Source organism: Veillonella sp. oral taxon 158, assembly GCF_018376515.1.
GTDB lineage: Bacteria > Bacillota > Negativicutes > Veillonellales > Veillonellaceae > Veillonella > Veillonella rogosae.
On sequence record NZ_JAHABE010000010.1, the window covers coordinates 1 to 57671 of the forward strand.

A 57671-nucleotide genomic window follows, 5' to 3' on the forward strand; every position below is an offset into this window, starting at 1 on the left:
GCTGTTGAATTACAAAACGCCTCAAGAAGTCTTCATTGAAGAAGTTAATAAAGTTATGGATTTACAGAGTGTTCAATTTCATATTGCAATTTAAGATCACTAAAGCTTATATAACCGCTTAAGATTTATGTAAAAAGAATTAGTAATTAATTTCCAATGGAGTGTAACGGCCTTCTTCATTTTCTACCATAATGGCTTTACGGTGAATTTCATAACCCGTCGTAATAGGCCAGTTATATTGATCTTTACCAAGGTTCCATACTTCGCTAGGTTTGATTGTACCTTGCGGATAAATGCCGATGCCCATAGTAAGAGTTACCATACCATCCTTAACAGATGCTACGATAGGTTCTTTTACAAATTCTTTCACATCAATAGTACGAGTTTTCTTAGGCGTTACCTTTTCATAAGAAATTTCCGTTGCTTCATTAAAAGGTTTAAGCAATGCATTCCAATCAGCATGTTCATCCGTTACAGGACCTGTAACTTCGTAAATAGCAAAGTTACAAATAGCCATCATCTTTTTCACCTTTTCAGGCATTTCTTTGCCATCTAGCACTTCAAGACCTGGCGGTGCTACGCAGTTTAAACGCTCCATGATGGACTCTAAAGAATCTTCTTCCAATACATCCATATCGATATATTCAGCCGCTGCCGTTACACCTAAAGCAAGTGCGGAGGAGAAGCTAATTTTCATATGTGGATTAAAGCCTTCGGAATAAGCCATTTTAATTTCTGCGCGGCGAATCATACGCTCTACAGCTTGTGCATAATCAAGGTGCGACAAGAATCTCAATTCTTCGCCTTTATTTAAGGCCAAACGTAACTTTTTCAACTCTGCCACCCTCCTTATAGTCAATAATAGCTGTATCAAGCTCTGGACATACATTACAGCCCTTACATGGAGCTCGACGGCAATCGCCTGTAAGATTTGCTTCTACCGCTTCTTCCCACTCGCGTTTTAGGAACGCTTTACTTACCGTGCAGTCTAGGTGATCCCAAGGTAATGGCTCATCAAAGTCACGTGTACGGCGTGCATAGTATGCTGGATCCAAACCACAGTCAGCGAAGGCTTTCAACCATGTTTCATAGTTGAAGAACTCAGTCCAACCATCAAATTTACAACCTGCTTCCCAGGCTTTTACAAGAACTTCAGATAATCTGCGGTCCCCACGAGCAAAGGCAGCCTCCATGTAGCCAGTATAGCCATCATGGTAATGATAGGAAATATTGCGATTATTGATGAGAGATTTTAAGTAGCGTTGTTTACGATGAATTTCCTCTACATCTTGTTGACCATACCATTGGTATGGAGAATGTGTTTTTGGTACGAAGAAGGATACGCTGACAGTTACAGAACCATTGCGTTTTCCAGTAATATCACGATGCAAATCAAGCACCTTATAAGCCAAATCAGCAATACCTGCTAGGTCCTCATCAGTTTCAGTAGGAAGGCCCATCATGAAGTACAATTTAACTGTATTCCACCCAGATTTAAAGGCATTTGTACACGCTGCCAATAAGTCTTCTTCGCTAACGCCTTTATTGATAACATCGCGCATGCGCTGTGTACCCGCTTCAGGAGCAAAAGTAAGACCACTCTTACGTACTTGTTGCACCTTTTTTGCAATATCAATGGAGAAACTATCGATGCGCAAGGATGGCAAGCTTACGCTCACTTGTTTGTCTTTGAACTCTTCCATGAGCATATCTACTAGCTCTGGCAATTTAGAATAATCCGCAGAGCTCAAGCTCATCAAAGAGATTTCATTATAACCAGTATTAGCAATCGTATCCTTAGCAATTTGGAGCAAACGCTCTGGCGTCTTTTCACGAACAGGACGGTATAACATACCAGCCTGACAGAAACGACAGCCCCGTGTACAACCGCGGAACAGTTCTAGTACTGCGCGGTCATGCACGATATCCAAGAATGGTACTACAGGTTTTGTAGGGTAGAACACATTCTCTACATCTTCTACGATGCGTTTTGCCACAGCCGCTGGCACCTCTTCAAAGCGAGGTATAATAGATTTAAAATCACCTTCTTCTGTGTATTCTACATCGTATAACGCTGGACAATAGGTACCAGGAATTTGCGCTACTTTACGTAAGAAACCTTCCTTACCACCTGGGAATCCTTTTGCTTTTTCAGCTTTATAAAGGTCAACAAATTCGTCGCCCCACTCTTCAGATTCACCAAGGGATACGATATCAAAGAAATCTGCAATAGGCTCTACGTTAAACGCACATGGACCGCCACATACTAATAATGGAAAATCCATATCGCGATTCTTAGCGTACATTGGAATGCCTGCTAAGTCGAGCATATTTAGAATGTTTGTGAAGCTCATTTCATATTGAAGTGTAAAAGCTAACACATCAAAGTCTTTAATAGGCGTACGCGTTTCCAAAGAGAATAGAGGAATATTGCGCTTGCGCATTTCTTCTTCCATATCGTGCCAAGGTGCAAATACGCGCTCTGCCGCGGCATCTTCACGACGGTTTATTAAACCATATAAAATTTTGATGCCCAAGTGACTCATCGCTACTTCGTACACATCGGGAAAAGCTAATGCCATCGTTACATCAACAGTACTGTGATCTTTTACGATACTGTTATATTCGCCGCCTGTATAACGAGCGGGCTTTTGGACATGTTGTAACCATGACGTATCTAATTGAACCATACATCCTCCGTCTTTTTTGAAAGACTTCTTTCACAATCAATCCTATGAAAGGATATTAAAAAATATATTTTGTGCGCTGCATAGCAATATTTAATAAAATACCGATACTCAGCATATTAGTTGTTAATGCACTAACACCATAACTTAGGAATGGCAATGGAATCCCCGTTACAGGCATGATACCAATGGTCATCCCTACATTTACCAGCACCTCAAAGGCAAACATTGTGCCAATCCCCGTCGCTAATAACATACCAAAGTTATCATTGCACGTATATGCCACTTGAATGCTGCGATAAATCAACATAAACAATAAGAGCAATACCACAATACATCCAACAAAGCCAAATTCTTCACCAATAACGGAGAAAATAAAATCCGTATGGTTTTCTGGTAAGAAGTTCAACTGACTTTGGGTACCGTTAAAGATACCTTTGCCAAAAATCAAACCTGAACCAATGGCAATCTTAGACTGAATAATATGATAGCCAGATCCAAAGGGATCAATATCTGGATTTAAAAATACGAGAATACGTTGTTTTTGGTATTCTTTCAGTACAAACCAGCCTAAAGGCATCAATAATAAACCAGTGCCCGCAATGATTTTTATGAGTCTAGTTTTAATACCAGAGATAAATAGCATCCCCACAAAAATGGCAATGTACACAAGAGATGTACCTAAGTCAGGTTGTAAAAATACAAGTGCAATAGGTACCCCAACATATAATACAGGCAATATTAAAGACTTAAATGTATTTAACTTACCAATGCGAGGCTCTAGCATTTTTGCCATACAGATAATCATCAATAGTTTAGAAAATTCTGATGGCTGAATCGTAATAGGCCCCAATTGAATCCAACGCTGCGCCCCTAGTGCAGAGGTACCAACCGCCATAACGGCTATTAACATAAGTAGGGTAATACCATAAATTATATTCCCCCACCCTTTAAGACTGTGGTAATCAATAAATTGCATGCCTATAACAACAGCTACATTGGCTAAAAAGAATACTAGCTGTTTTACTACTAAACTACCAAATCCAATGGCCTCTTGATTCACATGGGTAGCACTACCAATAGCGGTAAGGCCAATTCCAACGAGTAATAGAGTGCATATGATGATAGTCCAATCACTATCTGTCCATATTTTCTGCCACATCATACCACCTAATTCAACTTGCGGCGGCGCCACAAGCTTTGCTTACCTTGTACCAACAATCGTTGCGTAGTCCACCCACCGCGATTAATGTAATGAACATAGTTAGAATCGTCAAAGATTGGCTCCCCTGTTGTAGCAAGACTAGGTGTACTCGCTTGCGCCTTACTAGCTTTCTTTTTAGCTACATAATCATCAAATTGCTTTTGTACATCGTAATCTTCCCAACAATCGCCAGTAACAACATAATCGACAAGAGGTGCTAATACTGATGTTAGATCCGTAGAAACAAGTTCTAATAAATGACCGTCTTGCGTATACGTTAATACATCCTCATCGTAAGGAATCATAGCCCCTACATATTCAGCGCGTAGGACCTCTAACATATCATATAAATTGATGTCCTCTCCTTCCATAGGCACTGCATTAAATGCTATGGCATAGTCACGAATATTATGTTCCTGACAGACTTGAATCATGCGAGCTCCATTACGCAAGGACACCCATAAAGGATGTGTCACAACGATACAGCGGCTGACTAAGTCTAAAATAGACTCTATTCCTTTGCCGATACCTGCAGGTGCATCGATTAAAATGTAATCATATATATCGCAGAGGCGACGTACTAACTTTTTATATTTCTTGCGACCTATATCTTCCCAGCGAGCACTTTGACTAGCAGGTAAAAAATCTAAGTTTTCAGCAATTGATACAATCGCGTCATCTGTATAGTCTTTATCTTCACTCGCATCAAGTGCATCATAGATGATTTCATCTGCCACACCTAATACAAGGTCTAAATCGCGCAATCCAAAGTCTCCATCGCAGAGCAATACGCGATGCCCTGCATGGCTTAAGGCTGCACCTAGGCAAGCGGTAATGGTAGTTTTACCTACACCACCCTTACCAGATACAACACCGATGATTTCGCCCATACTAATCCTTTCTTGGTTGCCCACTCGTTACCGTATTCTGCGGCTTCTGTCCATTAGCAGTATTGGCCCCAGTAGCGGTTTCTTTGTTACTTTTACCATTTGTATCATTAGATTTCTTATTCACTGGTACATTAAAGTACGCAGCCAATACATCACGTACGATAGGACCTGCAGATCCGGCACCAAATCCACCTTGTTCTACAAGTGCAACCACAACAATTTGTGGCTTATCATATGGTGCATAGGCTACAAACCAGCCATGATCTCGGCCATGTGCATTTTCCGCAGTACCAGTCTTGCCAGCTACATTAATTGGAAATCCTTTAAATAAATCCCCTGCTGTACCGCCTTCATTAGTAACATCACGCAAACCTTCTCGAACGAGGTCCATAATATTTTTAGGAACTGGTAGAATACCTAATTTATCAGGTCCAAAGATTTCTTTCGGGGTACCATCCTTATTATCGATACGGCTTACCACATATGGTCGATATTTAATACCACCATTGGCGACTTCACTGAGCATAACTGCCATTTGTAACGGCGTAGTCAAGGTGAAAGACTGACCGATAGCCGCATCAAAGGTTTCCCCTAAATACCAATCCTCATCAAAGACTTTACGCTTATACGCAGGACTTGCCATATTACCAGCAGCCTCGCCAGCCAAATTGATACCCGTTTTTTCACCAATACCAAAATAGCCCGCATATTTTACAAGCTCTTCTATGCCAACGCGATTACCCATTTCATAAAAGTAAACGTTGTCAGACTTGGCAAGGGCTTTATTAAAGTTAAGCCAACCTAATGCTTCACCTTCCGCATTACGCTTATCAATAAGCCAATGTTTACCGCTATCAAAGATCATCTCTTCAGGCGTAACCTTTTTAAGATCTAGCGCAGCCGTCCCCGTAATAATCTTAAACGGAGAACCTGGTGGATACTCACCAGAAATAACCTTATTGTCAAAAGGATGATTCTTATCGTTATTAAGCTGATTCCACTGAGCTGTTGTAATGCCTTTAGCAAACCAGTTTGGGTTGAACTCAGGAGCACTAACCATAGCTAAAATGGCGCCTGTATTAGGGTCCATGGCCACTACAGCAGCCCCTTGAGCCGGAATACCTTGAGCACGCAGTTGATCGAGTTGGTTTTTAACAGCTTCTTCTGCAGCCTTTTGTAAATTCACATCGATGGTTAGATGAATATTAGAGCCGGGAACCGTATGTTTCCGGTCCACCTCCGCCACAGGGCGACCTGTAGCATCTACCTCTACCTGCTTACCACCATCGGTACCGCGCAAAATAGAATCATATAATTTTTCGAGACCGGAACGACCTAGAATAGTACCACCACTAACAAGGGTATTCGGATCCTTCTGTTTTAGCTCTTCTAATTCTTCCTCGCTCACTTCCCCTACATAGCCAAAGAGCTGAGATGCCATCGTCTCATATGGATAATAACGAAGTGGCTCCACATCAATCGTTACGCCTGGTAATTCATGACGGTGTTCCTCAATAGTCGTTACTACGTCCATTGAAATATCGTTGGCAATACGAATTGGCTCATAACCATACTTGTGGTCATTCACCTTTTTCGTAATATCCTCAGGCTTCATTTTTAGCAATGCTGCTAATTTAGCAACTTCCCCTTCATCTAAGGCCTTGCCGGTTGGCATAATAGAAATAGTATAAGCTGGTCTAGAGCCTACTAAGATTTGACCATTTCGATCGTACATAATACCACGAGCAGCTGTCATCGTAACCATGCGCAGTCGATTGCCTTCTGCCTTAGCTTGATAATAACCACCAGCCAAGATTTGCAACGTCAACAAACGCAGAGCTAATACTATAAATATGGCCGCTACAATGTAAAAGAGTACATCAAAGCGACTCGTTTTTTTCCGTTTATAGAGGCCTTCTAGCACTCTTTCACCTCCTAACCAAACTTACCAAATATAATCTTGCTGTTCCTCTTTACGCCACAACAAGCCATGCACAATAGCTCCCAATACGCCATTCCAAAATAGAACAGGTACGACCATATGTAATAGATATACACCCAGGTGTAAGTCACCACCACTAGCTAATATCATAAAGCTACGAATTAAGCCATCTAATAATGTGCAGATAGCCACTATGGCGCTCGACCAATACCAACGTTCTTCATAAATGCGATGTTTCACTGCAGATAAGAGATACACCACGATTACATAGGGGAATAAATGGAGCCCAAAGAAGTTAGATATCAATACATCGTGAACAATACCACCTACAACGGCTACCATGAGACCCATGCGACGCCCTTTAAAAAGCGTTACCATAACAGTAATGGTTAAAATCAAGTTTGGTAACCAGTTTGTATGGAATATAGCAGGCAGCAGTTGAGCCTGAATAAAGTAAATTAAAAATCCACAAAGGACTAAAGCTAGACGCGTCATTGTTTAACGGCCCCCTTTACCCCTTCTACTTGATCTCGTTGCGTTTGAGGTACAAGTTTAGGCTCAAGTTCAGGCTTTTGCGGTGCGCTAAGGGAGGATGACGTGAGTACGAACACCTCTTCAATGCGATGGAAGTCAACACTTGGTGTAACTACCGCATTTTTTACAAAGCCTTCTGTATCATTTTCAATAGATTGCACATTGCCTACTGGTAACCCTTTAGGATAGATGCCGCCGTAACCAGAGGTAATCAATTTATCTCCTACCAATACGTCACCATCGCGAGCGATGTTCACCATGGACGGTGTGCGCGGTGTATTGCCATTACCTTTTACAACGCCAGACAAACGAGATTCCGGACGCTGTACGAGAATGCCTACTGCACTACGAGGGTCAAGAATTGTTTGCACCCGAGCAGAGTGTGGATACACGTCAGTAATAAAACCAACTACACCACTTGGCACAACGACGGCCATATTTACGGCCATGCCTTCTTCACTACCTTTATCGATGGTAAAAGTATTTGTCCACGTACCGTAATCCTTAGTAATAACGCCAGCCAAAGTCATGGAAAACTCTGGATGATTGCTCTTATAGTTCAAAAGTTGACGTAGGCGAATATTTTCTGCTACAACCTCGTCATAGTTAACAACCTTTTGCTCTAATGCAGCTTTACGAGACGCTTCTGCTTCGCTTTCAATGGTAGAAGAAATAGCATTATTTAGCACTGTAAAGCTTGTTTGTACGCCCTCTAATAGACGGGCAGAGCCATAGGCAAAAGGAGTCGTAATCCCTTCCAGGGTAACAGTAACAAAAGGAATACTAGTTCGTTGTTTCCAAGCAAAACCGAGCAATGCCAATAGGATACAGCTAATGACAACGACGATAATTAATTTTTTATCTGACTGTATCATACTAGTCTCGGCCCTTTCTATTCTTAGAATTTACAATAAAACGCGATAAGCTCACTAGATCGGAAGATGCTCCGTTAAGGCCCACAACGACCTTTGTTTCAGGTGCTTCTGGAACGTGAACAGGCACACCTAACTCAGTGCCGATACGATCGGCTAAACCAGCTAGTCTAGCAGTACCACCGGTTAACCAAATGCCATGTTGCATAATGTCCGCTACAATCTCAGGAGCAGCAGAACGAATCATTTGCTTAACTTCATCAAGTAAGCCCGCAATACAATCGTTGATTACTTGATATACCTCAGATTGATGTATTACACATCGTCTACCTAAGCCATTCATCATATCACGACCTTGGAAGGCATACTCAGCATCCTCTAATGGAGCAATGGCAGTACCTACGGTATGTTTAATATCTAAGATAGTTTCGTCTGATACGATAACACCAAAACACTCTCGTACGTAACGCAAAAGCGCATTATTAATATCAGAACCTCCAAAGCGTATAGTTTTACTATCTACAATGCCGCCTAGAGAAACAATACCCATATCAACGGTACCGCCGCCGATATCAATAATCATAGATCCGCGGGCCTCAAAGATAGGCACCCCGCAACCAATGCCTGCCGCTACAGGCCTTTCAATGAGGAATACCTCTCGAGCACCAGCTTGAATAACAGCATCCATCATAGCTCTTTGTTCAACATCGGTCATGCCACAAGGAACACCTACGAGAACTCGAGCACGACGCAATGCATTAGAAACCTTATTTAAAAAATAGTTAAGCATGGTATGCATAACGCGATAGTCGACAATAAAGCCGTCTTTTAAAGGCGTCAAAGGGCGCCACATATCTGGCATGCGCAATACAAGGCGTGCTGCTTCATCCCCAACGGCAACTACCTTTTCTTGTTTTGTATCTGTTGCTATAATCGATGGTTCGCTTATAACGGTTCCTCGCGTCCCACCCATGAGGCGCGTTTGTATGGAACCAATATCTATACTTACATCTCTTCCTAGAGTAGGTAAAATGGAACTCATAGTAATTTCTCCTTCATTACATCATCATTCCATTTTACCATAGATAGAGAGACTTTTTCCATTGATATAGAGGGTTTTCCCTATGGTAAAAGCACTGATAACGCATACGTCATGTACTCATAAGTCATACATAAAAATAGTAAAAAGCACTCATCAAAATGAGTGCTTTTAGTTAATATATGAGCCTAAAAATTTATGGTTTTCTAATATTTCATTTTGCTAGCTAAGTTTGCCTATCTCACTGAGGCTAGTAAATTCATTGTCCCCTATGACAATATGATCAAGCACGGGAATCCCCATAAATTGACCAGCACTGACAAATAACTTGGTAAGGCGTATATCTTCATCACTAGGCCGACTATCTCCTGACGGATGGTTATGAATCAAGATGATAGCTGCAGCGTTACAAGCTATGGCCTTTTTAAAGACCGCCCGTTGCTCTACAAGGCTCGATACTAGACCACCATTAGAAATATGCTCTAACTGAATAAGCTTATTGCGCGATGTGAGCATCGCAGCCCACACATGCTCTACATCTTCATGGCGAAGTCGTTCCATTACGTATTGGGCTATGACAAAAGGCTGCGAAAAATCTTGGTATGTTTCCTTAATTTTAAGCTCCCCTAGACGCCGTCCCATTTCAAGAGCTGCACATAAGGTCACCGCTTTATCGGTACCAATACCTTTAATTTTCACGAGATTTTCAACGGTCATTCGATTGAGACCATATACACCATCGTCAAAGGATTGCACAATATCACTAGCCAGTGATATGGCGGACTGCCCCTTTACACCGGTTCGCAATAAAATAGCTAGTAACTCCTCCATTGCCAGGTGAGACGGTCCGAGAGTAAGAAACTTCTCTCGGGGCCGTTGAAATGGCAACATGTCTTTTACACTTACTGTTGGTACTTCCATAGAATCGCTCCATTCAAAAAGATTATCCCATCTATCAATCAAGTAACCAACACATCTACTCTCTATATATATTTCTTGCACAGCACAGCACAGCACAGCACAGCACAGCACAGCACAGCACAGCACAGCACAGCACAGCACAGCACAGCACAGCACAGCACAGCACAGCACAGCCAATTATAACATTATAGCTATAAAACGATAGAGTTATTTAGCTCCTAATGCTTTACATAGTTCGTCGTATACATGCTCAACTGGCAATCCTACTACATTAGTATAAGAGCCTTCTATTTTCTCTACCCAAAGTGCCCCTTTACCTTGAATTCCATAGGCACCCGCCTTATCCATAGGCTCGCTACTAGCAATATAAGATTCAATTTCAAAAGGTGCTAATTCTTTGAAATACACCTTTGTTTCATTGTGAAATACTACTTCGTCCCCTTTGATAAGCAGTGCTACGCCAGTTACTACAGAATGAGATCGACCCGACAAACGTTCTAGCATTTGCCGTGCATCAGCTTCATCTTGAGGTTTACCTAGCACTTCGTTATCTAGGACCACAATAGTATCTGCACCTAGTACGATGCCACCTTCAGGAATGCCTACAGCACAACGAGCTTTACCTAGAGCTTGAGCTTTTACCATCTCAATAGGGCTATTGTAACCTTCATTAGGTTCTTCGTAACTACACGATACTACAGTATGGTCTATACCAACTTGTGTTAATAATTCAGTTCTGCGTGGTGATTGACTCGCCAAATATAATCCAGCCATTTGCACTCCTTTATCGTATACAAATTTTAGTTAATTTCACCGTTTTATAAATAAAACCATTCCAACTAATTTAGATAATATACATTAGAAAATATCTGTAAATTAAACAAGAATATCAGGGCCATCCTTTTCAGGTGTTGTTAACTTTTTATAGTATTCTTGTACATCTTCACCGTGTTTTACCGCATCAGCACGAACTGATGCATAAAAGACGATATCTGCTTGTGGCACACGAATACGGCCTGGAACTTTTTCTTCTAATATTTCAAAGAATCTATCTTCCGCTTTTAACAATAAGCGACCATTCTTAACCTTATTGTCCTCTACAATAGCATATACCAAAGACCAGATAGGACGTGGATCAGAGGTGGAGCATTTTCTATATTTGTAGCGATATTTAATATTCGACAATAGCTCGCGTTCGAACTTAAATACCCCATCGATCATGTCATAATCTACTTCAAAATGACGTTTTCTAAAGAAAGAGGATTCTTCAATGATGAGTTTTGTATCTGTCAAAATATATGTATATCGACTAACCGCTTGTTTAACAATAACAATGATAGCCATAATTTCAATGAAATACTCAGCTAATAATACCGTATGTAATTGAATACTTCGATATGTTGTATATGCTACTGCACACAGCAACAAGAATACAAAACACATTACTAATAACTCTGCACTTTTAGCGCGCTGAGACTTCTCTTCATATAATACCGTCATACTTTACCCCTTTAAAAGAAATCACTACTTTATAACTATACATCCTATTATAAGGTATTCTATGCATAAAAACTACAAAAACCCCGTCCATATCTTAGATATAGACGGGGTTTAATGACTCTATTAGTCACCTAGTTCAGATACGAACTATATTATTTTTTCAAAGCTGATGTAATACGTTGAGTATCGCGAGCAATCATGATTTCTTCGTTTGTAGGGATTACGAAGATTTTAACTTTGGAGCCTTCAGCACTGATTTCTTGTTCTTTACCACGAACATTATTGCGTTCGGAGTCAATACGAGTACCTAAGTATTCTAAACCATTGCAGATTGCATCACGGTTACCGATACCGTTTTCACCGATACCAGCTGTGAATACGATAGCATCAACACCACCCATAACTGCTGCAAATGCACCAATTACACGGCGAACTTTGTAGTGGAACATGTTCAATGCTAATTGAGCATGTTTGTTACCATTAGCCGCTGCTTCTTCGATTACACGGAAGTCGTTAGACACGCCGGAAATACCAAGTACACCGGATTTTTTATTCATGACAGTGTCTACTTCTTCGTAGTTCATACCAGTTTTATTCATCAAGAATGGAACGATAGCTGGGTCAATATCGCCAGAACGAGTACCCATGATCAAGCCAGACAATGGAGTGAAGCCCATTGTAGTATCGATAGAACGACCACCTTTGATCGCTGCCAAGGAGGAACCGTTACCCAAGTGACATGTGATAATACGAAGATCGGACATGTGTTTACCCATCAATTCAGCGCAACGTTGTGCAACATATTTGTGGGATGTACCATGGAAACCGTAACGACGGATACCATAGTTTTCATAGTATTCATAAGGAAGCGCATACATGTAAGCTTCTTTAGGCATTGTTTGGTGGAATGCAGTATCAAATACCCCAACTTGTGGTACGTTAGGCATAATAGCTTGGCAAGCTTCGATACCTTGAATGTTTGGAGGATTGTGTAATGGTGCCAAGGAGCTGCATTCTTCTAATGCATCCATAACAGCTGGAGTGATCAATACGGAGTCAGCGAACTTTTCACCGCCATGTACTACACGATGACCAACAGCGTCGATTTCGTCCATAGACTTAATTACACCATATTCAGCATCAACTAAAATATCAAGCAAAATACGAAGTGCTTCTTTATGGTTCAAGATTGGTTCAACGCGTTCTAATTTGTCTGCGTTTGGACGTTTGTGAGTGAACATAGCGTCTTGATCACCAATCTTTTCAAAAAGACCTTTTGCCAATTCTGTTTCAGTTGTCATATCAAGTAATTGATATTTCAAGGAAGAACTACCGCAGTTAACTACTAATACGTTCATCGATTAACCCTCTTTCTGTTGTGTAACTTGAATCTTGTTTTGAATTTCTTTGCTGATATCAGCACCTACCTGATCCTTTTCAGGATATTGGTAGATTATATTCCACAATACGCCTTGATCTAAGAATACGTATTGAGAAAATCTAAATGTTTGCCCTTGCGTTGCATACGTTACATCTAGCTTCTTAGCAGATGTTCCACCTAATGCTACGGACTCTTCCTTGATGGTTGCACCCAGTTTAGTGAATTCAGATTTGCTACGATTTAAGAATTCATCAACTGTAGGTAATGGTTTATTTTCACCAGCACGCAATGCTTCAACTTCAATTACCATATGTTCTGTAACAGACCCATAAATATCGATAGGATATCCATCATCAGTCATATTTTTTGTACTTTTACCCATTTCATAAGGCAAAGCGATGGTAATCTCAGATTGACCAGCACGGATAACTTGATGGCCAAAACTATATGTATCCATTACATTATTTGACCCACATCCCGCCATTGCTAGTAGCGCAGCACCGAGCAGAGCCCCTTGTAATGTACGTTTCCAATTTTGTTTCATCATATACCTCACATCAATTCAGCATTTACAGTTAATTATAGCTTATAGAGCCAAGAAAATCTACAAAAAACTTTATATTAACACACAATTTTATGCGTATAATGGCTCTTTTTATCTACATATCCTTAAAATTTATTTACAGTATCTATAGGCTTTGTTACACTATCACTAATGAAAGGAGTCTCTATGAAAACAATCGGTATTATCTGCGAATACAATCCATTTCACAATGGTCACGCTCATCAACTGCATACCTTAGCACAGCTACATCCAGATGCTCTACGAATTTGTATCATGAGTGGCTCCTTTGTACAACGGGGAGAACCGGCGATTTTTTCCAAATTTGATCGCGCTCGCTGGGCCATTCTCGGTGGTGCAGATATCGTCATTGAACTACCTACCCTCTACTCCACGGGTAGCGCACAATTATTTGGGACTGGTGCCATTCGTATGGTGAAAGCACTCGATATTGATGCACTCTCCTTTGGTTCTGAAACGGCTGATTTAGATGCTCTCATAGACATAGCCAAACGTATGGATTGTAAAGGTACGCAAGAACAGTTGCGGACCTATATTAAGGAAGGCATGTCCTATGGTGCGGCGTTCCGCAAAGCCTTAGATACGGAAATACTCAATACACCGAATGCATTATTAGGCCTTGAATATATTCGCGCAGGCTTAGCGTATAATGCAAAGCTTGAATACATACCTATTTTACGTACTTCTAATCATCACGAAGAAACACTTACTGATGAATTACCATCTGGTACAGCATTGCGTCAACTTATCACTAGTACAGGTAATCTATCCTCTCAATGTATCACTAGCACTGGTAATCTATCCTCTCAATGTATCACTAGCACTGGTAATCTATCCTCTCAACTGCAAGCTACTATTCCTCCATCAATTGCATCTGATATGACTCAAGTAATAAAAAACGGTAATTATGTGAATTATAACCGTTACCATGATATGGTACACAGCTTAAGTCGGCGTACAACGCCAAAAGAGCTAGAAAAATTTGGTGATTTCAGTGAAGGAATTGAGCATTTATGGTCAAAAGCAGCTCAACAGACGTCTTGGACTACAGCCACAGAAGAAATTAAATCTAAGCGCTATACCTATGCCCGCTTACAACGAATGGGCGCTTATCTCACACTAGGTATAACAAAAGATGTATTACAAAACGCCATGGAAGAAGGCCCACAATATGCTCGACTATTAGCCTTTAACGATCGAGGTCGTCAATGGCTCCGTAACGAATACGAAATACCACTTATTCAAAAATGGGCTAAAGCACCTAATGAAACAAGCGCATTAGGACAAACAATGCATCATATCGACACATTAGCTACCGATATACAAGCCTTATGCTTCCATAATAAAAGTAATCGTATAGGTCATAGGGACTATACCTATACACCTCAATATATTAAGTAACTGTTTTACAAGTACTTACGTACTCTATTATAAATCTATACAACTAAAGTATCGCAAAACAGGTGAACTCAAAAAGGGGTTACAATACAGGTTATTCCTGTATTGTAACCCCTTCTTCACCATCTAGTTCAGCGACAGCAACGCATACGCTTTCAAGATGAGATGTAGGAATATTTTTACCTACATAATCTGCTCGAATAGGTAGTTCACGATGACCACGATCGACGAGCACCGCTAATTGAATAGATTTAGGTCTACCTGCTGTCATCAATGCATTTAAAGCAGCACGAATGGTCCGACCTGTATATAGCACATCATCCACAAGGATAATAGTCTTTTCCGTCGTATCAATCGTACAAGGCTCCCCTTCTTTAGGACGGGCATCACGATCATCACGGTAAATAGCAACATTTAATGACTCACAGTCAATATGGATACCTTCAATGCGCTCGATTTCGGCTTGTAAACGTTTTGCCAATATAACACCACGTCGTTCAATGCCGACAATAAGTGCATCAGATAAACCTTTATTGCGTTCTAAAATTTCATGACTTATACGACGAACAGCACGCATAATAGCGTCTTGGTCCATCAGTAAGCGTTTCTTTTCCATATATACGCCCTTACAGCATAGCTATCTCTATGCCCCTATATACCAATAAGTAGTAAACTAAGTACAAAATTAAGTACAAAATGTGTTCTATCAGATTATTTTCGTTTATCTTCGCGATACGTCTTAGCGAATTCCAAACACGCCTCAAAATCAGCTGGTACTGGTGCCTCAAAATGCATGTCTTCGCCTGTAATCGGATGTTTTACATCTAAAGAGCGAGAATGTAATGCTTGCCCTTCAATAGGGAAATCCATACGGCGATAGCCGTAGAATGGATCATTAACAACAGGATACCCAATATGAGCAAAATGAACGCGAATTTGATGCGTTCTACCTGTCTCTAGATTACATTCTACCAAGGTTTGATGACCATAACGCTCTAATACTCTAAAATGAGTAACTGCATCTTTACTATTTTCAAAGACTACAGCCATTTTCATACGATCCTTAGGATGTCGACCAATAGGAGCCTTAATGGTGCCCTTCTCTTCTACGATATTACCTTGTACAAGAGCCCAATATGTACGTTTTGCAGAATGCTCTTTTACTTGTTCCGCCAATCCAATATGAGCAGCATCATTTTTGGCAGCCATCATGACACCAGATGTATCTTTATCTAAACGATGAACGATGCCAGGTCTAATTTCACCATTGATACCAGATAAATCTTTACAATGGAATAATAAGGCGTTTACAAGTGTACCAGAATAGTTACCTACCGCTGGGTGCACCACCATACCACGTGCTTTATTTACGATGATAATATCATGATCTTCGTACAATACATCTAATGGAATATCTTCAGGCTTTACCTCTACGGATTCAGGTTCGGGAATCTCTACCTGAATGACCATGTTAGGAGTGAGACGAAGATTAGCTTTACCTACTTTGCCGCCTACAGTTACATGACCGCCTTTAATTAAGGTTTGAATATAGCTACGAGAACCTTCCATCTGTTCCGTTAAAAACACGTCTAGTCTCGTACCTTCTTGTTCAGCACTAACAATATATTCGTTCATCCTTTACCTCTCTATAGCTACGTATTATATATGTCCACAGTTTCAAAAATCTTTCATCACCTTGAAAGTATCGATTATTCATGGTCTTCTTTCACAGTGAATAAATAATACACCACAAAAGCTACACCTACACAAATACCGATATCTGCAATATTAAAAATAGGCCATACACGGAAATCAAAGAAATCCACAACGCCGTGAATCATATAACGGTCAATACCATTACCAATGGCGCCAGAAACTAATAAAGCAGATCCGATTTGCAATATCCAAGGCCCTTTAGACAAGTGCTTCCAATAATAAGCACATATACCAAGTAAAATAACCGCTACGAGCAAAAAGAACCAACGTTGATTTGCTAACATTCCAAAAGCAGCGCCGCGATTAATAATATATGTTAAATGGAATACATTAGGAATAACCGGTAACGATTCACCTAACAAAAAATGGTTCATTACATAATATTTAGATAATTGGTCTAATAAAAGCCAAATGATTAGTACAGTATAAAACAAGATTAACTCCCTTACTATAATATATATCTTAATAGTCCTATTATACTAAGTTACACAATTTTAGGCAAAATAAAAAGCCCCTCAATGAGGGGCATGTTTTATTTGTGATTACTCAGCGGAAATTACAGATACTGGGCAAACGGATTCGCAAGAACCGCAATCGATGCAAGTATCGTTGATTTCGTATTTAGTTTCGCCTTCAGAAATAGCAGAAACTGGGCAAACAGATGCGCAAGAACCACATTTAATGCAACCATCAGCAATAACTCTCATAATTAGGACCTCCGTCAAAAATATAGATCAGAACTTTTGTTATCATTTAGAAAGGCACTTGCCTCAACTTATGTTCTCATTATCACACAGTTCTAATTGAAAGTCAAATGAAAATGATAAAAAAATGTATATTTTTTTGCATAATAATTGTTCCTTTTTATCATAAAAAGCCTACATTTATCTATATTTTGATATTATTTTTCATTTAATTTATTGAGTATTATACTCAATAAATGAGAATGCACTAATTATCATTTTAATTAAAATACTTAGTACTATACTAGGAATTTAATTATCAATATTCATTATCATAAAAAAACGAGGCCGAATCATACGATTCGACCTAATTTATATTTATATAGCAACTTAATAGCTTCACTATTATTAAATATAGACCTATTATTCACCATAGAAAGTAATACTATTTATTTTCTACATATAACACTTAGAAAGATGTTAAGAATGTTAGCATACCTAAAACTACACCTACTAGGTTAGGTACAATTAAGATAAAATCACGTTTAGGTGATTTTGTCCAACCATATAATACCCAGATCAAACAAGATACTGCTGCAAATAATGGCTGCCATGGTTGACTAGGATTACCTTGAAGATTAGCAATAATTTGTGGAATATAAGCTAAAAATACAAATACACCAATAAATGCACCAATAGAACCAACTAACATATTAAATCTTTCTTTTGTCATATATGACCTCCTTATTCAATAGTATATAATTACATCTTATATTATATACTATATCATATCTTTTCAATACAGTCAATTTTATAAAATTAATTGTACAAATAAGTTTAATTCATATTACTTTTGATGTCCCTAATATGTAATCTATATTTAAATCATACAAGCTAAAAGCACACAGCAAAAAACGAGGCCGAATCTTACGATTCGACCTCGTGTGTGCTCTTATAGTAGAGTAACCTATCCCCTATTATTTACCAGGGAAGAATGGCCATACCATTGGGATAATAATTAAGCTTACTACGAAGCAAACTAAGATCAATGGAACGCCGGCTTTTACATAGTCTGTAAATTTGTATTGGCCAGGGCCAAGTACTAATGTATTTGGAGGTGTACCTACAGGTGTACCGAATGCACAAGATGCAGCAACGCCGATAGCCATCAATACAGCATGAGGGTCAGCGCCCATACCTTGGGCAATGGAGATACCGATAGGAGCCAACAATGCACAAGATGCAGTGTTAGACATAAATTGAGTCATAACACAAGACAGTGCAAATAATACTGCTGTTGCAAAGTAAGGGCTAGGATCGGAGCCCATAACGCCGATTACTGCATTAGCAATCATTTTACCTGCACCAGATTGGTCAAGTGCAGTTGCCACTGGCATCATACCAGCGAATAAGAAGATTGTTACCCAGTCAATGGATGTGTAAGCTTGTTTTTCGTTCAAGCAACCAGTTAATACGCAAAGCATTGCGCCAATAACTGCAACCATGCTCAATGGTAAGTTAATGCCATAACCTTTTAGGAAATCGCCTAAAATCATAGCGATGATTACGCCTAAAAGAATAAGACCAGAGAACAATTGTTTCTTAGGATCGTTAGAAATATCTTCAGCAGCTACTTCTTGCTCAACTTCGCCAGCATCTTGAATTTCATGTTTTGGTAATAAATGTTTACCAATGAGCATCATGAAAATAATAGTAGCGATAGTCAAAGGAATACCGATCCAAGCAAATTCGAAGAAACCAAATGGTTGTTCACCAAATTTAGTTAATGTACCACTTACAATGATATTAGGTGGTGTACCAACCATTGTAATGATACCACCGATACCTGCAGCAAATGCTAAAGGCATCAATTGGCGAGACGCAGGAATCTTAGCAACAGCACAGATACCAACAACTACTGGAAGTAAAGCAGCTGTTGTACCAGTATTGGACAAGAATGCAGACATAGTTGCTGTAACAACCATGATCGCAAGCATTAAGCCATTTTCGCTAGTACCTGCATGAGATACTACTGTTTCACCAATTTTTTGAGCCAAACCAGTGTAGAACAATGCAGCACCAACAACGAACATACCAGCGAACAACACAACTGTACTATCAGATAAACCAGAGAATACAACCTTAGGAGTAATAATACCCATAAGACCTAGAGTAATTGCACCGCCTAGAGAAGTAATAGCTAAAGGAATAATTTCCGTAACGAATAAAACAGCCATGACTGCAAGGACGATTAAGGTTTGTTCCGCAGTACCCATACATCATCATCTCCCTTCAGAGAAATGCACTGATTGTATTAGATGAGATATAAAATATAGCCTACAATACAGATAGCAGAAGCCATCAAAAAAGTTATACCATAACCCTCTTTAGTTTTAGGATAGCCAAAAAATAACGCTTCCCCTAAAAATCCTCGACGATTAAACCAAGTATATTTAGTTCTACGTTGAAACCATTTGGCCTTTCCTTCATTACCGATAATCAGTGCAGTAATAAAAAATACAATAAATGCCCAAATAAAACAAATCAGTATTTTTAATTCAATTGATAACAAGTGACCACCTCTACTATATTTAAAGCACTAGAAGGTTATTCTGTGAAATCTTGCTAATCACCTAATGACCGATCTGAAAGCATTTATTGCAAATATTCCCTTTTCATGTATGATTACATAATTTATAAGGGTTTTTTTATTCACCAATAGGTGTACCTAATTAGGCACACCTTGGTGAATAATTATTTAATTATTAATGGCTAGACAACATAGCAAGCATTGTACCTGCTGCTACTGCTGTACCGATAACGCCAGCTACGTTAGGACCCATAGCATGCATGAGCAAGAAGTTAGCTGGGTTAGCTTTCGCACCTACTACTTGAGATACACGAGCCGCCATTGGAACCGCAGATACACCAGCAGAACCAATAAGTGGATTTGTTTTACCACCATCAACTACGTTCATCAATTTACCGAACAATACGCCACCAGCAGTACCGCCGATAAATGCAACCAAACCTAAACAAATGATTAGGATAGTTTGTACGCTTAAGAAGTGTTCCGCATCCATTGTTAAACCAGTACCAGTTGCTAAGAAGATAGTAACAGTATTGATCAACGCATTTTGAGAAGTATCAGACAAACGTTCTGTTACGCCAGATTCACGGAACAAATTACCTAACATCAACATACCTAAAAGAGATGTAATGGAAGGAAGCAATAAGGAAATGAAGATCGTTGCAACGATTGGGAACACGATTTTTTCAAAACGTGTAACTTCACGCAACTGCTCCATAACAATTTCGCGCTCTTTTTGAGTCGTAAATAATTTCATTACAGGTGGTTGAATCAACGGTACCAAGGACATATAGGAATATGCAGCAACCGCGATAGCACCTAATAAGTGAGGAGCTAGTTTAGTAGCCAAGTAAATGGATGTAGGGCCGTCAGCACCACCGATGATACCGATAGCAGCAGCTTCTTGAGCTGTAAAGCCCATAGCCATTGCACCGCCTAAAGCAACGAATACGCCGATTTGAGCAGCAGCACCTAAAAGCAATGTTTTAGGATTCGCAATGAGTGGACCAAAGTCAGTCATTGCACCTACACCTAGGAAAATTAAAGGTGGGAAGATTTCTTGAGAGATACCTGCGCTAATAAGTGCCATAACGCCTTCTTCAAAACCGTTACGAGGAATGTTAGCAAGTACACAACCAAACGCAATCGGACCCAACAATAATGGTTCAAACTCTCTAGCAAATGCCAAATATAATAGGATCAAACCTACGAGAATCATAATAGCATTGCCTGTTGTAAATGCGAGAAACCCGCTATCGTTTATAACGGATTGTATCGCAACAGCAAAAGCCTCCATATGCGTTCCCCTTTCACAAATATAAAATCGTTATATGACGCGGCACGGCCGCGCCATACAAAACTTGGTATTAGCCAAGTACAACCATGTCGTCGCCAGTGGATACAGTTTGGTTAGCAGAAACGCGAACTTCGGAAACTACAGCATCATGTGGAGCTGCGATTTCGTTTTGCATTTTCATAGCTTCAAGAATCAACAAAGTTTCGCCTTTTTTAACTGCTTGGCCAGCGGATACTGCTACAGATAAGATTTTACCAGGCATTGGAGCTTTTACAGTTTCAGCACCTGCTGGAACTGGAGCTGCTGCTGCAGCTGGAGCTGGTGCTGGTGCAGGAGCTGCTTTAGGAGCTGGAGCTGCTGCTGGAGCTGGAGCTGCTGCAGGAGCTGCGCCTTTTACTTCATTAACTTCTACATCATATGCTGTACCATTTACTGTAACGTTGAATTTTTTCATCTTAAATTCCTCCAAAATGTGTATGTCTACACTAAACTTATAAATATTTTTTACACATATAAATTGGATAATCTCAGTGATTATCTAATTAGGCAATAATCTTATCGATTACCGCGCAAGCGACCTTCCATTTTCCAATTGTAGCTTACGATCGGACGGATATGCGCGATTTGATCAGCGGAATAACCCATTGCCGCTAATGCACCAACGATTACTGCTACTACATCTTGAGATGGAGCTTTACCGTTAGTTGTTGTAGCATTGCTCATTAAAATGCCTCCTAAAAATTTTTAACCTCTACCGCTTAAGCGACCTTCCAAGCGCCATTTAGCACTTGTTGCTGTAGGTCGGATAGATGCAATTTGTTCAGATGAGTACCCCATCGCCACAATGGCACCTACGATAGCTGCTACTACTTCTTCCTCATTTTGAGCGGATGCACTTGGTGCAGCAGGAGCTGCTGCTGGAGCTGTAACAGGAGCAGTTGCTGCTGCTGGTGCTTCTTTTTTCTTCTTAGTTGGATCAATTAAATGTACGATTTCCATAAGAACGCCGAGAAGAATCAACACAACAAACACAACTGTCATATTAATCGCCATTATGAGTAACGGATTGGTAGTAACTGCTTGTCCTTCCATAATCATTCCCCTTTCTAAAAAAGTAGTCAAGAAAGGTATCTCCCAAATTCGATGATATATTTACCGAATCGAATTATAATGGAATATTACCATGTTTCTTTGGAGCACGGTTTTCACGTTTGCTTGCAAGCATTGCCAAAGCGTTAATAACTGCTGGACGTGTTTGTTTTGGTTCAATAACAACGTCTACGAAGCCACGTTCAGCTGCTTTATATGGAGTTGCGAACTCTTCTACGTATTGAGCTGTTTTAGCGTCTTTGTCTTCATCTTTCTTGAAGATGATATTAGCTGCGCCAGCAGGACCCATTACAGCGATTTCGGATGTAGGCCAAGCATAAACTTGATCAGCACCTAAATCTTGGGAACACATAGCGAGGTAAGAACCGCCGTATGCTTTACGAGTGATAACAGTAATTTTTGGTACTGTTGCTTCAGAGTAAGCATACAACATTTTAGCACCATGACGAATGATACCGCCCCATTCTTGATTTGTGCCAGGCAAGAAACCAGGAACGTCAACGAAGTTAACGATTGGAATATTGAAAGCATCACAGAAACGGATGAAACGGGAAGATTTGTCAGATGCATTGATGTCCAAGCAACCAGCCATTACTTTTGGTTGGTTAGCAATGATACCAACGGATTGACCATCAAAACGAGCGAAGCAAGTGATGATATTTGTAGCATAGAATGGTTGTACTTCATAGTATTCGCCATTATCTACAGTTTTAGCGATAACATCTTTCATGTCGTAAGGCATGTTACTGTTATCAGGCAATAAGCTGTTTAAGCCTTCGTCTTCACGAGTTGGATCATCACCAGTGTCTACTAATGGAGCATCTTCCATGTTGTTGGATGGCAAGAAGCCCAATAAGTAGCGGATTTGATCAAGGCAATCATCTTCGTTTTCAGCAGCAAAGTGAGCTACACCGGAAACGGAGTTGTGAGCCATTGCACCACCAAGATCTTCAGCTGTTACTTCTTCACCAGTTACAGATTTGATAACTGCAGGACCAGTGATGAACATTTGAGATGTGTTTTTAACCATGTAGATGAAGTCAGTCAATGCTGGAGAATATACAGCACCACCTGCACATGGACCCATGATTACGGAAATTTGTGGAATAACGCCAGATGCATTTGTATTTTCGAAGAAAATTTTACCGTAACCTGCAAGGGCATCTACTGCTTCTTGAATACGAGCACCGCCGGAGTCGTTGATACCAACGATAGGCGCACCCATTTTCATAGCTAAACGTTGTACTTTAACGATTTTAGCTGCATGCATTTCACCAAGAGAACCACCTTCTACAGTGAAATCTTGTGCGAATGCGTACACTAAACGACCGTCGATAGTACCATAACCAGTTACTACACCTTCGCCTGGTAATTCTTTCTTGTCTTGACCGAAGTTAACACAACGATGTTTAACAAATTGATCAAGTTCAACGAAAGAATTATCATCGAACAATTTAGCCAAACGTTCGCGAGCAGTCATTTTGCCTTGAGCATGTTGTTTCTCAATGCGTTTTTCACCACCAGCAGCTTTAACTTTAGCTAGTTTCTCGTGCAATAACTCGATTTTTTCCTGCACTGTTGCCATTATAGCACCTCCAAATAAAACTTGTTACAGTATCATTTTATTTCATTAATAATTAAAGTTCAAGCATGATACATATTTAACATATAACTTGAAATTATATGTATATGTATCTCTATAACTCATACATAATGATGTGAATTGGACACTGTATTATTTCATACGTTGACATAATTCAAGCAATACGCCGCCAGTTGCTTTTGGATGTAAGAAAGCAATTGCGGAGCCGCCTGCACCATAACGAGGTTTTTCGTCAATCATACGAACGCCTTTAGCCATCAAATCAGCAATAGCATTTTCAATATTATCAACGCGCAATGCTACGTGTTGGATACCATCACGACCGCCATTTTTCTCGATGAATTTACCGATAGGGCCATCTGGAGTTGTAGTTTCTAAGAATTCAAGTTCAGCATCGCCACATGGGAAGAAGGATACTTTTACTTTTTGTTCTTCTACGATTTCATCTTCAGGAAGATGTTCCATACCCAATGCATTTTTATAGAATTCTTTAGTTGCTGCTAAATCATTAACACCAATACCGATGTGATCCACTTGTAATACTTTAAAAGCCATTTCGATTATCTCCTTTTCAAGGCTAAATCTCTAGTGCTATGTAGTCGCCGTCTACTTTAGCACGCTTGTCATTACGCCGTTAACAACTGTGTAAGGATCTCTTTCGCGTTCATTAACAGCTGTCACTTGGCTATTAAATTCGTCGCTAGTAATGATTTTTTCAGCTACATAACGACCAATTTGTTCATTAATCATTGCGATGATTTCATCACGAGTACGTTCTGCTCGACGAGATTCCAATTCACCAGAATCTTCAAGATACTCAAAATGTTCATCTAAAGCGTCGATGAGTTCATCTACGCCTTGGTCCTTGCTAGCAATGGTGCGCTTAATTGGTGGGCGCCATTTCACTTCACGAGAATCAAGGTCAAGCATCATTTCAATTTCTACATTCAAACGATCGCAACCATCTCGGTCAGCTTTATTGATAGCAAATACATCGCCGATTTCAAGAATACCCGCTTTGATAGCTTGGATATCGTCACCGAGACCAGGAACAAGTACAACTAATGTAGTATCTGCATTTTTTACAATGTCTACTTCAGATTGACCTACGCCTACTGTTTCAATGATAACTAAATCCATGCCAAAGGCATCCATAAGTTTTACAACGTCTGCAGTCTTTTTGGATAAACCACCAAGACTACCACGCGTGCCCATGCTTCGAATGAATACATTTTCGTTTAATGTTAAGTCGTTCATTCGAATACGGTCCCCCAAGATAGCACCACCAGAGAATGGGCTAGTTGGGTCGATGGCAACGATACCGATTTTTTTACCTTGATCTAAATAATGTTTTACAACTTTATCTGTCAATGTACTTTTACCAGCACCAGGGGCCCCAGTAATACCGAGAATACGTGCATTTCCTGTTTTAGGGTAAATAGCCTTCATAATATCAATGGCATTTTCATACTCGTTTTCTACAGCTGTGATGGACCGTGCTAAGGCTAGTCGAGAACCTTCAAAAAGGCCTTTAACTAAATCCATTCGCTTCACCACCTATCTTCGAATATGGGAATAGAGGGATTCATCTATTCTAAATGAGTCCCTCTCACCCATGCATTAATTATTTAACGTTTTCGTTAATGAATTTAACGATATCGCCAGTTGGTGTACCAGGTGTGAATACAGCAGCTACGCCAGCTTCTTTCAAACCAGGGATATCAGCGTCAGGAATAACGCCACCGCCGATTACAAGTACATCGCCCATACCTTTTGCTTTCAAAAGTTCAACAATTTTAGGGAACAATGTGTTGTGAGCACCGGAAAGAAGGGATAATGCAACTACATTAACGTCTTCAGAAAGAGCTGCTTCAACGATTTGTTCTGGAGTTTGACGAAGACCTGTGTAGATTACTTCGAAACCAGCATCGCGAAGAGCGCGTGCTACTACTTTTGCACCACGGTCATGACCATCAAGACCTGGTTTTGCTACGATTACTCTAATACGTTTTTCTGCCATGATTTATTACCTCCGAAATTAGCCGATATTATAATGTGGAATGAGCTTCGTATTCACCGAATACTTCGCGCAATACATTACAAATTTCACCCAATGTAGCATATGTTTTAACTGCATCAAGAATTAATGGCATCAAGTTAACATTTTCGTCAGCTGCGCCAACTTTAAGAGCTGCTAATGCTGTGTCAACTGCTGCTTGATCGCGGTTAGCGCGAACTGCTTGAGTTTTCTTGGATTGGTTAACACCTACGGAAGCGTCTACGCGAAGCAAGTCTTTTGGAGCTTCTTCTTCAACTTGGAATTTGTTTACGCCAACGATTGTGCGCAAGCCAGATTCAACTTCCATTTGCCATTTGTAAGCGGATTCTTGAATTTCTTTTTGGATGTAGCCTTTTTCGATTGCTACTACAGCGCCGCCCATTTCATCAATTTTCTTGATGTAAGACATAGCTTCGTCATAGATAGCGTTAGTCATAGCTTCTACATAGTAGGAACCGCCCAATGGGTCAACTACGTCAGCTAAACCAGATTCGTAAGCCACGATTTGTTGAGTACGAAGAGCTACTTGTACAGATGCTTCTGTAGGAAGAGCCAAAGCTTCGTCACGAGAGTTTGTATGTAAGGATTGAGTACCGCCCATTACAGCAGCTGCAGTTTGAAGAGCAACACGAACGATGTTGTTGTCAACTTGTTGTGCAGTCAACATGGAACCAGCTGTTTGAGTATGTACACGAAGCATCATGGATTTTGGTTTTTTAGCACCAAAACGTTCTTTCATGATAGTTGCCCATAAGCGACGAGATGCGCGGAATTTAGCAACTTCTTCAAGTACGTTGTTATGAGCATTCCAGAAGAAGGAAAGACGACCAGCGAAGGAGTCAACGTCAAGACCAGCTTTCAAAGCTGCTTCTACGTACGCGATACCATCTGCAATTGTGAATGCGATTTCTTGCGCTGCTGTGGAACCTGCTTCACGGATGTGGTAACCAGAGATAGAAATTGTATTCCATTTTGGAACGTATTGAGAACAATATTCGAAGATATTAGTGATCAAACGCATGGAAGGTTTTGGAGGGAAAATGTAAGTACCGCGAGCTGCATACTCTTTCAAAATATCATTTTGAATTGTACCCATCAATTCAGTAGAAGGTACACCTTGTTTTTCAGCTACTGCGATATACATTGCCAACAAAACAGACGCTGGAGCGTTGATTGTCATGGATGTGGATACTTTGCCAAGGTCGATGCCGTCGAACAAGATTTCCATATCTTTCAAGGAGTCGATCGCAACACCTACTTTACCAACTTCGCCTTCAGCTACAACATCATCAGAGTCATAACCAATTTGTGTAGGCAAGTCGAATGCACAGGAAAGACCAGTTGCACCGGACTCGATTAGGTAGCGGTAACGTTTGTTGGATTCTTCAGCAGTTGCGAAACCTGCGTACATACGCATTGTCCAGAAACGGCCACGGTACATAGTAGGTTGTACACCACGAGTATAAGGGAATTCGCCAGGCATCCCCAAATCGCGTTCATAGTCGAAACCTTCAATATCAACTGGTGTATACACACGGTTGTATTTCAAGTTTTGACGTTCTGGAGTTTTTGCACTTCTTTCGTCACAAAGTTTGTTATACTCAGCAATTTGGGCTTTTAAGTTTTCGTAAGCCATGTTTTCATCATCCTCCTAAAAAAACAGGTTTATTTTTTCATGCTTCCAGTTTCTGTGAAGCGTTTATGCCAAGAAAGAGCTTCATCAAGCAACATAGGTGTATGGGCATTCTTAGTTGCTTCTAATGCTTTTTCTAGGTATTCAGTTAACATTGGTTTGTAGTCTGGGTGAGCACATTTTTCAATGATCAAACGAGCTCTTTCCACTGGGCTCAAACCACGGCAGTCAGCCACACCTTGTTCTGTACAGAAAATCATAGTGTCATGTTCTGTATGATCTACGTGAGATACATAAGGAACGATGGAACTGATGTCGCCGTTTTTAGCAACGGAGTTAGTACAGAAGATTGTGAGGTATGCGCTACGAGCGAAGTCGCCGGAGCCGCCAACACCGTTCATCATTTTGCTACCCATAATATGAGTAGAGTTTACGTTGCCAAAAATATCAAATTCAATTGCAGTATTCATGGCAATAACGCCAAGGCGTCTTGCGATACCAGGGTTGTTGGAAATTTCTTGAGGGCGAAGAATAATTTTTTTACGGTATTCATCGATATTGTCATAGAAACGTTTCAACCCTTCTGGGGAAGGACTCAATGCAGTACCGGAACATACAGTTACTTTATCTGCATCGATAAGGTCAAACATACCATCTTGAATAACTTCAGTGAAGATAGACAAGTTAGTGAATGGACCTTTAGCAAGACCACTGATTACAGCGTTTGCTACGGAACCTACACCAGATTGCAATGGAAGTAAGTTTTCTGGCAAGCGACCACCTTTGATTTCTTCTTGGAAGAAATCAATTAAGTGTTGGCTCATTGCTTTCGCATCATCATCGATAGGAGCTAGAGGTCTAGTTGTATCAGGGATGTCGCAAGGAACGATAGCCACAATTTTTTCAGGGTCGCAAGGAATTGCATCAGTACCAATGCGATCACCAGGTGTTTCCAATGGAATTGGTTTACGGTATGGTGGATCGAGAGGCTCGTAGATATCATGCATACCTACCAAGGAAAGTGGTTGGGATACGTTTACTTCTACGATAACTTTTTTTGCTTGGCTCACAAATGTTGGGGAGTTACCAACAGATGTTGTAGGAACAATAGACCCATCTTCGTTGATTTGAGCAGCTTCGATAATCGCTACATCTAAATCGCCAAAGAAGCCATAGCGAACGTTTTGTGCCATCAAGCTTAAATGCATGTCGATATAATTTATTTTACCGCCATTTAAAGCTTTACGAGTGTCATTGTTAGTTTGATATGGGAAACGACGATGGATACCGTTAACGCGAGTTAACGCACCGTCAGCTTCATCACCTACAGAAGCACCTGTCCACAAATCGATTTTGAATGGTTCTTTTTCCATTCTTTCTGCCAATGCCAATGGCACAGCTTTTACATAACCGGATGGAGTAAAGCCGGAAATACCAACTTTATCGTTAGGGTTAATCAAAAGAGCTGCTTCAGAAGCAGTGACAATTTTACCTTGGAGGGCCGCACTTTTTACGCGGTCTTTGATGTCTATCACCATTACCATCTCCTTTAAGAGTAACATTGTATAAACGACAGTTTGATCTCTTGGTCGTTCCTTAAACCGACTTCATCGTAGTCCAGAACCAATGTATTGTCAACTTATATGACTAAAATGTATTTTTTATACACTTCACCAGTGCATTATGACTAAAACGCATAGATTTTCATATTTTCACATAAGTTTTATTCACATCGTTATAACTCACAGGAATTATCGATTTAGTAGTATATATTGATGTTTTTCGGTTAAATCGAACTATCTCTATACAATATATAGAACCTTTTCAATATAAAAACAACATCTTATACACAAGAAATGAACCACACACCTCCCTATAAAAATACAATGATATGCAAAAAACCGGCTTTCAAATGCTAACAATAATGTTCAATTATGTCTAACATTAGAAAACCGGTTAATAATACTTATACTTTACCCTACCATGGTATGTATTAATTATACCATATTATGAAATTATATAGCTACTATAAAATACGCTAATTATACATAATATACCTATTTTATATGGTCACTCGCTGAAAGTTGTACTTTCACAAAGGCTCCAACCCAGCCTAGCAATTGCCAAAATACAATGGTCACTTGATGGCTATAGAGCTCAAAGTCAGATAAACCACTAACGAGAACAGCCACCGCTAAGGCGCCTACGCCTATTTGTGCTGCTTGTCGGAATAGATCCCCTTTTAATCGTATAGATGTAATTACATGACCTACGATAACTGCAAGGAATGATAACAAACCGGGGATACCGATTTCGGCTAAAATGTTCAAATATAAATTGTGCGCATGATACATTAAAACATTTGGGCCTTGAATATAGTAGTTATACTCAGGGTAGACTAAGTAGAATGTATTCCAGCCAATACCAAAGATAGGATTTTCTCGTATGATATATGTCGTGCTATCCCACAATGCCCAACGAAGATCCGCTGACGTATCGTGACCTTGGAATATAGACCAAAGTCGTGACGCAATTTCACCTTCATAGAAGTACAAAATGACCGGTACTGCTAACAAGGATAGGAATAGGCGCCGTTCTACAAAGATAGCCCAATAGAGAATCATAGCGGCAAAGCTAATCCAAATACCACGAGAATAGGTTAAAAGCATCGTTAAGAATAAAACGATACCTATGATGAGCATCGTCACCACGTCACGGTTGCGATTTTCTTTCATATAAACGAGAATATAACTAATGCATACGCTTAACACCATCAACAAATAAGCTCCTAACAAGTTAGGATTTTGTAATGTTGATGCCATGCGGCGCATCAATTTTGGAAATTGTGCAGCATCTACCCATTCTTTTATATGTATATTCGGAACAAATAGATACTGATAGGCCCCAATAACACAGACAAGAACTGCGGTGCCTAAAAAAGCACGAAGAAAATAGTTCCATTGTTTAGGCGTTTGAATATAGGTACGCACTAAGTAGTACATCCCCCCACCTGCTACAATTTGATAGAACCAACTTTGAATAGACCAATCCCAGTTCTGTGACATAATCGATGATAACCCAGTCCAGACAACAAAGATCATAACAGTCCAAGATAGATATCCTGTAGGTAAGCTCAAAGACTTACTAGATATTAAATCATATAGCGCCAGTCCTATAGCCAACCAAAGGAGTACATCCCCTACCATCGGTTGCAACGGCATAGCCACTACAACACCGTAAATTAGCCGTTCAATATAAAAGGTCAGTCGCTTCTGATTAGGAATAAGTGAGAGTTCCATAATCTCACCTTAGTGACTCATCTCATGGTTAAACCACTGACGAGCATCCCCTAGAATATATAACGAACCGCATACGGCAATAATATCACCAGTCTTAGTATGCTTATAGGCCAATGCTAAAGCCTCCTCAACAGAGTCAGCAGTTTGAGCCGTCGCCTTTGGTACAGTGCGTCGAATGACCTCAACCAAGGCTTCAGGTACTTCCGTTCTATCTGTTGGAGCCGGTACAACGAGTACTGTATCTCCTGCTTTAACAACCTCACGAATGATAGCCTCTTGGTTCTTATCTTTAAGAATAGCCATAACAATTGTTTTTGGAGTATCTTTAAACAATTCAGCATAAGTCATACCGAAAGATTCAGCCCCTGCCGCATTATGGGCACCATCAAAGATAAAGGTGCGATCTAGACCGCGTTTAACTTCGAAACGACCAGCCCACGTAGTGCGAGCAAAACCTTCGCGCATTGTTTCTTCACTGATACTCTTATCGTCTTGCATCAATAGGCGCACAGCCATTAACGCACAAGCGAGGTTTACAGATTGGTGAATACCTGCCATCGTCGTAAAGAGCATAGCAGGCGCTGCATCATTAGTACTGACCGTAATCATTTGACCGCCCGTTACAGCACTTCGACTATCGATGCCAAAATCTTTATTGAAAGCATACAGCTTAGCATTCTTTTCTTTGGCTACGTCCTCAATAATACTGAGAGGCGTACCTTGTGCAGCTGTTACGACAGGTACTTTAGATTTAATGATACCCGCCTTATGACGTGCAATTTCCTCAACAGTATCACCACAGTACGCTTGATGATCCATAGATACATTAGTAATAACAGATACTTTAGGAGTAACGATATTAGTAGAGTCTAGCAATCCACCTAAACCAACTTCTACTACCGCATAATCTACGCCTTGTTCTTTAAAGAACAAGAATGCGGCTGCCGTCAACATTTCAAATTGCGTCGGTGCTTCTACTCCATTACTGATGATAGTATCTACTGCTGCTTTTACACGATTGATTAATTCACCGAAGGCTTCCTCTGTAATATTTCCATCATTGATTTGAATTCGCTCCGTATAGGATTGAAGGTGAGGCGATGTAAATCGCCCCACCCGTAATCCACTTGTAAACAGTGCGTAGGAAATATATGAGGTAACCGAGCCCTTACCATTCGTACCTGTTACATGAACAATTTTATAGTCCTCTTGCGGATTCCCAAGGGCTTCCATAAGAGCTGTAATTCGTTCAAGGCCAGGCTTAATACCGAATGAGGATGCCTGTTCTAAATAGGCTAAGGCCTCTTGATATGTCATATAAACCTCCTATTATAAGGTTTCAAGGAACGCTTCACGCTCCAATAACGCTTGTTGTTTTTGTTTATATTCTTCTAACTTTTCTTTTTCTTTCGCTACTACAGCTTCAGGCGCTTTTGCAAGGAAGCCTTGGTTGGACAATTTACCTTCCAAACGAGAAATTTCTTTTTCCATTTGAATTTTTTCCTTCGCGATACGCTCTTTTTCTTTCTCTCCGTCGATTAAGTCTTTAAGCAAGAGATATACTTCCATACCATTTACAACTGTTACGGTCGCATTTTCTGGCTTAGCATCGTTGGCACCGAGGATTGTTACCTTCTCAGCCCATGCTAATGTTACGAAGTAATCACTATGGTCTGCTACAGTTTGAGCTAATGCTGCATCTGTAGGCGCCACGATAACCTCTGCTTTTTTACCTAACGGCACGTTCATTTCAGCACGCATGTTACGAATGCCTTTAATAGCATCCATCATCACTTCCATTTGACGAGCTGCGCCGTCAAGATTGTCGAAGCTCAATGCTTCTGGCCATTTAGTAACTACGATGCTATCCCCTTCATGAGGCAAATGTTGCCAAATATGTTCTGTTACGAACGGCATGAACGGATGTAACAATTCAAGCATTTGACGTAAGATGGTTACGAGCAAGTATTGAACTGTGCGACGATCGCGTTCGTTGCTTTCACTATACAAACGAGGTTTCGCCAACTCAATATACCAGTCACAGTACGTATTCCAAATGAAGTCATATACGGAACTTGCCGCTTCACCTAATTCAAATTTATCGAGGTTAGATGTTACGCTTTGTACTGTGTCATTATATTTTTGAATAATCCATTGATCAGCTAATGTTAAATCAGCTGCAGTTGGAACGAAGCTTTCATCATAATTCGTAAGATTCATCAATACGAATTTAGAAGCATTCCAAATCTTGTTAGCAAAGTTACGGTTCGCTTCCACACGCTCCATGTAGAAACGCATATCATTACCAGGTGTATTGCCTGTTACAAGAGTGAAACGCAATGCATCGGCACCAAATTGGTCAATAACATCGAGTGGATTAATACCATTGCCTAAGGATTTACTCATCTTACGACCTTGGCTATCGCGAACAAGACCGTGGATGAATACGTGTTTGAACGGAATTTCATCTTCGAACTCAAGAGCCATGAAGATCATACGAGCTACCCAGAAGAAGATAATATCGTAACCAGTTACGAGAACACTTGTTGGGTACCATTGTTTAAGCTCTGGAGTTTGGTCAGGCCAGCCCATCGTAGCAAATGGCCACAAGCCAGAGCTGAACCATGTATCAAGAACGTCCGGATCTTGTGTTACATGACCATGACAATGAGGACATTCCGTAATGTCTTCACGACTTACAATAGTTTCACCGCAGTCATCACAGTACCATGCAGGAATGCGATGGCCCCACCATAATTGACGAGAAATCGTCCAGTCGCGGATATTTTCAAGCCAGTTTACATATGTTTTAGTGAAGCGTTCAGGCACAAACTCTACTTCATGGTCTTTAACAACTTTAAGAGCTGGCTCTGCCAGCGGTTTCATATCTACGAACCATTGTTTAGATACCATTGGTTCGATAATTGTATTACAACGGGAGCAATGACCTACCGCATGGTCATGGTCATCGATTTTTTCAAGCAAGCCTAACTCTTGAAGTTCAGCTACTACTTGTTTACGCGCTTGTTCACGAGGTAAGCCATTAAACTTACCAGCCCCTTCATTCATTGTCGCATCATTGTTCATAACAACGATAGATTCTAAATCGTGGCGTTGGCCCATTTCAAAGTCGTTAGGGTCATGAGCAGGCGTAATTTTTACACAACCTGTACCGAAACTTGCATCTACATAATCATCGGCAATTACAGGAATTTCACGGTTAACAAATGGCAATACCAAAGTTTTACCGATAAGGTCTTTATAACGATCATCTTCAGGATTTACCGCTACTGCCACATCACCAAACATGGTTTCTGGACGTGTGGTCGCCACTACCACGAAGCGATTATCCTCACCTTTTACAGGATATTTAATATGCCATAAATGGCCATGTTCATCTTCATGTTCAACTTCTACATCAGATAAAGCCGTCGCGCAACGAGGGCACCAGTTGATAATGCGCTCACCGCGATAGATCAAACCTTTTTCATAAAGCTTTACGAATACTTCACGCACTGCATGATAGTAACCATCATCCAATGTAAAGCGTTCTCGAGTCCAGTCACAAGATGCGCCAAGGCTACGGATTTGTTTAACGATAGTATCACCGTATTCTTTTTTCCATTCCCATACGCGTTCTACAAACTTCTCACGACCTAAATCATAGCGAGATTTGCCTTCTTCTTTAGCCAGCATCTCTTCTACTTTGATTTGAGTAGCAATACCAGCGTGGTCAGTACCAGGCATCCACAATACATTGTAACCTTGCATGCGTTTAAAACGGATGAGGATATCTTGCAACGTATTATCTAGCGCATGGCCCATGTGAAGCATACCAGTTACATTAGGAGGCGGCAAGACGATACTAAATGGCTCTTTATTAGTGTCTACTTCTTCGTGAAAGTATCCTTGATTTTCCCAATAAGAATACCATTTCCCTTCTATTTCACCGGGGTTATAAGTGGTTAAATTTTCGTAGGTTTTCATCGTTCCTCCTAAAAATACTCCTTAGCGCTTCATAATCTTAGCCAATACAAACAGGCTCGTTTCATATAGCAATATCATAGGTAATGCAATCATCGTTTGAGAGAACATATCCGGTGTTGGTGAAATGACAGCACCTATGATAAAGGATATAAGAATAAATATCTTTCGTTTCGTTTTTAAAAAACGTGATGTTATTAAGTTGAAATATCCCAAGATAATCAAAATCAACGGCAATTCAAAGATAAATCCAAAAGGCAGTACAAAGGACAACACAAAATCCATATACTGACCAATGGAAAACAGCGGTTGTAATTCGTCTGTAGCAAAGCCCATGAAGAACTTCACGGCCGCCGGCAATACAAGAAAATAAGAAAATACAATACCAATTCCGAATAAACCAATCGCTACCGGTAAAATCCAGTTGGACAACTGTTTTTCTCGCACAGTTAGGGCAGGCTTAACAAAGAGCCAAATCTGATGCAGTATAATAGGCGCTGCTATAATGAGTCCCCCTACTATAGATACTTTCATATATGTAAAGAAAGCTTCAGTAGGTTTCATATAATAGAGCTTGCCCGCAGGCTTGAGGAGTATTTCTAATAATACGTCTACATAATAGTAAGAAACACAGGTCCCCACAATAATGGCCACCGCCATCAGAATAAGCCGTTTTCTCAATTCAGATAGATGGCCTACAAGGGATAGCTCCCGAGCTTCATCCATCATTTTCTGTTCCATTTCAGTATAAAGAGGTTCATTCTCTGGTTCCTCAGGAACTTGTAAGTTTGCCACCTTATACCGTTCTTGCTCTGCTTTTTGCTCTGCTTCACGCCGTTTTTGACGAACTACACTATCAAAAGAAGGTTTTTGTATGGGATATTCGAAATCAGGTTTTGGTTCGAACGGCTCCATATTATACCTTTCTATCAGCTAGATTTTCTACAGCCATCACAAGGAATTCCTTCCCTGGGAAATCACGTATAGCTTCAAGAGCAGCCAAAGCATCTTTACAATATTTATCAGCTACTGCTAATGTATTGTCGATACCGCCTTGAGCGATAACGTAATCGATAATATCTTGCTCATTACCGCCATTATTCAAGGCTTTAATATCTGCAAGCAATCTATCTTTATTGTCATCATTTACGATACTTAATAAAGGATAGGTCAATAAACCTTCACGTAGGTCATTCCCTACAGGTTTACCTGTAGTTTCAGTCGTTTCACGATAGTCCATGATATCATCTGTAATTTGGAATGCCATACCTAAAGCGTGACCGTATTTTTTCAACTCAACAATTTCAGACTCACTCCAGCCCCCTAAGAGACCACCAAGCTCCATGCAACCTTCCATGAAGTCCGCTGTTTTCTTTTGAGTCTTAGTCATATAACGCTCAATCCCTTGATCGATACGATATACGTCTTCCATCTGCATGAACTCGCCTTCAACGAGACATGAAATGATATGAGAGAAAATTTGTAAATACTTCATATCGGGCATTTCAGATACGATTTGGAATGCTTTGGCAAACAAATAATCCCCACTAAGAATGGCGACTTTATTGCCTTTGTGCATATGAATTGTATCTTCACCGCGACGAATCTCAGCTTGATCTAATACATCATCGTGAATCAGTGTTGCTAAATGAAGCATTTCTACGGCTTCTGCAATTCTAATGCGCTGACGTTCTACAGATGTGCCTGCATTGGCAATCAGTAGACATAATTGAGCGCGTAAACGCTTGCCACCAGCCGCTGATAATGGTCGAATCAGTGCATTAAAGTCTTCTGCACCGGTATTAAAAGATGATGCAAGAGATTCTTCAACGCCCTCTAAATCTAGAGCAATGCGTTCCATAATCTCTAACTCATTGGTTTGACTCATGCTTCATCTCCTACTAGAACTGTATTGATGCGTTGTTGTAAAAGCTCACGACCTGTATGTTTTAAGGAGCTATATAAAATAGGCGGTGTATCCGTTGGATACATTTCCTTAATTTTAGCCAAGTTCGCAGACTTTTCTTTAGCCGTTAGCTTGTCAGCTTTAGTAACTACAATTTGTAGTGGCACACCAGCCTCAACAAGCCAGTCATAGGCCACCTTATCAATAGGCATCTCTGGATGACGCCCATCGATAAGTAAGCACAACAACATCAATCGTTCAGAATGTAAAATATAATCGGCAATAAAGGAAGACCACAAATTGCGGTTTCCTTTATTTGTCTTTGCAAAACCATACCCAGGAAGGTCTACGAGGAACCAATTGTATCTGCGTTCCTCTGTTTCAGAAATATCCTCTTTTGACTCAATGTCAAAATAGTTTATCGTCTTTGTCTTACCTGGCTGGCCACTAACGAGGGCTAACCCACGATAATTACACAACGAGTTAATCAACGAAGATTTGCCCACATTAGAGCGTCCTAGGAAAGCGATTTCCACAGTATCCCCTTCAGGATATTGATCCGCCTTCACACAGGAGGTATTATATTTTGCTGCTATAATACGAGGCCCCTTCGGTTCTTTTCGCGTATATTGTGGTTTTGGCCCCATTTGTTTAGTGGATTTTTTCTTTTTTTGCATTACACAAGTGCCTTTGCTAATACTTCATCCATTGTCTTAACTGGCGTAATAATGAGTCCTTCTTTTACAATGTCAGGTAATTCTGCAATATCCTTTTCATTACCTTTTGGAATCAATACCTCTTTAATGCCATGAGACAAGGCTGCTAATAATTTCTCTTTTAAACCGCCTATTGGCAATACGCGGCCACGCAATGTAATTTCACCAGTCATGGCAATATCAGAACGAACCTTTCGGTTTGTCAAAATAGATACCATAGCCAATGTCATTGTAATACCTGCAGAAGGACCATCTTTAGGCGTTGCCCCTTCTGGCAAGTGAACGTGAATATCGAGTTTCTTATAGAAATCTTCTTCAATTTTTAATGCTTTTGCATTGTGGCGAATGTAACTCATAGCTGCTTGGCCAGATTCTTGCATAACCTTGCCGAGGCTGCCAGTTAATGCCAATTTACCCGTACCATTCATAGTCGTAGCTTCACAAGGTAACACTACGCCACCAACAGATGTCCAAGCTAAGCCATTTACATAGCCAACTTGCGGTTTCTTTTCCCGTTCTTGATCAACGAAAATCGGAGCCCCTAAGAACTCATGAAGATTCTTAGTCGTTACTTTTGGTGCATCGCCACCTTCTTCAACTACTTTGAAAGCGATTTTACGGCAAATCTTAGCAATTGTTTTTTCTAAGGTACGAACACCTGCTTCGCGAGTATATTCAGAAATTACTTTTCTCAACACAGCATCAGATAATTTAACCTTGTAGTCTTCAAGGCCATTTTTCTTAATTTGCTTAGGAGTTAAGTAACGCTTAGCGATTTCTAGTTTCTCTTCTTCCATATAACTGGACAATTCAATGATTTCCATACGGTCTAACAATGGACCAGGAATATTGGATGCTACGTTAGCTGTAGTAATCCAGAATACTTCAGAGAAGTCGAACGGCACCTCGATGAAGTGATCGCTAAATGTACTATTTTGTTCAGGATCCAACACCTCTAACAACGCAGAGGATGGATCACCTTTATAGTCAGATGCGAGTTTATCAATTTCATCCAGTAAGAATACAGGGTTCTTAGTACCTACATTCTTAAGACCTTGAATCATGCGACCAGGCAATGCACCAATATACGTACGACGATGACCTCTGATTTCAGCTTCATCGCGGACACCACCCAAGGATGCACGGATAAACTTACGATTCATCGATTTAGCAATAGATGTGGCCAGGGATGTTTTACCAACCCCTGGTGGGCCCACTAAGCAAAGGATAGAACCACTATTTTTACCAGTTAACTTACGAACAGCTAAGAATTCAAGGATACGTTTTTTTACCTTTTCAAGGCCATAATGGTCAGCATCAAGCATCGCATGAGCTTCCTTGATGTCTAAGCGGTCTTCAGTTAATTCATTCCACGGTAACGCCAATACCCAATCTAGGTAATTGCGCAAAATTGTTGCTTCTGGCATCAATTGTGGCATGCGGCTATAACGAGAAATTTCTTTATCAATACGCGTATGTACATCTTCACTTAAGTTAAGCGCTTTCAATTTGACGCGTAATTCTTCTGCTTCTTCCTCTGGATCACCTTTGTCACCCAACTCATCGTGGATAACGCGAATTTTTTCGCGCAAGAAATATTCTTTTTGTGCTTTTTCCATGGATTGACGCACTTGGTTATTAATGGAGTTTTCCAAATCAGAGATTTGTAGCTCCATATTTAAGATGCCTACAATCATATTTAGACGACGAGCTACAGATAATTCCTCTAGTAACTCTTGGCGTTTTAAATTATTGATCGGCAACAAGAATGCAACTTGATCAGCTAATTCACATGGATCGCGCAATTCCATAACGCGCGTTACCCCTTCATCTGTAACAGATTTAGCTTCTTCTGCCCATTCACCGAATTTAGACTGTACAAGACGACGGTAAGCTTCTAGCTCTACATCGTCTTCGAACTCAGAGGCTACGCGTTCGTAGTCCCCTACATAGTACGGATCCATACTTGTAATATTCATTACGCGAATACGTGTAATGCCCTCTACAAGAACACGTACAATACCACCTGGTAAGCGTAACATTTGCTTGATTTTTACTAATGTACCCATTTGGGCTAAATCATGAACGGTCGGTGCATCAACAGCATCATCCTTTTGGGTCACAACTGCTAAAATGCGATCCTCGTTCATCGCGGCCTCTACCGCTTTAATGGATTTGTCTCGACCGATATCGAGGTGAATCACGATATTTGGGTATACAACCATGCCTCTAAGAGGTACGGTAGGGATCCCAATTTCGAGTAAATTCATACTTCCTCCAGGTATTTATATTATGAAAAGAAACTCATTCCTACACAGAAATGAGTTTCTTCGAATTACGATTTCAACTGGATGTCTTGGTCTGCCTCATTTTTGAGTATAGGTTCACCTGTGCTCAGCACGGATTCACGATTCACGATGCACTTAGTTACTTCCGGCATGGAAGGAACTTCGAACATAACGCGTTTCATCACCTTTTCAATGATAGCACGCAAACCACGAGCACCTGTTTTTCGCTGTAATGCTTCATCAGCGATTTCTTCTAATGCATCTTCAGTGAAAGTTAACTCTACACCATCAAGGGATAGAATTTTTTCATATTGTTTTGTTAATGCATTTTTAGGCTTTGTCAAAATTTGGATTAATGCATCTCTGTCCAATTGGTCTAATGTTACCATCACAGGTAAACGACCAATGAACTCAGGAATCAAACCAAACTTCAATAAATCTTCAGGTACAACATCTTTTAAGATAGCCGATACATTACGTTCTTCTTTACGTTGCACGTCTGCACCAAAACCAAGGGTTTTCTTGGCGGTACGCTTAGTAATAACCCGGTCCATACCATCAAATGCACCACCACAAATAAAGAGAATATTTGTCGTGTCAATTTGAAGCATTTCTTGATTTGGATGCTTTCTACCACCTTGAGGTGGAACAGAAGCAACGGTACCTTCTAAGATTTTAAGCAATGCTTGTTGTACACCTTCACCAGACACGTCACGTGTGATGGAAGGATTCTCAGACTTACGAGCAATCTTATCAATTTCATCGATATAGATAATGCCGCGCTCAGCCCGAGCTATATCATAATCTGCAGCTTGGATAATTTTGAGTAAGATATTTTCTACGTCTTCCCCTACATAACCAGCCTCAGTTAAGCTTGTAGCATCTGCAATAGCAAATGGCACTTCTAGCATTTTCGCTAAGGTTTGAGCCAATAGTGTTTTACCACTACCAGTAGGACCAATGAACAATACATTAGCCTTTTGTAATTCTACATCATCTACTACATTATCTGTTTGTAAGCGTTTGTAGTGATTATATACAGCCACAGCTAAAGAGATTTTAGCATCATCTTGACCAATAACATATTCGTCAAGATGAGCCTTAATATCTCTCGGCGTTGGCAATTCTTTTAAGTTGAAGTCATCCGTTTCAACAGCACCCAACTCATCAGCAATGATACGTTCACATACTTCAACGCATTCATCACAAATATACACGTTAGGACCCGCCACTAATTTGCGGACTTCTTCGCTTGTGCGTCCACAAAAACTGCAGCGCATAGTGTCTTTATCTTTTGCCAAGGGGCGCCTCCATTACTTGCCTTCTACAGGTTCTCTAGTGAGCACCTCATCGATTAAGCCGTATTCAACGGCATCCTGAGCACTCATGAAGTTATCGCGATCTGTATCGCGAGCTACTACTTCAATATCTTGTCCACTGCGAGAAGCTAAGATACCATTTAATTCTTCACGCATGCGAAGAATCTCACGGGCATGGATTTCAATTTCAGATGCTTGCCCTTGTACACCACCTAATGGTTGGTGAATCATAACGCGTGCATGAGGTAACGCATAACGTTTGCCTTTAGTACCTGCTGTTAAAAGCACAGCACCCATGCTCGCCGCAGAGCCTACACAAATGGTAGACACATCTGGTTTGATATATTGCATCGTATCATAAATAGCCATACCGGCAGTTACAACACCGCCGGGGCTATTAATGTACAAATGGATATCCTTGTCAGGATCCTCTGCTTCTAGGAATAGCATTTGCGCAATAACCGCATTAGCCACATTATCATCGATAGGACCACCGAGGAAGATAATGCGATCCTTTAATAAGCGAGAGTAAATATCATAGGAACGCTCACCGCGTTCACTTTGTTCAACTACGATTGGTACATACATATATTCACCTTTTCATGTACCTAGTTGAGCAAACTATTATTCAGCTGCTTCAGCGCCTTTTGCATTATCAATAATGAATCGAGCTGCTTTTTTGCGAGCTACAGAGCCTGCCAACATAGCTACACGACCTTCTTTTGCAATAATATCCCAAACTTCTTTAGGATCTGCCCCAAAGTTTTGAGCCATAATGAAGATTTCACGATTCATGTCGTCAGGAGTTACGTCGATACCTTCAGCAGTTGCGATAGCATCTAATACTAAATCAGCGCGTACGTTTTCAGCTGCGGAGTCTTTGTATTCAGAACGTAAATCTTCGATAGTTTTGTTGGAGAATTTTAAGTAGTCATCAAGTTTCAAGCCACGACCTTCCATATTCATAGCCAATTCTTGAATCATTTGGTCTACACGATCTTCGATCATTACTTCTGGGATTTCAACAGTAGCGTTTTTAACAGCTGTTTGAATCAAGTCAGCATTGTAAGTATCGATTGCGCGACGGGAAGCTTCTTCTTCCATTTTAGCGCGAAGATCTTTTTTCAATTCTTCAATAGTTTCGTAAGAGCTTGCTTCTTTTGCGAACTCGTCGTTCAATTCAGGCAATTCTTTACGTTTAATGTCATGGATGTGAGTTTTGAATTCTGCTTCTTTACCAGCAAGTTCTGCTACGAAGTAGTCTTCAGGGAATGTTACTTTTACAGTTACATCATCGCCAGCTTTAGCACCGATCAATTGATCTTCAAAGCCAGGAATGAAGCTACCAGAACCGATTTGTAATGGGTAGGATTTACCTTCACCACCATCGAATGGTTTACCGTCAACGGAACCAGCGAAGTCGATTACTGCAAAGTCGTCTTTTTGAATTGTAGCGCCTTCTTCAGCAACAACCATTTTTGCTTGTTGTTCACGGATGTTGTTCAATTGTTCTTCGATTTGTTCATCAGTTACTGTAGCATCTTGTTTTTCAGCTTCTAAGCCTTTGTAATCGCCAAGTTTAACTTCAGGGCGTTTAGTTACAGTAGCTTTAAAGATTAAATCTTTACCTTCTTCGAATTGTTCGCGTTCGATTTCTGGTTCAGATACAGGAACGATATCATTTTCACGAAGAGCAGCAGTGTAGTTTTGGCTAGCCAATACTTCGAATGCTTCTTCCATGATAGCTTCTTTGCCGAAGTTCATTTCCAAAATACGGCGAGGTGCATGGCCTTTACGGAAGCCAGGAATGTTTACTTGACCTGCAATGCGTTTTACAGCTTGTTTAATGCCTTTGTCCACTTCAGCTGCAGGTACTTCAATAGTTAACGTTACTACGTGTTGATCAACAGGATTTACAGTTGCTTTCATTTAAAATATGTCCTCCTCGAAGGGCAATACGCCCAAATTTCTGTAGTATATTATGCACTCCTAATAATAACATAAATGCAAGGTCAATGCAATTCTTCTCAATTTACACTAAAAGACCACCCCAAAACGGGTGGTCTTTATACGTTTTACATAATTATGCTAATTAGTTATCTTTAGCGATCAATTTGATGATGTCCCGACGAGATAAGATACCGACTAAATGGTAATCTTTATCTACAACAGGAACATTTTTCAAATGTTGGTCTAACATAACAGATACAATTTCTTCTACCTCTTTATCTGGTGTAGTCGTAATTACTTCATCAGTCATCAACTCATGAACATGAGATGCCAACAATTTTTTGAACTTTGCATTGTATTCGCCAATGCCATTGTAATAGATACTAGCGCCTAAAACATTTACGTAATGAGGTACATGAGGGCGCACTTTTTTATAAAGTAAATCACCTTCAGAAATAATACCTAATAATTTATTATTGTCATCCACTACGGATACAGCAGTTAAATTGTACTTAACTAATAAATCAGCTACATCAGAAATTGGTGCATCTTTACCAACAGTAACAGGGTATTTATTCATTACTTCTTGAATTTTCATAGTGAATTCCTCCTCACCAAATATATATGGCCTTATTATACTATTCGACATAGCATAATAAAACTCCTTTTTTTGTGAACTGATTATATAAATAATTTATAAGTCTATCCCTAGTGTATAAGTTATAGTAACTATTATCCACTAAACGACTAGAATCAAATTAATATACTATTAAACTCACCAATGATATGGTTCATTTCGATTAATTTTTGACGCTCGATATATTTGCTCCACCAATAGTAATCGCACCATTTGGTGAGTAAAGGTCATAGGGCTAAAGGATAATTTATAATTTACAGACTGGCGCAATGCTTCACTAACACCAAAAGCTCCGCCAATGATAAAAGCCATATCGCTAACGCCATCAACCTCTAGCTTTGCTACAGTCTTAGCTAAATCTTCGGAAGACATCGTTTTACCGTACACATCAAGTAAAACCGTATAGGCATTTTTAGGAACTACTTTTAATAATCGTTCCCCCTCATCATCTACTACTTGCTTACGATCCGCATCACTTGGTTTATCTCCAATTTTACTTTCATTTAGTTCTGTAATCGTAATGCCCCCGTATGGTCGCATTCGTTTTACAAACTCCGCAACGCCATCACGCAAATAAGCATCTTTTAGCTTGCCAATACAAACTACATAAAATCTCATATTTTACCTCTTTACGGATTTCATAGATACAATTTCATTAGGTTGTCCATGTTGCAACTTCATTTCAGGTCCAATGCGAACACCACCATCAACAAGCATTTTTCCAATCGTTTGGGTAACAAGGACCGCGTTATTATTATTCTCAGAACGGTGGGCCAAAATAACTTGCATAAAGTCAGGTCGATTCATCATGAGCAACGCTTGTGCGGCCATCTCATTACTTAGATGTCCTTCATCACTAGCGACCCGTTGTTTCAAAAACGGTTGATATGGACCAAAGCGCAGCATATGAGGGTCATAGTTAGCTTCCAACACTAACAAGGTCGTATCATCCATGCGGCGCAAGATACTATCGGAAATCACACCTGTATCGGTAACAACAGTAGTCTTATCTTTTCCTGCAAATACATTGATTCCAATAGGGTCTGCCGCATCATGACTCACTGCAAAGGGTTCTACAATGAGATTCCCCAATGTTAAACTACCTTTCGTCAGTTCAATTAATTGGTTCTTTGGTACGATTAACTTATTTTGAATCTCACGCCACGTTCCTTGCTTTGTATACACAGGAATATCAAAACGTTTCAACAGTTGCTGTAGCCCAGCTATATGATCACTATGTTCATGACTGATAAATATCCCCTCTACCTGTGCCATATCGATATGCAATTCTTTTAACCCATTGACGATTCGTCGACAACTAATGCCTACATCGTGCAATATGACGGAGTTCCCTTTTTTTATTACTGTACAATTGCCCTTGCTACCACTAGCAATGACATGGACCTCCAACGGTGAGGATTCACTCATCAAAACACTCCATATACTTAATCATAATTCTTTACATATTCTTGTGAAAGTCAGTGACTTACTTATTCGATATAACTATTGTATTAAGTTATATAACCGTAAACTATCATTACTTGCTTTCAGATAAGTCAGACAAACGCTCTACAAAATAAGCCATATTAGATTCGATATCTGGACCTCTACGGAACATATCGCCTCCAACGAGGAACATTGTATCATTGCCATATAACTTAACTAGTTCATTAAGACGAGCATCGGTTACACCACCACCTGGAGCTGGGCAAGCCGCTTTCATCAATGCCATAGGTTGTTTAATATAATTCGAAATTCTCTTGCATTGCTCCTCTGTGAAAGTAAAACGTCCACCATAAGAAACAAAGATAGGCATATCGGCTCCAAAGATACGAGGTAACAAGCCTAGTTGTAGATAATCTGCCACACCAGACGTACCAGGGCTTACAAAGCCACCAGAGTAAGCTGGATGATGAATGATTGGTAGCCCCAGTTTCTCATCGGTAGCCAGTTTATGAAGCCACCCAAAACCTACAAGACCTGACGCCACCATGAGGGCCGTAGCACCAGCCTCTTTAGCAAAATAAGCACGCTCAATTACATCTGTACCATCGCCAGATACATTGGCTGCATATAAAGTATGTGTACCATGAGCAGCATTCATTTCCTGCACCATAGCAGCACATCGTTTTACTCGATCTTTATATTGAGAAAAAGACTGATTGGAGATGCCGTGGTCATCCTTAATCACATCTGCCCCACCGCGTGTATAAGCACCACACATACGAGCTAACTCTTCATTAGGTGTTCCCATAGGTTTTACAACAGCTTGAATCATAGGTCGTGCCTTTGTATGGACTAAGTCACGAATACCTTGCAAACCAAACTGAGGTCCGTTAAACACATCATAAAGAGTTTGACATAATTCTACATCTACCACCCAGATATGAGGTTGTAAGGACGAGTTTCCAAAGACAACATTCAAAAATTGTGTCGCTTCTAACGCTGTAGTATCTACAAGATACGAAATACGAGCTACATAGTAACGAGATACATCAATTACAGCATTTGGCATAATGCCAACATTGGCATATGCAGAACCTTGCACCATAGGCTCAAGAGATTCTAATCGACCAGTGATGGTCTCTTTAATATATAGGTCAGTAACAAACTCATAAGGGAATTCTATGGTCTGTTCTACTTGAACGGCCCAAGCAATGGCTTTTGCTTCTTCATATGAACTTGCTTCTATTCGATACGTAACTATAAATCGCTCGTCTTTCATAATGCTTCTCCTTTGCAATAATATTATTTAATTATATACCAAAGTAGTACACGATTCCATACAAAAAAGGACTCACTCTAAATCTAGAGTGAGCCCTTTTAAAATCGAAAACATGTATATAGATGTTTTACCTATACAAACAAGGTTTCTATTGTGAAAGACAATACATGTAATCGTATGAGAATAAACTCGTCTAACTATATATTATTGATAGAAATGTTTAGGGTAGCCTTTGAATCGTGTGAAGTGACGGTATTTACGTGTTGCACGATTAGGTTCGTTAACAGTTTTGTAACCAAAGCCGTTGAATACAACGTTTAGAAGAACGGCAATGATACTACCAGCTGTGATACCAGATTTCAAAAGAATTTGAGCCCAATCTGGGAAATGAGCGTAGAAGTTAGGCGCAGCTAGAGGAATCATGGATACACCAATACTGATTGCTACTAACATCAAATTGTAGTTACCATCAAAGCTAACTTTACCAAGGGAACGGATACCGCTGGCAATAATCATACCAAACATTGCGATACCTGCACCGCCTAAAACGGCATTTGGGATACAAGCTACGATAGCAGCTAATTTAGGGAAAAGACCTAATAAAATAAGAATAACACCAGATGCTGCTACAACGAAGCGGCTCTTAACACGTGTTACAGCGATAAGACCAACGTTTTGAGCGAACGCTGTGTAAGGGAAGCTGTTAAGAATACCACCGATAAGAGTAGATAAGCCATCAGCACGAAGTACTGCAGCCAACTCTTTTTGACCGATAGGTTTATCAACGATTTCGCCTACTGCGATACTGTCACCAGTTGTTTCAACCATAACTACGAGCATTACAATGATCATAGAAATGATAGAAGCAAAGTCAAAGGTTGGAAGACCAAAGTAGAACGGTGTTACAATGGATACCCATTGAGAACGACCTACTTCGGAGAAGTCAGTAACACCACAAAGCATAGCAAGGGCTGTACCAAGGATAAGACCTACTAAGATTGCTAGATTACCAATAAATCCTTTACCAAATCGATAGGTTATAATAACAATAACAAATGTAGCTACACCAAGAGCAATGTTAAGCGGATCACCAAAGTGTGGACTGCCTGCACCGCCGCCCATCCATTTAACTGCTACTGGCATCAAGTTGATACCAATAATAGTAATGATAGTGCCTGTTACTACAGGTGGGAATAGACGAATCAAACGACTAAAGAATGGAGCCACAAGGAATGTAAAGATACCGGCTACGATAATCGCACCGTAGATAGTTGTAATATCATGCTGCTGACCAATCATAATCATTGGACCTACAGAAGCAAATGTTACACCTTGAATAAGAGGAATACGACCACCGATAGGACCAAAGCCTAATGTTTGAATCAATGTAGCAACACCACATGTGAACAAGTCGGCCGTAATCAAACGAATTAAGTCTTCAATAGGTAAGTTCATCGCTTGTGCGATGATGATTGGTACCGCTACTGCACCTGCATACATAGCTAGTACGTGCTGTAAGCCATAAGCAAATAATTGCGGGATTGGCAGCATACCATCTACATGGTCGACGCCAGATATAGCTTTACTCATAAGAATCACCTCATATCTTACGTTTTAGTTACTAGTAAAATAATATAGTCATACTATCGTACATGATAGAGTTTAGAGAAATCTCATCGACTTCACGTGAGAACCTTGATAGCTAGGGGCCTAAGGCCCCTACCCATTAAGCAAATATTCTATTTTTTATAACCGGTATGTTGAATTGGCAAAGATCTACGTGGTTCTCCGTCAATACGACGATACGCATTTGCAATAGCTGGTGCAATTGGAATACTGGAAATTTCACCAATACCTTTAGCGCCGTATGCATATTGTTCTGGTGTCCCCTTTTCAATCAAATTTACATGAATTGGTGGACATTGTGTCGCTCTAAGAAGACCTAGAGTACCATATTTAGCTGTTACATAGCCATCTTTATAAGGGAAGTCTTCTGTTACAGCAAAGCCCATACCCATGATAGCGCCGCCTTCAGCTTGACCAGCACAGGATTGTGGGTTAACTACGCGACCTACGTCGTATGCTACATGTAAATCAGCAATTTTATTATCTTCACCAATTGTTGCTACACAAGCACCGTAACCATAGGCAACGTGGTTTTTTGGATGTGGTTTATCAGAGTTGAATGGATCTGTTTCACCAAGGAACTCTTCATAAATTTCTACGCCATTCAGTTCTTCTAATGTCTTAGTTTCTAACATTTCTTTCAAGCGAAGACTTGCTTTGCGAGTTGCTTCACCAGTGAATACTGTTTGACGAGATGCAGTAGTTGTACCAGAGTCTGGTGTACGTACTGTATCAGGGCGTTCTACAAATACTTTGTCAGCTGTCAAACCAGTTGTTTCACAAAGAACTTGGGTAGCCATAGTAGCCATACCTTGACCGATACAAGCTGCGCCAGTACGGATGCGAACTTTACCGTCACGTACTTCTAAGATAATGCGGCCAGTATCAGGTAAACCTACACCGATACCACTGTTTTTCAAACATACTGCAAGACCTGTACGGTCAGATGCATAGTATGCATCTTTTACTGCTTCCAAACATTCTGCTAATGCAGTTTCTTCGGAGCAAATTTGGCCATTTGGTAAGGAGTCACCAGGGCGAACAACGTTTTTATAACGGAACTCCCAAGGATCCATACCTACCAATGCAGCTAATTCATCAATATTTTGTTCTTGACCAAAGATAGTTTGTGTTACGCCGAACCCGCGGAACGCACCACCAGGAACAGTATTTGTGTAAACACAAACGCCATCAAAGGCAAAGTTATCAAATTTGTAAGGACCACAAGAGTGTGTACCTGCACGTTGAAGTACAGGACCACCTAAGGATGCATATGCACCACAGTTAGATACGATGTTTACCTTACTTGCTACCAAGTTACCTTCTGCGTCACAAGCAGTAGTAATATCCATTTCCATCGCATGGCGTTTAGGGTGAATATTAAGACTTTCTTGACGAGAGAATAGAACCTTAGTTGGTTTACCTGTGAGCCAAGCTACAAGAGAAGCATGATGCTGTACACTCATGTCCTCTTTACCACCAAAGCCGCCACCTACGAGCATGCTATGAACTTTTACAGATTCTTCAGGGATGCCAAGCATACGAGATACTTCGTGGCGATCATCGTAAACGTTTTGGCTACCGGAATGTAAATGAATTACATCGCCTTCACGATATGCTACAGCACATTCAGGCTCCATGAATGCATGGTCTGTTTGAGGTGTGGAATAGTGATTTGTTACTACAAATGCAGCCTCTGCAATAGCCTTATCTACATCGCCACGAGATAATGTTTGACGAGACAATACATTTCCATTTGGATGTAACTGAGGTGCATCTGGTTTCAATGCTTCTAATGGATCTACTACAGGCTCTAACTCAGTATAATCAACTTCAACGAGAGCAAGAACTTCGTCTAAGTATTTTTTCTCAGTTGTCGCTACTAGTGCAATAGCATCACCAACATAACGGGTGATATCGCCTTCTGCAATGAGCACATCCCAGTCTGGTACCAAGTGACCAGTCTTATTGAATGGAACATCTTTAGCGGTCAAAGCTGTTACACAAGCCGGATGTTCAAGCGCTTTAGAAACATCAATGCGATCGACTCTAGCACGAGGATATTTAGAACGCAATGCTTTAGCGTAAATCATACCTTCCATATGAATATCGTCAGCATATTGGCCAGTGCCTAATGCTTTTTCCTCTACGTCAACGCGATGTAAAGGAGCACCTACAGCAGCATTATTATCTTTTTCAGGAACTGGTAAGTTCTCACGAATCATTTTTGCTGCTAGCATAATGCCTTCTTCGATTTTTACATAGCCTGTACAACGACAAATATTACCTAAAATAGCTTTTTTAACATCATCAGCTGTAGGGTTATTATTTTCGTCAATCAACGCTTTTGCACTAATAATCATACCAGGGATACAGAAGCCACATTGCACTGCTCCGCATTCACCAAAAGCATAAGTGTATACTGCTTTTTCCCGCTCAGTTAGGCCCTCAATCGTTACAACTGATTTACCATCCAATTGGGATAATTTGCTTACACAAGCTTTAGCTTTTTTTCCGTCTATAATTACTGTACACGTACCACAAGCACCCGCACTGCAACCTTCTTTAGTGCCAGTTAATTTCAAATCAGCTCGCAAGAAATCAATTAAACGCTGATCCTCTTGAACCTCATGTTGGGTGCCATTCACTTGAAAGCGGTACATATATAGCCCTCCTTTCATTAAGGAATACATTCACCAAGATATGATTCTGTTAAGGATCCATCTTGTACCACATGGTGACCTCTAAGGATTACATCGCGAACCTTACCAGTTACGGATATTCCCTCATAAGGTATATAGTCAGCCTTTGTATGGGCAGACTCTTTTGAAAGAACGTGTTCTACGCTCTTATCAACAATTGTAATATCCCCATCGCTACCTACAGCTAATGTCCCTTTCTTAGGATACATGCCATATAGTTTCGCGGGATTTTCACTAACTAGTTTCATAAAATCTACGGCACTCATATTGCATTGGTTTACCAATACATCATAAGCGACGATACCCCGCTCCTCAGCGCCTGGAATGCCGCCTGGAATACGGGTAAAGTCATGACGACTTTTTAGTTTTTGACTCTCAAAATTGAAGCTACAGTGATCGGAGCCAATAGTTTGGAATGTTCCATTTACTAAGGCTTCCTTTAATGTCATTTGATCTACTTTAGTTCTAAGAGGTGGACTCATCACATATTTAGCGCCTTCATAATTAGGCAAGCTATATCGTGATTCATCAAGTACCAAATATTGTGGACATGTTTCACAAGTCACAGTATGACCTAATGCGCGTTCTCTAAGGATTTCTTCTACCCCTTCTTTAGAACTTACATGCACAACATGTACTGGATACTCTAGAGAAGCGCCGATTGTACTAAATCGTTTAATTGATTCGGATTCAATCATAGCTGGTCTCGTAAGTGGATGATTACTTATATCTAATTCACCGCGCTTACGCTTATCAGCTACAAGTGCATCGATGAGATCACCATTTTCACAGTGAGCTCCTACAAGTGCGCCTGTTGGTTTAATAGCTTCAATAGCGTCATAAATCTCACGGTCCGTTAAACGGAAGCCATAAGCTAAATATACCTTAAAGGATGATACACCAGCTTCAACCACTTTTGGGATTTCACTGGCCACAGTATCATTCATTTCTACAAGTTCCATATGGAATTTGTAGTCACAGGAGCAATGCCCTGCGGCACGCTCCTTATGAACCTCTAAGCCTTTACAAAGGGAGCCTTCCTCAGGAGAAGCAAAATTGATAATTGAAGTAGTCCCGCCAAGGATAGCAGCCTTTGTGCCACTATCAAAATCATCCGCAGTAGATGCTAAAGCATTAGTCATTTGGAAGTGTGTATGAGGATCTATAAATCCTGGGAATACATAGCAACCTTTTGCATCAATTACTTTAGCTCCTTCTGGAACAGGAACGTGTTCATCGATGGCGACAATTTTGTCGCCATCAATTAATAAATCTCCGGTAAGGATTCGATCAGTTAAGACCAATTCCCCTTGTTGTATGATAATCATGATACATAGTACACATGCTCTTTACAGAAGGCATGTACAACTCCTTTCAATTCTTCAGGTAATGCATCAATGTCACATACGGCTTCTTCACCTTTGAAGCGGTAACCACAGCTAGTGCCTGTGATGTAGAAACCATCATTTGTACTATCTGCTAAAGCTTCAGCATTGTGGAAGAATGTAATGCGATCCTTGTATGGTTGACAAGGTTCTACGCAATGACATGCACAGTTACCACACTCATTACAGCTTTGATCTACATGGACGATCAATTTAGCATCATTTACAGTAACGACTTCATTACATCTATTAGGACATACGCGAACGCAAGAACCACACACTACGCGGCAGTGGTAGTCAGAGCTACGTGTACCAGGGAAGGATGGCATTGCTTCACGTTTTTTCTTCATTGCATCGCTTTTTTTGAATAATTTATTTTCAGCGATGTCTTTAGCAAGTTCTGCGATAAGTTCTTTATGAACTTTTAATGCAGCGTTGTAATCAGTAGATTCAACTTCATCTGCCAAAGCTTTGAAAGTATTGTAACCTTCACCTTGTAGAAGAATTGTACATACTGTTACAGGCCAGATACCACAATCAAAGATAGCTTTGATATTTTGTTTTACAGCACCACCGCTATAAGACATTGGTAAACGTTCACCGAATTGAGCACTTAAAAGCTCAGCTACACCAATTGTTACAGGTAACAAGGATTTACCAGACATGTACATTTGCTCGCCTGGCAATTCATTGTTATGAATTTGTACAGGGAATGTATTTGTCAATTTAACGCCAAAGATCTTGTTGTGTTTTTCACCAAGAGCGATAAGACGTTCTAACATTGGAACAGCTTTATCGAATTGAAGGTCAACTTCGAATTGATGATCTTCAAAGTCAATGTATTCAAAGCCAGCATTATCTAACAACTCTCTAATGCGTTTTGGACCTAACAATGTAGGGTTGCATTTCAAGTATAAGTGAAGGCCTTTTTCACTGATAAGGTAAGAACAAATGGATTCGATTTCTTCAGCTGGGCAACCGTGCATTGTGGACAATGTGATTGCTTGGCAAAGATCATCGCTAATGGAGTTGATGAAATCAGCATCGATATGTTCAAATTCATCTACATGGTCAAGACACCATTGTTTGCATTCATCCCACATAGGAGATTGAGATGCGCTGCGCATCGTATTGATGAATTTATCAACCATTGGACTCTTAATGCCAGCCAAGTTGTACCCAACACTCATAATGAACAAGAAGCCATCTGGATCGCCTAAGCCTAATTCTTTAGAGATTAATTTTAACGCGAACCAAGCTTTGATGTATTCATCAGCAGCTTTATCACAGCTATATTCAGAAGACCACTCTACGTTGTATGCTTCGTCTACAGAGTAGATACAAGGTCTAGGAACACCTAATTCTTCACCGTACATAATTTGTACAGTTTTTAATTCGATGCAACGAGCACCAGCTACATAAGATGCCACAATATTTTGTGCTAACTGTGTATTAGGGCCAGCTGCAGGACCTACAGGATTTTCAATGGATTTACCAAAGATAGATAAGCGTTGATCATGATTAGTACGATGAATTTTATTTACATTGTAAATACGATTGTACATCTTGTACTCAGTCATAATGTGGTTCATCAAATTTCCGAAACTTACCGGATACATAATGTCACTCATAATGTCACACTCCTTTAAAGCACTTGCGTTATGGGTTTAGTCGTTTCCATAAACCTTTAGATGTTGATAAAACTTCGTTCATCACTTCAGCTTTGTCGATGCCTTGTAACTTACGATCGATCATACGTGGTACACCATCGCTAATAGTTGTTACCACATACATACCATTAGCACCGAATAATAAGTGACCATTGATGTTATTTTCATCAAGTGGTGTTGGTGCTGCGTAATCAAGAACGATTACGTCAGCTGCGGCACCTTTTTTAAGGATGCCAACTGTAGTATCGAAGAATTCATTCGCCATTTTACGGTTGTTTTCAAATAGCATATGAGGAACTTCGCCCCAGCCTACATATGGTTTATGTTGCTCATGTTTTACAAGGCAGTTTGCTACTTTGTAAGATTCGAGCATGTCATTTGTGTAACCATCTGTACCTAGACCAACTGTGATACCTGCACCTAATAGTTTCAAAATATCTGTTGTGCCTACTGCATTACCCATGTTACTTTCTGGGTTGTGTACAACCTTAGCTTGAGATTCTTTCAATAATTCTACATCTTGGTCTGTTACGTGTACGCAGTGACCTGCAATACTCTTAGGACCTAAAATGCCAGTCTCTACAAGGCGTCTAACAGGTGTCATGCCATATTTTTCTTTACTATCTGCCACATCTTCAGGGCCTTCTGCAACATGAACATGATAACCTAATTTATCTTCATTGTGAGCCTTAACATAATCTAATGTTTCCGGGCTTAGCGTAAAGGATGCATGTAAGCCCATCATAGCAGCAAGTCTTGATGGATCTTGTTTTGCTTCTTTACCAAAGCGTACGTTTTCCGCAACAGCAGCTTTCATTTGATCTACGCCGTTGCGGTCAGATACTTCGTAGCATAAACAAGAACGAACGCCGAACTGTTTAGCTACATCAGCAATAACAGATAAGCTGTTATGAACTTCACCATAAGAAGCATGGTGGTCAAAAATAGTAGTTACACCATTTTCGATACAGCCTAAATACGTAAGTAATGCGCTTGCTTTTACATCAGGAGCCGTCAATTTATTATCTAAGTAGAACCAAAGTCCTTCCAAGATTTCACCGAAGTTAGTCGGTGCTGGACCTGGCAACGATAAACCTCGTGCAAGAGCGGAGTAAATATGATGATGTGCATTGATAAAACCAGGCATAATCAAGCCGCCATGAGCGTCAATGATTTCTGCATTTGCATAAGTTTTACATAACTCATCATATGTACCAACATCAACAATTTGAGTCCCGTCGATAGCAACAGCACCATCATAAATGATAGGTCTATCCGCATCGCGAGTAATAACAGTACCTTTCCCTAAAATAATCATGTGGGCACCTCCTCAACAAAAAGTTGAAATGCATACTTATAAATATATATATATTATTATAATACGATACGTGTACCTGTTTTTCCTGCTATACCATCTTTAGATTTTTCTAATAATGTGATAATCGCAACACGGTCTTTTTTAGATGCAGCAAATGCAACAGCTGCTTCTACTTTAGGTTTCATAGAACCTTCGCCAAATTCACCTGCTTCGATATATTCTTTAGCTTTTTCAACAGAAATTTCATCTAACCATTGTTCTTTTTCTGTACCAAAGTTAATGGCAACTTTTTCAACAGCAGTTAAGATAACGAGGACATCTGCATCAATTTCTTGTGCCAATAAGCTACTAGTCCAATCTTTGTCGATAACGGCTGCTGCACCATGAAGTTCATTACCTTCTCTAGTTACAGGGATACCGCCGCCACCACAAGCAACGATCAGTTGTTTACCAACTAAACCTTTAATAGCTTCTAACTCGATGATTTCTTTAGGTGCAGGAGATGCTACCACGCGGCGATAGCCACGACCAGAATCTTCTTTAACAACGTAATCATAGTTCTTTTCTGCGTATTCAGCTTCTTCCTTAGTCATGAAGTGACCAATTGGTTTTGTAGGATTTTTGAAAGCTGGGTCATTTTTATCAACAAGTACTTGCGTAACCATTGTCATAGTTGGCAAGTGTTCAATACCACGATTTAACAACTCTTCGTGAAGAGCATTTTGTAAGTCATAACCGATATAAGCTTGGCTCATTGCCACACATACGGATAGTGGAGTGTTTGGTTGGCCTTCTTTTTCACGAGTCAACGCTGCCATCGCATTGTTGATCATACCAATTTGTGGGCCATTACCATGTGTTACAACTACGTCGCAATCAGCTTCAACTAAGTCAACGATAGTTTTTGCTGTGCTTTTTACAGCAATTTTTTGTTCTGGAAGGGAATTACCTAACGCATTCCCGCCTAACGCTACTACAACTCTTTTTCTCATGTTATTCCTCATAACAAATTACAAACAATTAAGAATAAAAAGGAGCCATCAACACGGATGGCCCCTAAACTTTACTTTACGGTTGAACGCGGTCAGTTCCCTTCCGTTCTAATTCTTTTAAAGTTTCTACAGGATTTTTGAATTTACTTAAGAAGATCATAGCTGCAATAACATATGGTTTGTAGCTTGCTTCTTTGTAAAGAGGTACGCGGTAGCGATCGAATACTGTTGCGTCTACTTCGCCTTCTTCACAACTTACACCTGTAATATCTGCTGGCAAGCAATGTAAGTAAAGAGCTTTGCCGTCTTTAGTGAGACTCATCATCTCTTCAGTACAAGCCCAATCTTTATGTTTACCATTTTCTTCAAGAAGAACTTTTTCTAATGCTTTAATGCCTTCATGGTCGTTGTCGCCATACAATTTAGTACGTTTTTCCATAGCGCCGAATGGTGCCCAGCTCTTAGGATATACGATATCAGCATCTTTGAAAGCATCTTTCATGTCGTTAGTTTTACGGAAGGAGCCGCCACAAGCCTCAGCTTGTTTTTTAGCGATTTCTTCAACTTCTGGCATTACTTCATAGCCTTCTGGATGAGCTAATACAACTTCCATGCCAAGACGAGTGAACAAACCGATAGCACCTTGAGGTACGGATAAAGGTTTACCATAAGATGGGGAGTATGCCCAAGTCATAGCAAGTTTTTTACCTTTAAGATTTTCAACACCGCCGAACTCTTTAATAATATGAGCTGCGTCAGCCATGATTTGTGTAGGATGGTCGATATCACATTGTAAGTTTACAAGTGTAGGACGTTGTTCTAATACACCATCTTCATGACCTTCTTTAACTGCATCGGATACTTCATGCATGTAAGCATTACCTTTACCAATGTACATGTCATCGCGAATACCGATAACGTCAGCCATGAAGGAGATCATGTTAGCTGTTTCACGAACTGTTTCGCCGTGAGCGATTTGGGATTTACCTTCATCTAAGTCTTGAACTTCTAAACCTAAAAGGTTACAAGCGGAAGCAAAGGAGAAGCGAGTTCTTGTGGAATTATCGCGGAATAAAGAAATGCCAAGGCCGCTGTCAAATACTTTAGTGGAGATATTGCGTTCTCTAAGAGCACGTAATGCATCAGCTACAGCCCAAACACCTTGTAATTCGTCATCAGATTTTTCCCATGTTAAGAAGAAATCTTCACCGTACATTTTGCTAACGTCTAAGTTTTGTAAAGTTTCAATACTTTTATTGAAGTCTGTCATCTGTAAGTCCTCTCTTTCAATTCCCTAAAGGGCTACTTAGAATCTAACTTTATATGGTACCTCATCAAATGGTAAGGTACCATATGAAATCCTTAATAATTAACTATTTTCTAGTTATATCCGTTTAAAATAGATCTAATTCAATTAATGTGTGATATTAGTCTTTGCAGTATACGGATGGTAATAATGCATATACAGCTGCACATGTAACAAGGTCTTGTTTCCATGTGATTTCGTTAGGA

At 40.2% G+C, this 57671-nt stretch carries 53 protein-coding genes (1 of these 53 running past the window's edge); 1 reads left to right on the forward strand and 52 read right to left on the reverse strand.

The window, feature by feature from the left end:
- Nucleotides 1-139 precede the first annotated feature (139 nt).
- The 13 genes from KH364_RS07010 to KH364_RS07070 form a co-directional block, all read right to left on the reverse strand.
- A complete protein-coding gene (locus KH364_RS07010) occupies nucleotides 140-835 on the reverse strand; it encodes a TIGR03936 family radical SAM-associated protein (protein WP_337957115.1) in 696 nt (231 codons plus the stop codon).
- The gene (locus tag KH364_RS07015) at nucleotides 807-2690 is read right to left on the reverse strand and encodes a TIGR03960 family B12-binding radical SAM protein (RefSeq protein ID WP_273299092.1); all 1884 of its coding nucleotides are present in this window, start codon (nucleotides 2688-2690) and stop codon (nucleotides 807-809) included. The genes KH364_RS07010 and KH364_RS07015 overlap by 29 nt, the downstream gene beginning before the upstream one ends.
- 55 nt (nucleotides 2691-2745) lie before the next feature.
- A complete protein-coding gene (rodA, locus tag KH364_RS07020) occupies nucleotides 2746-3849 on the reverse strand; it encodes a rod shape-determining protein RodA (protein ID WP_273299093.1) in 1104 nt (367 codons plus the stop codon).
- Nucleotides 3850-3857: 8 nt separating this feature from the next.
- The gene (locus KH364_RS07025) at nucleotides 3858-4781 is read right to left on the reverse strand and encodes a P-loop NTPase (RefSeq protein ID WP_273299094.1); all 924 of its coding nucleotides are present in this window, start codon (nucleotides 4779-4781) and stop codon (nucleotides 3858-3860) included.
- A gap of 1 nt (nucleotide 4782) precedes the next feature.
- Entirely contained in the window at nucleotides 4783-6705 is a 1923-nt protein-coding gene (mrdA, locus tag KH364_RS07030) for a penicillin-binding protein 2 (RefSeq protein WP_273299095.1), read from the reverse strand.
- A gap of 21 nt (nucleotides 6706-6726) precedes the next feature.
- Nucleotides 6727-7218, reverse strand: coding sequence for a rod shape-determining protein MreD (mreD, locus tag KH364_RS07035; RefSeq protein WP_105081956.1), 492 nt, complete (start codon nucleotides 7216-7218; stop codon nucleotides 6727-6729).
- Nucleotides 7215-8132 (reverse strand): rod shape-determining protein MreC, encoded by a 918-nt coding sequence (gene mreC / locus KH364_RS07040; RefSeq protein WP_009351048.1) that lies wholly within the window; start codon nucleotides 8130-8132, stop codon nucleotides 7215-7217. The genes mreD and mreC overlap by 4 nt, the downstream gene beginning before the upstream one ends.
- A 1-nt stretch (nucleotide 8133) precedes the next feature.
- The gene (locus KH364_RS07045; protein WP_009351303.1) at nucleotides 8134-9171 is read right to left on the reverse strand and encodes a rod shape-determining protein; all 1038 of its coding nucleotides are present in this window, start codon (nucleotides 9169-9171) and stop codon (nucleotides 8134-8136) included.
- A gap of 219 nt (nucleotides 9172-9390) precedes the next feature.
- Entirely contained in the window at nucleotides 9391-10089 is a 699-nt protein-coding gene (radC, locus tag KH364_RS07050) for a DNA repair protein RadC (protein ID WP_105098771.1), read from the reverse strand.
- A 207-nt stretch (nucleotides 10090-10296) separates the two neighbouring features.
- Nucleotides 10297-10863: a Maf family protein gene (locus KH364_RS07055; RefSeq protein WP_273299096.1), complete on the reverse strand. Its 567-nt coding sequence runs from the start codon at nucleotides 10861-10863 to the stop codon at nucleotides 10297-10299.
- A gap of 102 nt (nucleotides 10864-10965) precedes the next feature.
- Entirely contained in the window at nucleotides 10966-11589 is a 624-nt protein-coding gene (locus KH364_RS07060; RefSeq protein WP_054746829.1) for a hypothetical protein, read from the reverse strand.
- Between the two features lie 152 nt (nucleotides 11590-11741).
- The gene (locus KH364_RS07065; RefSeq protein WP_105098773.1) at nucleotides 11742-12947 is read right to left on the reverse strand and encodes an acetate kinase; all 1206 of its coding nucleotides are present in this window, start codon (nucleotides 12945-12947) and stop codon (nucleotides 11742-11744) included.
- Nucleotides 12948-12950: 3 nt separating this feature from the next.
- A complete protein-coding gene (locus KH364_RS07070) occupies nucleotides 12951-13514 on the reverse strand; it encodes a hypothetical protein (RefSeq protein ID WP_054746832.1) in 564 nt (187 codons plus the stop codon).
- Nucleotides 13515-13700: 186 nt separating this feature from the next.
- On the opposite strand from KH364_RS07070, the gene KH364_RS07075 reads away from it, so the two are divergent.
- Nucleotides 13701-14954 carry a nucleotidyltransferase family protein gene (locus KH364_RS07075; protein ID WP_273299097.1) on the forward strand — a complete coding sequence of 418 codons (1254 nt, stop codon included), beginning with the start codon at nucleotides 13701-13703 and terminating at the stop codon, nucleotides 14952-14954.
- 91 nt (nucleotides 14955-15045) lie between these two features.
- Here the strand turns inward: KH364_RS07075 and pyrR are convergent, their stop codons facing one another.
- From pyrR to KH364_RS07270, 39 genes are all read right to left on the reverse strand, one after another.
- Complete coding sequence (gene pyrR / locus KH364_RS07080; RefSeq protein WP_009351104.1) at nucleotides 15046-15567, reverse strand: bifunctional pyr operon transcriptional regulator/uracil phosphoribosyltransferase PyrR; 522 nt, start codon at nucleotides 15565-15567, stop codon at nucleotides 15046-15048.
- Between the two features lie 95 nt (nucleotides 15568-15662).
- Nucleotides 15663-16586, reverse strand: coding sequence for an RluA family pseudouridine synthase (locus KH364_RS07085; RefSeq protein ID WP_273299098.1), 924 nt, complete (start codon nucleotides 16584-16586; stop codon nucleotides 15663-15665).
- 74 nt (nucleotides 16587-16660) lie between these two features.
- Complete coding sequence (gene lspA / locus KH364_RS07090) at nucleotides 16661-17101, reverse strand: signal peptidase II (protein WP_273299099.1); 441 nt, start codon at nucleotides 17099-17101, stop codon at nucleotides 16661-16663.
- A gap of 108 nt (nucleotides 17102-17209) precedes the next feature.
- Nucleotides 17210-17374, reverse strand: a complete 165-nt coding sequence (locus KH364_RS07095; RefSeq protein WP_005386021.1) for a 4Fe-4S binding protein — start codon at nucleotides 17372-17374, stop codon at nucleotides 17210-17212.
- 445 nt (nucleotides 17375-17819) lie between these two features.
- Nucleotides 17820-18083 (reverse strand): SemiSWEET family transporter, encoded by a 264-nt coding sequence (locus tag KH364_RS07100; protein WP_137660444.1) that lies wholly within the window; start codon nucleotides 18081-18083, stop codon nucleotides 17820-17822.
- 244 nt (nucleotides 18084-18327) lie between these two features.
- Nucleotides 18328-19626: an SLC13 family permease gene (locus tag KH364_RS07105; protein WP_273299100.1), complete on the reverse strand. Its 1299-nt coding sequence runs from the start codon at nucleotides 19624-19626 to the stop codon at nucleotides 18328-18330.
- Between the two features lie 38 nt (nucleotides 19627-19664).
- A complete protein-coding gene (locus tag KH364_RS07110) occupies nucleotides 19665-19922 on the reverse strand; it encodes a hypothetical protein (protein ID WP_060923992.1) in 258 nt (85 codons plus the stop codon).
- Nucleotides 19923-20115: 193 nt separating this feature from the next.
- A complete protein-coding gene (locus KH364_RS07115; RefSeq protein WP_273299101.1) occupies nucleotides 20116-21237 on the reverse strand; it encodes a sodium ion-translocating decarboxylase subunit beta in 1122 nt (373 codons plus the stop codon).
- Nucleotides 21238-21307: 70 nt separating this feature from the next.
- Nucleotides 21308-21691, reverse strand: coding sequence for a biotin/lipoyl-containing protein (locus KH364_RS07120; RefSeq protein WP_009351113.1), 384 nt, complete (start codon nucleotides 21689-21691; stop codon nucleotides 21308-21310).
- 101 nt (nucleotides 21692-21792) lie between these two features.
- Nucleotides 21793-21960: a hypothetical protein gene (locus tag KH364_RS07125; RefSeq protein ID WP_004696483.1), complete on the reverse strand. Its 168-nt coding sequence runs from the start codon at nucleotides 21958-21960 to the stop codon at nucleotides 21793-21795.
- Nucleotides 21961-21981: 21 nt separating this feature from the next.
- Nucleotides 21982-22329, reverse strand: a complete 348-nt coding sequence (locus KH364_RS07130; RefSeq protein ID WP_273299102.1) for an OadG family protein — start codon at nucleotides 22327-22329, stop codon at nucleotides 21982-21984.
- Nucleotides 22330-22402: 73 nt separating this feature from the next.
- Complete coding sequence (locus KH364_RS07135) at nucleotides 22403-23932, reverse strand: carboxyl transferase domain-containing protein (protein ID WP_273299103.1); 1530 nt, start codon at nucleotides 23930-23932, stop codon at nucleotides 22403-22405.
- 150 nt (nucleotides 23933-24082) lie between these two features.
- Entirely contained in the window at nucleotides 24083-24505 is a 423-nt protein-coding gene (mce, locus tag KH364_RS07140; RefSeq protein WP_273299104.1) for a methylmalonyl-CoA epimerase, read from the reverse strand.
- A gap of 51 nt (nucleotides 24506-24556) precedes the next feature.
- Complete coding sequence (meaB, locus tag KH364_RS07145; protein ID WP_273299105.1) at nucleotides 24557-25495, reverse strand: methylmalonyl Co-A mutase-associated GTPase MeaB; 939 nt, start codon at nucleotides 25493-25495, stop codon at nucleotides 24557-24559.
- Nucleotides 25496-25574: 79 nt separating this feature from the next.
- On the reverse strand, nucleotides 25575-25970 hold the full coding sequence (locus KH364_RS07150) for a cobalamin B12-binding domain-containing protein (RefSeq protein ID WP_251421620.1): 396 nt from the start codon (nucleotides 25968-25970) through the stop codon (nucleotides 25575-25577).
- 28 nt (nucleotides 25971-25998) lie between these two features.
- Nucleotides 25999-27645, reverse strand: a complete 1647-nt coding sequence (locus KH364_RS07155; RefSeq protein WP_105081966.1) for a methylmalonyl-CoA mutase family protein — start codon at nucleotides 27643-27645, stop codon at nucleotides 25999-26001.
- Nucleotides 27646-27674: 29 nt separating this feature from the next.
- Entirely contained in the window at nucleotides 27675-29180 is a 1506-nt protein-coding gene (locus KH364_RS07160; RefSeq protein ID WP_105081967.1) for an acetyl-CoA hydrolase/transferase family protein, read from the reverse strand.
- 519 nt (nucleotides 29181-29699) lie between these two features.
- Nucleotides 29700-30941: an O-antigen ligase family protein gene (locus KH364_RS07165; protein WP_273299106.1), complete on the reverse strand. Its 1242-nt coding sequence runs from the start codon at nucleotides 30939-30941 to the stop codon at nucleotides 29700-29702.
- Nucleotides 30942-30950: 9 nt separating this feature from the next.
- Nucleotides 30951-32258: a folylpolyglutamate synthase/dihydrofolate synthase family protein gene (locus KH364_RS07170; RefSeq protein ID WP_273299107.1), complete on the reverse strand. Its 1308-nt coding sequence runs from the start codon at nucleotides 32256-32258 to the stop codon at nucleotides 30951-30953.
- Between the two features lie 12 nt (nucleotides 32259-32270).
- The gene (locus KH364_RS07175; RefSeq protein ID WP_273299108.1) at nucleotides 32271-34928 is read right to left on the reverse strand and encodes a valine--tRNA ligase; all 2658 of its coding nucleotides are present in this window, start codon (nucleotides 34926-34928) and stop codon (nucleotides 32271-32273) included.
- Between the two features lie 21 nt (nucleotides 34929-34949).
- Entirely contained in the window at nucleotides 34950-35840 is an 891-nt protein-coding gene (gene tatC / locus KH364_RS07180; RefSeq protein ID WP_273299109.1) for a twin-arginine translocase subunit TatC, read from the reverse strand.
- A 1-nt stretch (nucleotide 35841) separates the two neighbouring features.
- Nucleotides 35842-36813 carry a polyprenyl synthetase family protein gene (locus KH364_RS07185; RefSeq protein ID WP_273299110.1) on the reverse strand — a complete coding sequence of 324 codons (972 nt, stop codon included), beginning with the start codon at nucleotides 36811-36813 and terminating at the stop codon, nucleotides 35842-35844.
- Nucleotides 36810-37508, reverse strand: a complete 699-nt coding sequence (yihA, locus tag KH364_RS07190) for a ribosome biogenesis GTP-binding protein YihA/YsxC (RefSeq protein ID WP_105081973.1) — start codon at nucleotides 37506-37508, stop codon at nucleotides 36810-36812. Before yihA ends, KH364_RS07185 begins: the two co-directional genes overlap by 4 nt.
- Nucleotides 37508-39817 (reverse strand): endopeptidase La, encoded by a 2310-nt coding sequence (lon, locus tag KH364_RS07195; RefSeq protein ID WP_105081974.1) that lies wholly within the window; start codon nucleotides 39815-39817, stop codon nucleotides 37508-37510. Before lon ends, yihA begins: the two co-directional genes overlap by 1 nt.
- A gap of 65 nt (nucleotides 39818-39882) precedes the next feature.
- Nucleotides 39883-41136, reverse strand: a complete 1254-nt coding sequence (gene clpX, locus KH364_RS07200; RefSeq protein ID WP_009351310.1) for an ATP-dependent protease ATP-binding subunit ClpX — start codon at nucleotides 41134-41136, stop codon at nucleotides 39883-39885.
- 12 nt (nucleotides 41137-41148) lie between these two features.
- Nucleotides 41149-41742: an ATP-dependent Clp endopeptidase proteolytic subunit ClpP gene (gene clpP / locus KH364_RS07205; protein WP_273299111.1), complete on the reverse strand. Its 594-nt coding sequence runs from the start codon at nucleotides 41740-41742 to the stop codon at nucleotides 41149-41151.
- A gap of 36 nt (nucleotides 41743-41778) precedes the next feature.
- The gene (gene tig, locus KH364_RS07210) at nucleotides 41779-43083 is read right to left on the reverse strand and encodes a trigger factor (protein ID WP_273299112.1); all 1305 of its coding nucleotides are present in this window, start codon (nucleotides 43081-43083) and stop codon (nucleotides 41779-41781) included.
- Between the two features lie 163 nt (nucleotides 43084-43246).
- Complete coding sequence (locus tag KH364_RS07215; RefSeq protein WP_054746850.1) at nucleotides 43247-43702, reverse strand: CBS domain-containing protein; 456 nt, start codon at nucleotides 43700-43702, stop codon at nucleotides 43247-43249.
- Between the two features lie 177 nt (nucleotides 43703-43879).
- Nucleotides 43880-44359 (reverse strand): 23S rRNA (pseudouridine(1915)-N(3))-methyltransferase RlmH, encoded by a 480-nt coding sequence (gene rlmH, locus KH364_RS07220; protein ID WP_273299113.1) that lies wholly within the window; start codon nucleotides 44357-44359, stop codon nucleotides 43880-43882.
- A gap of 3 nt (nucleotides 44360-44362) precedes the next feature.
- Nucleotides 44363-45169, reverse strand: a complete 807-nt coding sequence (locus KH364_RS07225) for an MBL fold metallo-hydrolase (RefSeq protein WP_273299114.1) — start codon at nucleotides 45167-45169, stop codon at nucleotides 44363-44365.
- A gap of 109 nt (nucleotides 45170-45278) precedes the next feature.
- Nucleotides 45279-46466: a RuBisCO large subunit C-terminal-like domain-containing protein gene (locus KH364_RS07230; RefSeq protein ID WP_273299115.1), complete on the reverse strand. Its 1188-nt coding sequence runs from the start codon at nucleotides 46464-46466 to the stop codon at nucleotides 45279-45281.
- A 204-nt stretch (nucleotides 46467-46670) separates the two neighbouring features.
- Entirely contained in the window at nucleotides 46671-48056 is a 1386-nt protein-coding gene (locus KH364_RS07235) for a nucleobase:cation symporter-2 family protein (protein ID WP_273299116.1), read from the reverse strand.
- Nucleotides 48057-48205: 149 nt separating this feature from the next.
- Nucleotides 48206-50755, reverse strand: a complete 2550-nt coding sequence (gene xdh, locus KH364_RS07240; protein WP_105098840.1) for a selenium-dependent xanthine dehydrogenase — start codon at nucleotides 50753-50755, stop codon at nucleotides 48206-48208.
- Nucleotides 50756-50772: 17 nt separating this feature from the next.
- The gene (hydA, locus tag KH364_RS07245) at nucleotides 50773-52122 is read right to left on the reverse strand and encodes a dihydropyrimidinase (protein ID WP_273299117.1); all 1350 of its coding nucleotides are present in this window, start codon (nucleotides 52120-52122) and stop codon (nucleotides 50773-50775) included.
- Nucleotides 52119-53810: a selenate reductase gene (locus KH364_RS07250; protein ID WP_273299118.1), complete on the reverse strand. Its 1692-nt coding sequence runs from the start codon at nucleotides 53808-53810 to the stop codon at nucleotides 52119-52121. Before KH364_RS07250 ends, hydA begins: the two co-directional genes overlap by 4 nt.
- 28 nt (nucleotides 53811-53838) lie before the next feature.
- Complete coding sequence (ssnA, locus tag KH364_RS07255; protein ID WP_273299119.1) at nucleotides 53839-55167, reverse strand: putative aminohydrolase SsnA; 1329 nt, start codon at nucleotides 55165-55167, stop codon at nucleotides 53839-53841.
- A gap of 56 nt (nucleotides 55168-55223) precedes the next feature.
- The gene (gene arcC / locus KH364_RS07260) at nucleotides 55224-56159 is read right to left on the reverse strand and encodes a carbamate kinase (RefSeq protein ID WP_009351223.1); all 936 of its coding nucleotides are present in this window, start codon (nucleotides 56157-56159) and stop codon (nucleotides 55224-55226) included.
- 76 nt (nucleotides 56160-56235) lie between these two features.
- Entirely contained in the window at nucleotides 56236-57429 is a 1194-nt protein-coding gene (gene ygeW, locus KH364_RS07265) for a knotted carbamoyltransferase YgeW (RefSeq protein WP_009350980.1), read from the reverse strand.
- A 157-nt stretch (nucleotides 57430-57586) separates the two neighbouring features.
- Nucleotides 57587-57671 carry the final stretch of a YgeY family selenium metabolism-linked hydrolase gene (locus tag KH364_RS07270; RefSeq protein ID WP_009351064.1) on the reverse strand. Its footprint extends 1226 nt past the window's final position, so only the last 85 of its 1311 coding nucleotides appear in the window; its start codon lies off the right edge, out of view; its stop codon occupies nucleotides 57587-57589.

Bases quoted from the DNA above. Each gene is read 5' to 3' on its own strand.
- radC (WP_105098771.1), bottom strand. From the start codon at position 10,089: ATGGAAGTACCAACAGTAAGTGTAAAAGACATGTTGCCATTTCAACGG.
- KH364_RS07015 (WP_273299092.1), bottom strand. From the start codon at position 2,690: ATGGTTCAATTAGATACGTCATGGTTACAACATGTCCAAAAGCCCGCT.
- KH364_RS07170 (WP_273299107.1), bottom strand. From the start codon at position 32,258: ATGACATATCAAGAGGCCTTAGCCTATTTAGAACAGGCATCCTCATTC.
- pyrR (WP_009351104.1), bottom strand. From the start codon at position 15,567: ATGGAAAAGAAACGCTTACTGATGGACCAAGACGCTATTATGCGTGCT.
- KH364_RS07250 (WP_273299118.1), bottom strand. From the start codon at position 53,810: ATGAGTGACATTATGTATCCGGTAAGTTTCGGAAATTTGATGAACCAC.
- KH364_RS07070 (WP_054746832.1), bottom strand. From the start codon at position 13,514: ATGAAACAAAATTGGAAACGTACATTACAAGGGGCTCTGCTCGGTGCT.
- mreC (WP_009351048.1), bottom strand. From the start codon at position 8,132: ATGATACAGTCAGATAAAAAATTAATTATCGTCGTTGTCATTAGCTGT.
- arcC (WP_009351223.1), bottom strand. From the start codon at position 56,159: ATGAGAAAAAGAGTTGTAGTAGCGTTAGGCGGGAATGCGTTAGGTAAT.
- KH364_RS07055 (WP_273299096.1), bottom strand. From the start codon at position 10,863: ATGGCTGGATTATATTTGGCGAGTCAATCACCACGCAGAACTGAATTA.
- KH364_RS07175 (WP_273299108.1), bottom strand. From the start codon at position 34,928: ATGAAAACCTACGAAAATTTAACCACTTATAACCCCGGTGAAATAGAA.
- KH364_RS07165 (WP_273299106.1), bottom strand. From the start codon at position 30,941: ATGGAACTCTCACTTATTCCTAATCAGAAGCGACTGACCTTTTATATT.
- KH364_RS07160 (WP_105081967.1), bottom strand. From the start codon at position 29,180: ATGGTGATAGACATCAAAGACCGCGTAAAAAGTGCGGCCCTCCAAGGT.
- KH364_RS07120 (WP_009351113.1), bottom strand. From the start codon at position 21,691: ATGAAAAAATTCAACGTTACAGTAAATGGTACAGCATATGATGTAGAA.
- KH364_RS07060 (WP_054746829.1), bottom strand. From the start codon at position 11,589: ATGACGGTATTATATGAAGAGAAGTCTCAGCGCGCTAAAAGTGCAGAG.
- KH364_RS07105 (WP_273299100.1), bottom strand. From the start codon at position 19,626: ATGGGTACTGCGGAACAAACCTTAATCGTCCTTGCAGTCATGGCTGTT.
- KH364_RS07085 (WP_273299098.1), bottom strand. From the start codon at position 16,586: ATGAACGAATATATTGTTAGTGCTGAACAAGAAGGTACGAGACTAGAC.
- ygeW (WP_009350980.1), bottom strand. From the start codon at position 57,429: ATGACAGACTTCAATAAAAGTATTGAAACTTTACAAAACTTAGACGTT.
- KH364_RS07095 (WP_005386021.1), bottom strand. From the start codon at position 17,374: ATGAGAGTTATTGCTGATGGTTGCATTAAATGTGGTTCTTGCGCATCT.
- mce (WP_273299104.1), bottom strand. From the start codon at position 24,505: ATGGCTTTTAAAGTATTACAAGTGGATCACATCGGTATTGGTGTTAAT.
- KH364_RS07155 (WP_105081966.1), bottom strand. From the start codon at position 27,645: ATGGCTTACGAAAACTTAAAAGCCCAAATTGCTGAGTATAACAAACTT.
- meaB (WP_273299105.1), bottom strand. From the start codon at position 25,495: ATGGATTTAGTTAAAGGCCTTTTTGAAGGTTCTCGACTAGCCTTAGCA.
- KH364_RS07045 (WP_009351303.1), bottom strand. From the start codon at position 9,171: ATGAGTTCCATTTTACCTACTCTAGGAAGAGATGTAAGTATAGATATT.
- tig (WP_273299112.1), bottom strand. From the start codon at position 43,083: ATGAAAGCAACTGTAAATCCTGTTGATCAACACGTAGTAACGTTAACT.
- yihA (WP_105081973.1), bottom strand. From the start codon at position 37,508: ATGCAAAAAAAGAAAAAATCCACTAAACAAATGGGGCCAAAACCACAA.
- clpP (WP_273299111.1), bottom strand. From the start codon at position 41,742: ATGTATGTACCAATCGTAGTTGAACAAAGTGAACGCGGTGAGCGTTCC.
- tatC (WP_273299109.1), bottom strand. From the start codon at position 35,840: ATGGAGCCGTTCGAACCAAAACCTGATTTCGAATATCCCATACAAAAA.
- ssnA (WP_273299119.1), bottom strand. From the start codon at position 55,167: ATGATTATTTTAGGGAAAGGTACTGTTATTACTCGCGATGCGGATAGA.
- rlmH (WP_273299113.1), bottom strand. From the start codon at position 44,359: ATGAGATTTTATGTAGTTTGTATTGGCAAGCTAAAAGATGCTTATTTG.
- KH364_RS07135 (WP_273299103.1), bottom strand. From the start codon at position 23,932: ATGGCAACAGTGCAGGAAAAAATCGAGTTATTGCACGAGAAACTAGCT.
- rodA (WP_273299093.1), bottom strand. From the start codon at position 3,849: ATGTGGCAGAAAATATGGACAGATAGTGATTGGACTATCATCATATGC.
- mreD (WP_105081956.1), bottom strand. From the start codon at position 7,218: ATGACGCGTCTAGCTTTAGTCCTTTGTGGATTTTTAATTTACTTTATT.
- hydA (WP_273299117.1), bottom strand. From the start codon at position 52,122: ATGATTATCATACAACAAGGGGAATTGGTCTTAACTGATCGAATCCTT.
- KH364_RS07230 (WP_273299115.1), bottom strand. From the start codon at position 46,466: ATGAAAGACGAGCGATTTATAGTTACGTATCGAATAGAAGCAAGTTCA.
- KH364_RS07100 (WP_137660444.1), bottom strand. From the start codon at position 18,083: ATGACAAAAGAAAGATTTAATATGTTAGTTGGTTCTATTGGTGCATTT.
- KH364_RS07225 (WP_273299114.1), bottom strand. From the start codon at position 45,169: ATGAGTGAATCCTCACCGTTGGAGGTCCATGTCATTGCTAGTGGTAGC.
- KH364_RS07150 (WP_251421620.1), bottom strand. From the start codon at position 25,970: ATGGCAGAAAAACGTATTAGAGTAATCGTAGCAAAACCAGGTCTTGAT.
- KH364_RS07215 (WP_054746850.1), bottom strand. From the start codon at position 43,702: ATGAAAATTCAAGAAGTAATGAATAAATACCCTGTTACTGTTGGTAAA.
- KH364_RS07025 (WP_273299094.1), bottom strand. From the start codon at position 4,781: ATGGGCGAAATCATCGGTGTTGTATCTGGTAAGGGTGGTGTAGGTAAA.
- KH364_RS07065 (WP_105098773.1), bottom strand. From the start codon at position 12,947: ATGAACGTATTAGTAGTTAACTGCGGTAGTTCTTCCTTGAAATATCAA.
- KH364_RS07075 (WP_273299097.1), top strand. From the start codon at position 13,701: ATGAAAACAATCGGTATTATCTGCGAATACAATCCATTTCACAATGGT.
- KH364_RS07130 (WP_273299102.1), bottom strand. From the start codon at position 22,329: ATGGAAGGACAAGCAGTTACTACCAATCCGTTACTCATAATGGCGATT.
- KH364_RS07235 (WP_273299116.1), bottom strand. From the start codon at position 48,056: ATGAGTAAAGCTATATCTGGCGTCGACCATGTAGATGGTATGCTGCCA.
- lon (WP_105081974.1), bottom strand. From the start codon at position 39,817: ATGAATTTACTCGAAATTGGGATCCCTACCGTACCTCTTAGAGGCATG.
- KH364_RS07125 (WP_004696483.1), bottom strand. From the start codon at position 21,960: ATGAGCAATGCTACAACAACTAACGGTAAAGCTCCATCTCAAGATGTA.
- xdh (WP_105098840.1), bottom strand. From the start codon at position 50,755: ATGTACCGCTTTCAAGTGAATGGCACCCAACATGAGGTTCAAGAGGAT.
- KH364_RS07115 (WP_273299101.1), bottom strand. From the start codon at position 21,237: ATGGAGGCTTTTGCTGTTGCGATACAATCCGTTATAAACGATAGCGGG.
- KH364_RS07185 (WP_273299110.1), bottom strand. From the start codon at position 36,813: ATGAGTCAAACCAATGAGTTAGAGATTATGGAACGCATTGCTCTAGAT.